We start from the raw sequence: 57,671 nt of genomic DNA, 5'->3' as shown, positions 1-57,671 counted from the left end.
TGATATCATTGAAATTGAATTTGGACGCAGTATTTTAGTTGTTCAAGTGAAGGATTTAAAAGATCATGTCCTTAAAGATGATAGTACAATGTTATATGAAATTATAGAAGAAAAGAGAAAAGAAGAAGTATTCATTGATTAAACTTCTTCTTTTTTTGTTGTAGGATCATTTCTCTGCTTCATAAAAAGATAGACTTCAAAAAATAAATACTATCATAAATGAAAAGAAGATAAAGGTCTAATTTTTTATGTTGAGCATATGTTGTTGTGAGGAGGTCTATCTATGGATAATAATAGTTTACATTTTGAACAAACACCTTATCATCATATTTGTCTAAAAGATCGTAAAAGTTTAGAATTGACTGGTGTGAAGAAAATAGAAAGTTTTGATTCGTATGAATTTTTAATTGAAACTTCATTAGGGTATTTAAATATTACTGGAAGTGAATTGACTTTAGTTCGCTTGGATCAGGATCAAAACGAAGTGAGTATTAAAGGGAATATTGATAGTATGAGTTATGTTTCAGACAAGAAGAAATCTCATCAAAAGGAAAAAGGCTTTAGTAAACTGTTGAAATAATGGATTTATTGACACAGTTTCAATGTCTGTTTTATTCATTTCTTTTTGGTTTTGTAATGAGTGGTGTTTATCATGTCATTAATCGTTTTTTGTATAAGATTCCATATATTTTTCGATATATTTTACAGGTTGGAATTGGTGTATTGTTTGGTATTTTATACTTTTATGGTTTGGTTATTTTAAATGATGGTATTTTGAGACTTTATTTCTTTGTTATGATTTTTATTGGATATTTGTTCTATCAAAGATATTATGCTTATTATATTTTGTATCATTTAGAGATCTTTGTTCGTATTTTGAAAAGAATTATCGCACCTTTTGTCTTCTTTTTTCGTTATATTAATGGTATAATACAAAAAAGAGTGAAGAAGGTGAAATTAAAATGGCAAAGAAAAAAGGACCAGGATACAGAAGATTCATAGGATTTATATACTTAGGCATTTCTGCTATTTTAATTTATACTTTAGGGATGAATGCTTATCGTGTCTTTGGGCAAAAAAAGGAAATGGCTCATTTAGAGAGTAAAAAAGCTGAATTATTAAAAGAAAAAAAAGATTTATCTGAACAGGTTAAACTTTTAAATGATGATGATTATGTAGCACGTTATGCTAGAGATCATTATATCTTCTCTAAGGATGGAGAAGAAGTGGTAAAATTACCAGATTCAAAGAAATAAGCTTGTGCTTATTTTTTTGTGTTGCAGGAGGAAAATTATGATTGTATCATTTCGTATGCAGATGGAAGCGTTAAAAAGAGATCGCAAAATAACTGTCTATCTTCCTAAACGCTATTATCAAGAAGATAAACATTATCCTGTTTTATATATTCAAGATGGTCAAAATGCATTTTTTGACGAACTATCATATTGTGGTATCAGTTGGGGTTTTTTAGATTATGTAGAAAACATGGATTTAGATATTATCATGGTTGCTATTCCATGTAATGAAGCTGGATTTAAGAGAATGGATGAATATGGACCATGGAAAATTAATGAGGCATTTTCTTATCAGGAAACAGGAATTAAGAATAAGATTATTGGTGGTGAAGGCATAGCATATGTCAAATGGCTTATTGATGATTTAAAGACATATATAGATCAACGTTTTCGTACAATCCGTGAAGACACTGGAATTGTTGGAAGTTCTATGGGGGGTGTGATTAGTGCATATGCTGCATTAGAATATCCAGAAGTTTTTCATAAGTGTGCTGCACTGTCTACTGCTTTTTGGTTTTATATGGATGAATTTACTGATCTTATTGAAAAACATAATTATCAGGAATTAGAAAGATTCTATTTTGATTTAGGCGAGTTTGAAGGGTGTGGGGACGCCCGTATTGATGAATGGTATATTGAAAGTAATAATGATATTTATAGCATGTTAAAGGATAAAGTTGAGAGTTTAGAATATCGTTATTTTGAGGGGGCTGAGCATAATGAGGCTCAATGGCGCCAACGTGTTCCTTTGTTTATGGATTTCTTTTATGGAGGTAATGAAAATGTATAAAATGATTTTATCGGATTTGGATGAAACTTTATTAGTCGATCATCATGTCCCAGAAGTGAATCGTGCTGCTGTTGGGAAATTGGAATCTAAAGGTGTTAAGTTTGTTCCAGCAACAGGTAGGGCTTTTAATATGATTGGAGAAATTCTTCAGGAATTAGGTACATATCAAAAGGCAGGAGAGTATTCTATATGTTTTAATGGTGGATTAATTGTAGAAAATAAAGACAATCACATTCTTTATTTTAATGGTTTGACTTTTGAAGATACGAAGACATTGTTTGACATAGGGAAAGACTATGATGTATGTGTCATGATATTTACTTTGGATTGTTGTTATATATTTAAGGCTGATCCTGATGAGGTTGCTAGAAAAACTGCTCAGAAAGCAAGATTTGAAGTTATTGAGGATTATAATATGGACTTCTTAAAGGAGGCAAAGATAGCAAAAATTCTTTTTGAAAAACGTGATATGCCTTATTTAAAAAAGATAGAAGAAGACTTAGTTGATGTTACCAAAGGGCGTTTTGCAGTTAGTTATTCATCATATCGATATTTAGAGTTTAATCCCTTAGATGTAAGTAAAGGTTCAGCATTGCTATGGTTAGCTGATTATTTAGGAATCAGTCAAACTGAAACAATTGCTATAGGTGATAATTATAATGACACTTCAATGATAGAAACAGCAGGACTAGGTGTTTGTGTAGATGGAGCTACAGATGATATCAAAGCAATGTCAGATTATGTAACGACTGTTGATTATGATCAGGGAGCTGTTGCTGAAGTTATTGAGAAATTTATTGAAAGGGATGGTGAGTTTAAGAATGTATAAGTTAATAGCAAGTGATATGGATGAAACATTGTTAAATGATAATCATCAAATTTGTCAGCATAATATTGATATGATTTTAAAGGCGAAAGAGAAGGGTGTTAAATTTGTTCCAGCAACAGGAAGAGGCTTTATGTCGATCCAACATGATTTGAAAACTTTGGGTTTATATGATGAACTTGGTGAATATGTGATTTCATTTAATGGTGGTGCTTTAACAGAAAATAAAGATAATCAAATATTATTTTTTGAGGGACTTTCTTTTGAGAAAACAAAAGAAATATTTGAGTTTGGATTAGATTGTCATGTTTGTCAACATATCTATACAAAGGATACAGTTTATGTGTTCAATCTATCTGAATCAGAAGCCCAAAGAATTCAGAATCAAAAAGTAGAATGTGTTATTATGGAAGAAAATACAATTGATTTCTTAAAAGATCAGCCAATTTCAAAGATTTTATATCAAAATACAGATGTTCCTTATTTAATGAGTTTAGAACCTCAAATGAAACATATTTGGGAAGGTGAGTGTGCCGTAAGTTATTCTTCTAATCGTTATATGGAATTTAATAAATTAGGGGTAGATAAAGGTGCTGGATTAAAACATTTGGCAGAAATTTTAGGAATTGGCATAGAAGAGACAATTGCTGTAGGAGATAACTATAATGATATGTCTATGTTACAGGTGGCAGGATTATCAGTTGCTGCTGCGAATGCAGTGGATGATGTGAAAAAGGCTTGTGATATTGTAACGAAAGCGGATAATAATCAGGGTGTTGTTGCAGAAGTTATAGAAAGGTTTATTTTATAATTATGGATTTTAAGACAATTATTCAAAATGAAAGGCAACAGCCTTATTACAAAGAACTAGAAGCTTTTGTTAATCAAGAATACGCAACAAAGATTATTTATCCACCTAGAAATAGAGTTTTCCATTGTTTTAATTTTCAAGACTATGATGATATCAAGGTTGTCATTATTGGCCAGGATCCATATCATGAAGAACATCAAGCCAATGGATTGGCCTTTAGCGTTGAGCGAGGGGTACAAACACCACCAAGTCTTGTGAATATTTATAAAGAAGCACATGATGACGTAGGTATTGAAATTCCAAGTCATGGAGATTTAACATCTTGGGCACATCAAGGAGTTTTATTATTGAATACAGTTTTAACAGTACAGGCACACCGTGCAAATTCACATAAAGAAAAAGGTTGGGAAGTCTTTACAAATCATATTATTCAAGCTATGAATCAAAGAGAAAAGCCATTAGTATTTATTCTTTGGGGAAGACAAGCCATTGATAAGGCAAGAATGATAGATCAAACAAAACATTGTGTCATTACGAGTCCGCATCCCTCTCCCTTATCAGCATATCGTGGTTTTTTTGGTTCAAAACCTTTTTCTAAAACAAATCAGTTTTTGATAAGTCAAGGAATACAACCAATAGATTGGAGGATTCAATGATGTTTACACAAGTTGAAGAAGCAATCGCTTATATAGAATCAAAGAGAAATAAAAGAACTGTTGATCAATTTAGAGATACATTAAATAGATGCCATATTCATATGAAACAAAAAAATATGATACATATTGCAGGGACCAATGGAAAAGGGTCAACAGTGAATTATTTAAGAAGTATTTTAAATGCGCATGGATTTCGTGTTGGAACATTTACATCACCTTATCTTATTTGTCATAATGACCGTATTAGAGTAGATGATCAACCTATCAGTGATGAGGATTTATTGAAATATGTTAATCAATATTATGATATCATTGAAGAAGATGGTTTATCTATGTTTGAAATTGATGTTTTAATTATGCTTGCTTATTTTCAGTCTTTAGATTTAGATTATCGTATTATTGAAACGGGGATTGGTGGCTTGCATGATAAGACAAATGTTATTGATCCAATTATTAGTGCGATTACAAATATTGGTATGGATCATCAAAAACAGCTAGGTGAGAGTATCTATGATATTATTAATGAAAAAATGGGAATTATTAAACCTCATCAAATGTTTATTACAAGTGAAGCAAAAGGAACGATTTTAGCACGTTTACAAGAACAATGTGATGTTCAAGAAGCAGTTATGTATGTCGTTCCAGAATATCAGGTTTCACGTTATCCATTCCATTTTAGATATCGAAATATGGCATTTACACTTAAAAATCAAGGAATCTATCAAGTGACTAATGCTCGTTTGGCTTTAACGATTGCCTCTAAGTTAATCACTTTAGATACCCAGTTAACAACATCTGCTATTGAAAATGCAGCCTGGAAAGGTCGCTATGAAACTTTGCCTTATCAAGATGGAACAGTTGAAATTGATGGTGCCCATAATTTACCTGGAATCAAGGCTCTGATTCAAACTCTACGTGTCAAAAAAGAAGAAAATATTAGTATTATCTTTTCTTGCTTAGATGATAAAGATGTTCAACCGATGTTAGACCTTATGTTAAAAGAAGGTTATACAGTATATTTAACAACATTTAATGATGACAGAGCAATTGATATTACAACAGTTGAATCACAGCCACATTTAATTATTGTTGATAATTTTGTTGAGGCTTTACAGACGGCCTATATCAAAAAGAGTCATATTGTTATTACGGGATCTTTGCATTTTATATCTAGAGTTAGAAAATATCTGGTAGGATTAAAAAAATAAGGATATTGCATTGTTGTATGCAATATCCTTTTTGCTTATCTGGTATTAAAATTAAGAGGCTCATCAAATTCAGCCCAGTCAAAATAGACAAACTGGAAGATATAGTACTTTTGATTTTTAGGATCACGAACGATAAAGTGGTCTCGACCAACTTGTTCAATAGTCCCTTTATAAGCACGGTCACGCCAGTCAGTACTACCAGTATAAGTGAAATAAAACGTTCCAAGTTTTCCAATATTTAAACGTAATATGTTTTCAAGATATGTTTGGGCAGCAATTGGAGATGGTAATGATGATTGAGTTGTTTGACTGCCTTGTAAAATAGATTGATTGTTAGTATCCATAGACCCTCCTACAAGTCACAATTTAATTTCCCACCTGGGGCATAAAAACAATGATTTTTATACCGTCCGGTTAATTGCCCATAAAATTGATCAGGACATGCAGTGTTAGAACCGGGGTTCTTAAACCATAAAGCGCTATAAGCTGGTTCAACACGATAACCGTCGATATTTCTTAATGCGAGTTCACGTTCTTTGGCATTGACTGGTTGATTAAATAATGGTTGGCCAACACCAGAAAAAGCATTCTTCTGATAGACGACTTCAGAAATGTTGCGAGTATCTCTAAAAACATCACAATTTGCCACAACACGATTGACAATGACGTTACCAACCATCAACATACCTTCATCACCTTCGCCTAAGGCTTCCGCTTTCATGATTCTTGCCAATAATTCGACGTCATTCTCGTTAAATGCGATTCTTGGGGACAAGTTCATCACCTCTTTTTACTATATGCATGAAATCAAAATAATTGCCTATTATTTAAAAAATAATGGTACGTTCAACACTATTTTTATTTCATAGAATTTGGCGAATTTTTTCTTTTTGAAAATGACACGAATTTATGTTTTTTTAAAATGCTTTGTGTTAAAATAAAGATATAGGTAAGCACTTTCACATTAAAGTCAAGGAGGAGAAATTATGGGTAAAGAAATTGTTGCAATGATTCTAGCAGGTGGTCGAGGAACGCGTCTTGAAGCATTAACAGCTAAAGTTGCGAAACCAGCTGTGTACTTTGGAGGAAAATACAGAATTATTGATTTTCCATTAAGCAATTGTGCCAACTCAGGAATTGATATTGTTGGAGTTTTGACACAGTATGAATCAGTTTTATTAGGAACGTATGTAGGTGCTGGATCTAAGTGGGGGCTTGATGGAAATAGTTCATTAGCCGCTATTTTACCAGCTCGTGAAAGAGGAGAGGTTGGAGCAACTTGGTATGCTGGTACGGCAGATGCTATTTATCAGAATATCAGTTTCCTAGATCAATATGATCCTGAATATGTTTTGATTCTTTCAGGAGACCATATTTATAAAATGGATTATGCAGATATGTTAAATGCACATAAAGCAAAAGGTGCTGATTTAACAGTGGCTGTCTTAAATGTTTCTATGAAAGAGGCAAGTCGTTTTGGAATTATGAATACCAATAAAGATGGTACAATTTATGAATTTGAAGAAAAACCAGAAAAACCTAAATCTACATTAGCATCTATGGGTATTTATATTTTCACTTATAAAGAATTAAGAAAATATTTAATTGAGGATGCTAAAGATGAAAGTAGTAAGCATGATTTTGGTATGAATATTATTCCAATGATGTTAAATGAAGGTAAGAAATTATATGCTTATGAATTTGCTGGATATTGGAAAGATGTTGGAACTGTTGAAAGTTTATGGCAAGCCAATATGGATTTATTAGATGATAAGGAATTAGATCTTTATAATATTAAGAAAGATTGGAAAATTTATACTGAAGATACATTGAGTAAGCCTCAGATTATTGGAGAAGAAGCAAGTGTGAAAAATTCCCTTGTTACACAAGGTTGTATAGTCAATGGTGATGTCACTGGTTCTGTTTTATTCAACAACGTTTATATTGGTGAAGGTGCAAAAGTTGTTGATTCTGTGCTCATGCCAGGAGTATTGGTGGAAGAGGGAGCAGAAATCTATAAAGCCATTGTCGATGAAGGTGTTGTAATCAAAGCGAAGAAAGTTGTCAACAAGGAAGCTAAAACAGTTGAACTTGTTAGTGACAACGCGAAATAGGGGGTTAAGAATATGGCAAAAGTAGTAGGATTAGTAAATTTACACTCTGATGTATCTTATGAAGGATTAACGGAAAGAAGACCAGTTGCTTCGGTAAGCTTCTTGGGTCGTTATGGTATTATTGATTTTGTTTTATCAAATATGTCTAACTCAAATGTTGATACGGTTGGTGTTTTGATTAAAGAAAAACCGAGATCTTTATTTAAACATTTGGGGAATGGTAACTCTTGGAACTTTAACTCTAAATCTGGAGGGGTTTCGCTTCTCTATAATGAAAAATGTGCAAATAATGCTTTATATAATCATGATGTTAATAATTTAATTGAAAACATTGCGTTTTTACAAAAAGCAAAAGCTGATTATGTTGTCATTGCACCTGCACATATTATTACAACAATGAATTATGCTGAAGTTGTAGAAGCTCATGCGAAATCAGGAGCTGAGATTACAGTTGTTTATCAGCGTATTAACAATGCTAATGAAACTTTTGTAGGTTCAGATTATTTAAGGTTAAAAGGAAAACAAGTGACTGAAATTAAACAAAACAAAGGAAATCGTAAAGAAAGAAATATTTCTTTAGAAACATATGTTGTGAATGCAAAAGTGTTATTAGAGTTATTAAAGTATGCAAAGAAAATCAGTTCATTCTTTGATTTAAAAGATACTTTGGCATATCTATGTGATGAAAGAAGAATTATGGCTTATGAATATAAAGGATTTGCAAGATGTATTGATTCTTATGAATCTTATTATAAAGTGAGTATGGAATTTTTGGATATGGATATTTCAACACAGGTGTTTAAGAGTACTTGGCCTATTTTCACCAATACAAATGATACTCCACCAACAAAATATTTAAAGAATGCTCAAGTGAAAAAGTCATTTGTTGCTAATGGTGTCATTGTTGATGGTGATGTTGAGGGAAGTATTTTATCACGTAATGTTGTGATTGGTAAAAATGCTGTTGTTAAAAACTGTATTATTCTTAATGGATCACATGTGAGTGCTGGAGCACATTTAGAAAATGTGATAATTGATAAAGATGCACGTATAGAAAAGAAAAAGGAACTGGTAAGCGTAGGTGAGCCACTGTACGTCAAAGAAGGAGATGTTGTATAATGAGAATTGTTTTCGCAACAAGTGAAGCAAATCCATATATCAAATCTGGTGGTTTGGCAGATGTTTTGGGGTCATTACCTAAGGCACTTGTTCAAAAAGGTCATGAGTGTATTGTTGTTTTACCAAAATATCAAGATATGAAGTTGGCTGAGACGTTGGAATATGTTGCAAGTTATGATATTTGGGTAGGATGGAGAAAGTGCTATTGTGGTGTTTTTACTGCAAAGCATGATGGTGTCACTTATTATTTTATTGATAATGAACAATATTTTAGAAGACCAGGTCTTTATGGATATGATGATGATAATGAAAGATTTGCATTCTTTGATTTTGCAGTTTTAGAATTAATGTCACATGTTGATATCAAACCAGATATTTTACATTTACATGACTGGCAAACTGCAATGATTGCAACTCTTTATAAGGAAAGATATGCTTATTATGAATATTATCAGGGAATTAAAATTGTATTTACAATTCATAATATTGCTTATCAAGGAAAATGTGATCCAAAATTATTAAGTGACCATTTTGGATTAGATAATTACTTATATTATAATGGGAATTGTCGTAATGATGGATGTTTTAATATGATGAAAGCAGCTATTTATTATAGTGATGTAGTGACAACTGTTTCACCAACTTATGCTCAAGAAATATTAACAGATAGTTTTGGTGAGGGATTACAAAGCATTTTGCAGATGCGTAGACATGATTTGTATGGTATTTTAAATGGTATTGATTATGAAACTATCAATCCATCAACTGATCCTGAAATTGTTGAACACTTTGATATGACGACAGTTGATGAAAAGAAAGTTAACAACAAAACAGCTCTTCAGGCTGAATGTGGATTACCAGTGAATCCAGATGTTCCATTAATTGGGATTGTTACAAGATTAACTTGGCAAAAAGGTTTAGATTTAATTATTGATCGTATGGATGAATTAATGAAACGTGATGTACAAGTTGTTATTTTAGGTGCTGGAGATCAAAAATATGAGGAACCACTCAAAGCTATGGCAGCTTATCATACACAAAAATTATCTTTGAATTTGAAGTACGATTTCGGATTATCATGTCGTATTTATGCAGGGTGTGATATGTTCTTAATGCCTTCATTGTTTGAACCTTGTGGTTTGTCACAAATGATGTCATTACGTTATGGAACAATTCCTCTTGTTAGAGAAACTGGTGGATTAAAAGATAGTGTTGAACCGTACAATGAATTTGAAAATACAGGAATGGGATTTAGTTTTACAAATTATAATGCGCATGAAATGATGGATATTATTGATTATGCATTACGTATATATGCTGATAAAGAGAAGTGGCAAGGTTTAGTACATCGTGCAATGGAAGCGAAACTTGACTGGGATAAAAGTGCTGATGCCTATTTGAAAGTTTTTAATTCATTGTTAGATTAAGCAAAAGAGATAGGGGAACCTATCTCTTTTGTGTGAAAATAGATTTTTAATTGCTTTCTTAAATAATGTTTAGTACAATAAAGGATGGTAAGGAGGCGGTAAAGATATGCGCGCTTGTTTAAAAGTCGTTACTATTGTCACATTATTATTAACTGTTTTTGCTTGTGGGAAGAAATCTGAGACTGTCTTTTTGGAAAAAGATGGAACGTTATATGAGGTTGCAGATCAAGTTTCGTTTTATTATCCTAAGGATTTTAAGATGGATACATCTGTTGAGAATAAAGCAATTGTTCAATTTGTAAGAGAACAAGAAGTGATGTCATATCAAACAATCATTGATGATACTGATAATGAAATTGATGATATGCCTGAATTATATGCTGGTCAATTAGAGGAAGATGGTGCCATTGATGTTGGCTATAAAAATTTAAAAATAGATAGTGGTTTAAATTGTCAGGAATTTACAGGAACTTATCAATCAACTGGCATTAAATTTAAGCATTTGGTTTACTTTACTGCTAATTCTGAATATGTTTTAAGTTATCAAGCACCACAAAAGGTTTATGATGATGAAATTAGTATTATTTCACAATATCTTAATTCTTTAAAGGTTCATAAAGAGGAATAGACTTGATAAATAAAAATGAATTTGTTATAGTATAAATAAATTATAGGTGAGAATGATAAAATTATGAAGTTTAAAGAGAGAGTCTGATGCTGGGAATGACTTAATGAATGATTTTTGATGCACTAACCTGAGTCTTTTGAAAAGAAAGAACGTGAACTTGCGTTAAAAGTGTGAATTAAGCATATGATAAAGTGGATAGACACAATGTGTTCTTTATCATCTGCTTTTTTATTTATAAGGAGGTCATTATGAAAGTTTTTAATACATTAACAAATAAGAAAGAGGAATTTGTTCCAATTAAACAAGGTGAAGTGAGTATTTATGTCTGTGGACCAACAGTTTATGATCATGCGCATATTGGCAATGCTAGACCACTCATTGTTTTTGATATTCTCAGAAGAACATTTGAATATCTTGGCTATAAGGTGACATTTGTTTCTAATTTTACTGATGTTGATGATAAAATTATTAAAGCAGCAAAGGAAGAGGGAATTACAGAAAAGGAATTAACAGATAAATATATCAAGGCTTATAATGATATAAGAAGTGGATTGAATTTGCTGTTTCCAACATACTCACCACGTGTAACTGAAACAATGCAGCCGATTATTGACTTTATTCAAAGTTTGGTTGACCAAGGTTTTGCTTATGAAGTTGATGGAGATGTTTATTTTAGAGTCACAAAGATAAATGAATATGGAATGTTATCAGGGATTAAAGTAGAAGATTTAATTGCTGGAGCAAGTGAGAGAGTTGATGAAAATGATAAAAAAGAGTCATCAACTGACTTTGCGTTGTGGAAGAAAACTGATGAAGGAATTCAATTTGAAAGTCCATGGTCTAAAGGAAGACCAGGATGGCATACAGAATGTGTCGTTATGATTAATGATATTTTTGATGATGGACGTATTGATATTCATGGTGGTGGGCAAGATTTGAAGTTTCCACATCATGAAAATGAAATTGCTCAATCTATGGCGTGTCATCACCATCCAATAGCTAATGTTTGGATGCATAATCAAATGATTAATATTGATAATCAAAAGATGTCAAAATCATTAGGGAATGTTTTGTGGGCTAAAGATTTAATTGAAACGTTAGGATGCAATGTTTTTAAATGGTTGATGTTGTCAACTCATTATCGTAATCCATTAAATTTTACTGAAGAAGTTTTAACAAGTGTCAAAAAAGAAGTTGAAAAAGTTGAAAATGTTTTAAAACAGACATCTTTATATTTACAAGTTCAACATTATCAACAAGAGGAATATTCAAAAGAAACTGTTGACACTATGGTTGAGGCATTAAGTGATGATTTAAATACATCATTAGCACTTACTCAAATATTGAATCAAGTAAAGGTTTTGAATCAATCTATGCGTGTAAAAGATAAAGATAATCAAGTTATTTCAAGAGAATATCAAACATTAATTCAGATGTTAGATGTGATGGGCTTTGTTCATGAAATGAAGCAATTAAGTGATAATGATATTGTGTTATATGAAAAATGGTTAGAAGAAAAAGCGAATAAGAATTTTGATAAGGCAGATGAATTAAGAGGTCAGCTTCAAATGAGAGGAATTATTTAGAATGAGACCAGAATTGATAAATCCATTAGCTTTGGCTTATTTAGGTGATGGTGTTTTTGAGGTTTATGTAAGAGAATATTTAATTGTTGATCAAGAAATAACGAAACCTGACTTATTGCAAAAGGCAGCTATTCAGTTTGTGAGTGCTAAGGCACAAGCTGCTTTTATGAAAGAGGCAATGCTTCATGAGTGGGTAGATGAAGATGAAATTCGTATTTATAAAAGAGGACGTAATGCTAAGAATACGAGAGTTATGAAAAATACAAGTGTGATTACGCATAATCAGTCTTCAGGGTTTGAAGCATTAATTGGTCATTTGTATTTATTAAAGAAAGAAAAAAGGATTCAAGAAATATTTGAGTTATACAAAGAGTTTGTAATGAGAAATTTATGAGATGAATTTGAGACGAATTTGAGACAAGTAAAGGGGTAAAATATGAGACAATATATTTATGGTAAAAATACAGTTTTAGAATCTTTGAAGGGTGAAAAGCCAGTTTATGAGATTTATATGATGAAGAATGCTAAAGATGAAAAACTTTTATCTTTGGCTAAAGCAAAGAATGCAAAAGTGAATATTGTTGCTCATAAGGGTGTCTTAAATCAGCTTGTTGGAAATGTTGTGCATCAAGGTGTAGTGGCTCAAACAGAAGGGTATGGATATTCTTCAATTGATGAAATTATTGATGCAATTCCTAAAGGGAAACAACCACTATTATTGATGTTAGATGGATTGGAAGATCCACATAATCTAGGAGCCATCTTAAGAACGTGTGATGCCATAGAAGTTGATGGTGTTATTATTGGTAAAAATCGTAGTGTTGGGTTAACTTCGACAGTTGCGAAAGTTTCTACTGGCGCCATAGATTATGTTAAAGTTGCACAAGTTACAAATTTATCAAGAACTCTTGATGATTTAAAAAAGCGTGGCTTTTGGGTTGTTGGCTGCGAGTTGAATGAATCACAGGACTATCGTGCTATTGATTACAATATGCCGCTTGTTATTGTGGTGGGGTCAGAAGGTTTTGGAATATCGAAACTAGTAAAATCTCATTGTGATATGAATGTTGTTTTACCAATGACAGGACATGTGACTTCTTTAAATGCATCAGTTGCGACAGCACTTATTCTTTATCAGGTATATAATTCTCGTCACCCTTTCAAGTAGAAAGGAGGTAACGTGGAACGTTACATAAGCGATGATGAATTGGTTTATTTGATGAGGTGTGGAAGTGAAGCAGCTCAAGAAGTATTATATAAACGTTATTATCTTATTGTCAGAAGGTGGATATTCCCATTTATTGGGTACTCACAGGGAGAATATGATTTTGAAGATTATCTTCAAGTGGCTATGGCGTGTTTTTCTGGATTATTAGATTGTTATCGAGCGGATCAGAAGACAAGTTTGAAAACATTTATGTATCATGTGATGAGGAAGAGGATGCTTTCTTTTGTTTATCAAATGAAAAGAAAACAATTGAGCCGTTATTTTACATTTGTATCATTGGATGAAACAGTATACCCAGAAGATGAGATGCAATTTGCAGAATTGATTGGTGATCCTTCTTGGCAATATCAACCGTCTTCAATATTGAAGATTAAAGAAACCGAGGAAGAATATCAGTTATGTGTAAAAAAGGTAGCTTCCCCCAAAGAATTGATGATTATCCGTTATATTCATGATGGTTATCCTCAACAAGAAATTGCAGATATCCTTGATATTTCTGTAAGGAGTGTCTATAATGCAGTATATCGGTACCATAAAAAGTCTAAGCCATTGACGAGTGAAAATAAATGTGTTAAATTATAATAACGGAAAAGGAGTGATAGGCATGAAACAAAAAGTGATTTTAGTTTGTACAGAATGTTTGTCACGTAATTATTCAATTACAAAAAATAAGCGTTTGAATGTAGAAAGATTGGAGCTAAACAAATATTGCAAGAAATGTGGAAAGCATACTTTGCATAAGGAATCGAAATAGGAGGATGGACATGAAACTAAAAGAGTGGTTCACACTTAAGGGTGTACGTAGTGAAATCAAGAATATTCATTGGTTGACTAAAAAAGAATTGGCATATAATGCTATGGTTGTATTGGTATTCTGTTTTTTATTTGGAGTTTACTTTTATGGTAGCGATGCAATTATCGCTGTAATTTTGAAAGCATTGGGGATGAATTAGTATGCCAGGGATGAATGAAGAAGGAAGACGCTGGTATGTTGTCAACACATACTCAGGTCATGAAAATAAAGTTAAAGAAAACTTAGAAAAACGTGTTGAATCAATGGGACTTCAAGATTGTCTGTTTAATATTGTTATTCCTGAACATGTTGAAACTGAAATTAAAGATGGGAAAAAGATTAATAAAACAAAAAATATGTTCCCAGGTTATGTTTTGGTAGAGATGATTATGACAGATGAAGCTTGGTATGTTGTCCGTAATACATCAGGGGTTACAGGATTTATCGGTTCGTCAGGTGGTGGGGCAAAACCTTTCCCATTACAAAAACATGAAATTGATCCAATTCTAAAAAGAATGGGAATTCAAACGACACAACTTGAAATAAACTATGCTGAAGGTGATGAAGTGAAAGTTTTATCAGGTCCTTTTGCTGGTAAACAAGGGAAAGTTGAATCTATTGATCGTGAAAAAGAAGTTGCAACTGTTCTTGTTGATTTCTTGGGAAATGCAACACCTATGGAAGTTGAATTGATTCAATTAGAAAAAGTAGAATTATAATAAGACACTTAAGTGTCTTTTCTTTTTAAAAAAGTTTGATAAATTCAATAAAAATGCTTGCATTATTGAAATGATTGTGTATAATAATTAATCGACGCAATATGTGTTACTATGCGTGGGAGGATTGACATCCAACTGACCACAGCACGGACAAATTTTAATAGGAGGTGTGTCGCGTGAGCAAGAAAGTCGTAAGAGTTATGAAAATTCAATTCCCAGCTGGTGGGGCAAAACCAGGTCCAGCTTTAGCAGGTGCTGGTATTCAAATGCCAAAGTTCTGTACAGCATTCAATGATCAAACAAAAGATCGTATGGGTGAAACTGTACCAGTTGTTTTAACAATTTATGATGACAAGAACTTTGATTTTGTATTAAAGACTGCTCCAACTGCTGAAATGATTAAGAAAGCATGTGGAATTAAGAAAGCAGCTTCTGATGCTAAGGTAACAGTCGCTACATTATCAGCTGATAAATTAAAAGAAATCGCTGAATACAAAATGCAAGATTTAAATGCAATCGATCTAGAAGGTGCAATGAAAATTGTTGCAGGTACTGCTAGAAACATGGGTGTAAAAGTTGAAGGCTTAGATGCCTAATTTAATGAAGAGGAGAAAAGAAAATGGCTAACAAAGGTAAAAGATATCAAGAAGCCGCTGCTCTTATTGAAAAAGGTAAAGCATACCCAATTGAAGAAGCAGTTGCTTTGGTAAAGAAAACAAGTAATGTAAAATTCGATGCAAGTGTTGATGTTGTATTCAAATTAGGATTAGACACAAGACATGCAGATCAACAATTACGTGGGGCAATTGTATTACCACACGGAACTGGAAAAACAAAAAAAGTATTAGTCATCACTCAAGGAGCTAAAGTTGAAGAAGCAAAAGCTGCTGGAGCTGATGTTGTTGGTGGAAAAGAAATCTTGGAAGATATCCAAAAAGGATGGTTAGATTTCGAAGTTATGATTGCTACACCAGATATGATGGCTGAATTAGGTAAATTAGGTCGTATCTTAGGACCTAAAGGTTTAATGCCTAACCCTAAAACAGGAACAGTAACTATGGATGTTACAAAAGCTGTTCAAGAAACAAAAGCTGGTAAAGTGACTTATCGTACTGATAAAGATGGTAATGTTCATATGCCAATTGGAAGAGTATCATTTGAAGATGCTCAATTAGCAGAAAACTTTAAAGTTGTTTATGATTTATTAGTTAAATCTAAACCATCTTCTGCTAAAGGAACTTACATGAAAAACGTCGTTGTTTCTACAACTATGGGACCAAGTGTAAAAGTTCAGTCTTCTTTATAATAAGAAGATCATAGATTATCGCAATCAATATACCGTAGACAGCAACGGGGAAACCTTAATCATGTTGCCGAGGTGATATTGTCAACTCACATTGACAAACTCCCTCGCTTTTACGTGGGAGTTTTTTAACGGATATATTGTTGCATATATAAAATTATATAGGAGGTGTAACAATGTCAAAAGAAATTATTGAAGCAAAACAACAAGTCGTTTCTGAAATTGCTGAAAGCTTTAAAGCTGCACAATCTTCAATCGTTGTTGAATACCGTGGATTAACAGTTGCTGATATGACTGAATTACGTAAAGCATTAAGAGCTGAAAACGTTGGATTCAAAGTCTATAAGAACAAATTAGTTCAAAGAGCTGCTGAACAAGAAGGTATGAATGAATTAAACGAATTCCTTGTTGGACCTAACGCAATTGCTTTTGGACATGAAGATGCGGTAGCTCCTGCTAGAATCTTAGCAGAGTTCGCAAAAGGACATGAAGCTTTAGTGATTAAAGCTGGATATGTTGAAGGTAAATTCTTACCTCAGGAAGAAGTTATGGCAGTGGCTAAATTACCTAATCGTGAAGGTATGTACTCAATGTTGCTTGCATGCATGAAAGAGCCAGTTGCTAAAGTTGCAAGAGTATTACAAGCTGTTGCAGATGCAAGAGGAGAAGCAGCACCCGCTGCTGAATAGTTAATTAAAAATTATTAATGGAGGAAAATAAAATGGCAAAATTAACACATGAAGATATCTTAGCTTACTTAGAAGAAGCTACAATTTTAGAATTAAATGATTTAGTAAAAGCAATCGAAGAAAAATTTGATGTAACTGCTGCTGCACCTGTAGCTGTAGTTGCTGGTGATGCTGCTGCTGCAGATGCTGCACCTGCTAACGTAACAGTAACATTAACTGATGTTGGTGCTACTAAAGTTGCAGTTATCAAAGCTGTAAGAGAAATCACTGGTTTAGGATTAGTTGAAGCTAAAGGTTTAGTAGACAAAACTCCTGCAGAAATCAAGAAAGATATTCCTGCTGAAGAAGGAGCTAAGATTAAAGAACAATTAGAAGCTGCTGGAGCTAGCGTAGAAGTTAAATAATTGTTATACAAATAAAAGCCCTACTTAAGGGCTTTTTTTCTAGGAGAAAAATATGTCACATTATTATACAAACAATGTTGATTTAGAAACTCATGAAACACGTATCCCTTTTCAATATCGAAAACATCAATTAACTTTTATAAGTGACATTGGTGTTTTCTCAAAGGAACGTGTAGATTATGGATCAAGAGTCCTATTAGACTGTATGGACATTCAAGCAAATCAAAGATCGTTATTAGATGTTGGATGTGGCTATGGAACTTTAGGGGTTTCTTTGAAGAAAGAATATCCATGGTTACATGTTGAGATGGTTGATGTCAATGAGCGTGCAGTTCATTTGGCAAATCAATCATGTCAATACAATGATGTTGAAGACATAAAAGCTTATTTGAGTTTTGCTTATGAAAATGTTGTTGGAACTTTTGATGTTATTGTTTCTAATCCGCCGATACGTGCTGGTAAAAAAGTTGTCTTTGAGATTTTAGAAAAGGCATTTGATTTTCTGAATGAGAATGGTGAGTTAATTGTTGTCATTCAAAAGAAGCAAGGAGCGCCATCAGCACAAAAGAAAATGAATGAAGTTTTTGGTAATTGTGAAATTATCAAAAGAGATAAAGGGTATTTTATATTAAAATCTATAAGAAACACTGATTTTTAAGATTTCAAAAGAAATTTTGAAATTTGAGATTTGGTATTGACTAACACTATTGACTATGCTAGTATAATACAATGCCTACTCATGTATAAAAAGCAGTGTTTTTTGCTATGCTTTCAAGATGGAGATAGAGATAATTAATAAGGAGTGAAGCGGACTTGGAAAAGAATGTAACTCAAGCAAAAAGTCGTATTAATCGTCGCAATTATTCAAGAATTAGTGGTTCTTTGGAACTTCCTAATTTGGTAGAAATTCAAACAAATTCATATGAATGGTTCAAAAATGAAGGGATTAAAGAGGTTTTTAATGATGTTTATCCTATTAGTAACTTCAATGAAACATTAACATTGGAATTTGTGGATTGTCGTTTTGATGAACCAAAATATTCAGTAGATGAAGCGAAGGATAGAGATGCCAACTATTCAGCGCCGATTCGTGCTACTCTCCGTTTGATTAATAACGGAACTGGAGAAATTAAAGAAAACGAAGTCTTTATGGGGGATTTCCCATTAATGACTGACTCAGGAACATTTATTATCAATGGAGCTGAACGTGTTATTGTTTCACAATTAGTACGTTCACCTGGAGCATATTTTGCTGATGCTATGGATAAGAGTGGGAAAACTGTGTTTACAGGAAGTGTTATTCCTTCAAGAGGAACATGGTTAGAGTTTGAAAATGATGCAAAAGACATTTTAAATGTACGTATTGACCGTACTCGTAAGATTCCGGGTACTATCCTTTTACGTGCTTTAGGATTAAGCAGTGATGAAGAAATTATTGAAGTTTTAGGTGATCATGAGTTTATTAGAAATACATTGGCAAAAGATCCAACTCATAACACTGATGAAGCTTTAATTGAGATTTACAATAAATTAAGACCAGGTGAACCAGCTACATTAGAAGGTGCAAATACTTTGTTGTACACAAGATTTTTTGATGCAAAAAGATATGATCTTGCACGTGCTGGACGCTTTAAATTTGGGAAAAAGTTAAGTCTGTTAGATAGAATTACAAATCGTGTATTGGCGCAAGATATTGTTGATGTTGATGGTCATGTGGTTATGAAAGAAGGAACAGTTTTAACAAAAGATAAAGTAGATCTTTTGAAACCTGTTTTTGAAGCTGGAGCACATACTGTAGATGTGAAAACAAATGATTTCTTGAAGTCAAATGGAAAAATTCAAGTTGTTGAAGTTTATGTTGATGAATCTCAATCTAAGAAAATGAAAGTTGTTGGAACTGATTTATCTTTAGATTGTAAATTTGTTACTATTTCTGATATGTTAGCTGCTTATTCATATATGTTAAACTTAGTTGATATCTATGATTCATTAGATTTGGCAAGTGATGACAGAGTGAGTTTAATGAGTAGAATTGGTTTATTAGATGATATTGATCATTTAGGAAATAGACGTGTACGTTCTGTTGGGGAATTAATTCAAAATCAATTTAGAATTGGTTTATCTAGAATGGAGAGAGTTGTTAAAGAAAGAATGTCATTATCAGAAGTTGATAGTGTGACTCCTCAATCATTAACAAACATTCGTCCATTAACAGCTGCAATGAAAGAATTCTTCTCATCTTCACAATTATCTCAATTCATGGATCAAATTAATCCTCTTGCAGAGTTAACAAATAAACGTCGTTTGTCTGCGTTAGGACCAGGTGGTTTGTCTAGAGATAGAGCTGGATATGAAGTGCGTGATGTCCATCCTTCACATTATGGTCGTATTTGTCCGATTGAAACACCTGAAGGTCCAAATATCGGGTTAATTTCAACATTGGCTTCTTATGCGAAGATTAATAAGTATGGATTTATTGAAACACCATATCGTAAAGTCAATAATAGTATCATTGATGAAAGTGATGTTCGTTATTTAACAGCTGATGAAGAAAAGAATTATATTATTGCTCAAGCAAAAGTACAAATTGGTGAAAATAATGAAATTTTAGATGAACAAGTGATTTCTCGTCACTTAGGTGAAAATATTATGGCAAAACCAAGTGAAGTTGATTTTATTGATATTTCGCCTAAACAGATTGTTTCAGTTGCCACATCATGCATTCCATTCCTTGAAAATGATGATGCTACACGTGCATTGATGGGGGCCAACATGCAACGTCAGGCAGTCCCATTGTTAAATCCACATACACCACTTGTTGGTACAGGTATGGAATATCAGGCTGCTAGAGACTCTGGAGCTGCAATTGTTGCAAAAGCAGATGGTATTGTCACTTATGTTGATGCAAGAAAGATTGTTGTTGAAGAAAATGATGGACCTAGAAATTATCGTTTAACAAAATTCGCAATCTCAAATGCAGGAACATGTATTAATCATAGACCAATTATCAAGACAGGTGATAAAGTACTGAAAGGTCAAGTTTTAGCTGATGGTCCATCTATGGAATTAGGGGAATTGGCTTTAGGACAGAACGTCTTGGTAGGATTCATGACATGGAACGGTTATAATTATGAAGATGCTGTTATCATGTCTGAAAGATTAGTCAAAGAAGATGTTTATACATCTATTCATATTGAAGAATATAGTATTGAATGTCGTGATACAAAATTAGGGCCAGAAGAAATTACAAGAGATATTCCTAACGTTGGTGAAGAAGCGCGTAAGAACTTGAACAGTGAAGGGATTATCATGATTGGTGCTGAAGTAAAAGAAGGAGATATCTTAGTTGGGAAGGTGACTCCAAAAGGACAAGCAGAATTATCAGCAGAGGAAAAATTATTATTAGCTATCTTTGGTGAAAAATCTAGAGAAGTTAAAGATAATTCATTAAGAGTTCCACATGGTGGAGCAGGAATTGTTCACGATATTAAGGTTTTTGAAAGAAAGAAAGGCGATGAATTACAACCAGGTGTTAACAAGGTTGTGAAAGTCTACATCGTTCAAAAACGTAAAATCTCTGAAGGAGATAAAATGGCTGGTCGTCATGGTAACAAAGGGGTTATCTCTCGTATTTTACCAGTTGAAGATATGCCACACTTAGAAGATGGAACTGTCTTAGACATTATGTTAAACCCACTAGGGGTACCATCTCGTATGAACATTGGACAAGTTCTTGAGTTGCATTTAGGTTATGCAGCAAGAGAATTAGGATTATATTATGCAACTCCAGCTTTCGATGGTATTAATTCTAAAGACTTAGAAAATATCATGAAAGAGGCAGGAATGCCAGTTGATGGTAAACAGCCAGTTATTTCTGGGCGTACAGGAGAATACTTTGATTCTAATGTATGTGTTGGAATTATGTACATGATTAAGTTAGCCCACATGGTTGATGATAAATTACATGCAAGATCTGTAGGACCTTATTCGTTAGTTACTCAACAGCCACTTGGAGGTAAAGCTCAAAATGGTGGACAAAGATTTGGAGAAATGGAAGTCTGGGCACTCGAAGCTTATGGTGCTGCTTATACATTACGAGAAATCTTAACAGTGAAGTCTGATGATGTTGTTGGTCGTGTGAAGACTTATGAAGCGATTGTTAAAGGTCAAAAATTACCAGAACCTGGATTACCAGAATCATTTAGAGTTTTAAAGAAAGAATTACAAGCTCTTGCTTTAGATATTCAAATGTTGGATGAAGATGGTAATGAATTAGATGAAAGAAAAATTGAAGATGAAGAACGTCGTTTCCCAACTTCAATTGATACAACTCCAGAACCTGCTGAAGCAACTCAAGAAGTTGTGGAGGAAGAAGTTGAAGGAGATTTTGAAGAGGAAGATGAATCATTTGACGATTTAGAATCTGTAATTGATGATCTCTTCACTGATGATGAAGAAGAAAGTAACGAAGAATAGGAGGAAACAATGAATGGCAGATGTCAATAACTTTTCAGCAATCCAAATTGGATTAGCTTCTCCAGAAAAAATTCGTGAATGGTCTTATGGTGAAGTTAAAAAACCTGAAACTATTAATTATCGTTCTCAAAAACCAGAAAAGGATGGTCTCTTCTGTGAAAAGATTTTTGGACCATCTAAGGATTGGGAATGTAGCTGTGGTAAATACAAAAAAGTGAGATATAAAGGTGTTGTCTGTGATCGTTGTGGTGTAGAAGTCACTAAATCTTCTGTACGTCGTGAACGTATGGGACATATTGAATTAGCAACTCCAGTTGCTCACATCTGGTATCTAAAAGGGATTCCTTCGAGAATGGGTCTTATTCTTGATATGTCTCCTAAACAATTAGAAGAAATTATTTATTTCGTATCTTATGTTGTAACAGATAAAGGGAGTACACCATTAGAATACAAACAAGTTTTATCTGAAAGAGATTATCGTAACTGTTATGAAAAATTCGGAAATCAGTTTGAAGCCAAAACTGGTGCTGAAGCAATTAAGATTTTACTTCAAAAAGTTGATCTTGATGAAGAATTTGAAACAGTTACTAAAGAATTAAAGGAAGCACAAGGGCAAAGGCGTGCAAAATTAATTAAAAGACTTGAGGCATTAGAAGCATTTAGATCTTCAATGAATCAGCCAGAATGGATGATTCTTGATGTTCTTCCTGTTATTCCACCTGATTTAAGACCAATGTTACAGTTGGATGGTGGACGTTTTGCAACAAGTGATTTGAATGATTTGTATAGACGTGTTATTACACGTAATAATCGTTTAAAGAAATTATTAGAATTAGGAACACCATCAATTATCGTGCAAAATGAAAAACGTATGTTGCAAGAAGCTGTTGATGCTTTAATTGATAATGGACGTCGTTCTAAACCAATTACAGGTGCTGGTGGTAGACCATTAAAATCTTTAAGTCATACACTTAAAGGAAAACAGGGACGTTTCCGTCAAAACTTACTTGGTAAACGTGTTGATTATTCTGGACGTTCAGTTATCGCTGTAGGACCTGATTTAAAGATGTATCAATGTGGTATTCCACGTGAGATGGCTTTGAACTTATTCAAACCATTTGTTATTAGTGGATTGGTAAGAGAACAAATTGCGACAAATATTAAGGCAGCGGAAAGATTGATTGATAAGATGGAAGATTCAATTTGGCCAATCGTAGAAGAGGTTATTAAAGAACATCCAGTTTTATTAAACCGTGCACCTACACTTCATAGATTAGGTATTCAAGCATTCGAACCTAAGTTGGTAGAGGGACGTGCAATTCGTCTTCATCCACTTGTTACGCCTGCTTTCAATGCCGATTTCGATGGTGACCAAATGGCTGTCCATGTTCCTTTAGGAGAAGAAGCAATCCAAGAAGCAAGACAGTTAATGCTTGGTTCTAGCAATATCTTAGGTCCAAAAGATGGAAAACCAATTGTTACACCTTCACAGGATATGGTGTTAGGAAATTATTATTTAACATTAGAAGAAGCTGGTAAAATTGGTGAAGGAACTGTCTTTGCTGATGTGAATGAAGTTTTAATGGCTTATGATGCAAAAACTGTTCATTTACACACAAGAGTTGCAATTAGAGGAAAATCATTAAATAACCAAACATTTACAAAATTACAAAATGATAGTTATTTAATTACAAGTGTTGGAAAAATTATTTTCAATCAAATCTTTGATGGAGCATTCCCATTTATTAATGATACAAGTGTTGAGAATTTAGATGCGACACCTAATAAATATTTTGTTCCATTAGGAACAGATATTAAAGCTTATATTGAGAGTCAACCAATTATCAAACCATTTGGTAAAAAAGCTTTAGGAAATATCATTAATCAAGTATTTAAGACAAGCAAAACAACTGATACAACTGCAATGCTTGATAAATTGAAAGATCAAGGATTCTATTATTCAACAATTGCAGGGATTACAGTTTCTGTATATGATATTCAAGTTCCACAAAGTAAATATGTTTTATTTGAAGAAGCTGATGAAAAACTTGAAAGAATCAAGGGATTATATCGTAAAGGTAAGTTAACTGAAGAAGAGAGAAAGAATGCAGTTGTTAAACTTTGGGAAAGTGTTAAAGATCAAGTTCAAGGTGTCGTTAAAGAAGAGTTCGAAGCTGATACTAAGAATCCAATCTTCATCATGTCTGACTCAGGTGCCCGTGGAAATATCTCTAACTTTACACAGTTGGTAGGTATGCGTGGATTGATGTCAAACCCTAAAGGAGAAACAATTGAACTTCCTATCAAGTCTTCATTTAGAGAAGGTTTAACTGCATCAGAATTCTTTATTTCTACCCATGGTGCCCGTAAAGGTTCTACTGATACAGCCTTGAAAACAGCCGATTCAGGTTACTTAACAAGACGTTTGGTAGATGTTGCACAAGAGGTCATCATTACTGAAGATGATTGTGGTACAGATAGAGGATTTATGGTTAGTGAATTATACAATACTTCTGATAATTCTGTTATTGTTCCATTATATGACAGATTAGTTGGACGTTATTCACAAAAAGATATTATTCATCCAGTGACAGGTGAAATGATTGTAAAAGCAGGTGAAATGCTTGATGAAACAAATGCAAAAGAAGTCACTGATGCTGGAATTAAAGAAGTTGAAATTAGATCTGTCCTTGGATGTAAAGCCAAAGGTGGAATCTGTAGAAAATGTTATGGTCGTAACTTAGCGACTGGAGAAGAAGTCTTATTAGGTGAAGCAATCGGAATTATGGCAGCTCAATCTATTGGTGAACCTGGTACACAGTTAACAATGCGTACATTCCACATGGGTGGGGTTGCTGGTGGTGCTGATATCACTCAAGGGTTACCTCGTATTCAAGAGTTATTTGAAGCAAGAAATCCGAAAGCAAAATCTATTATTTCTGAAATTGAAGGTGAAGTTTCAAACATCATTGATAACAATGGTCGTGCTGAAGTTGTTGTCTCTAACTTATTAGAAACAAAGAGTTACTTGGCTCCTTATGGTGCAAAACTTAGAGTTTCTGTTGGGGATGAAGTCGGTATTGGTTCTAAGATTACTGAAGGGTCTATTGATCCTAAGGAATTGTTAGGTGTTGCTGATGTTGAAGCAGTTGAAAACTATATCTTAAAAGAAGTTCAAAAAGTCTATCGTTTACAAGGTATCGAGATTTCTGATAAACATATCGAAGTTATTGTTAGACAAATGTTGAAGAAGATGAGAATTGTTGAAGGTGGAGACACTGGTGCACTTCCAGGAACACATGTGAATACAGAAAGATTTACTGAATTAAACAAAGATGTTCTTAAGAATGGTAAGCATCCAGCAGTTGGAAGACCAATCTTGCTTGGTATTACAAAAGCTTCACTTGAAACAGAATCATTCTTATCTGCTGCATCATTCCAAGAAACAACAAAAATCTTAACTGATGCTGCAATTAAAGGTAAAGTTGATGATTTAATTGGATTAAAGGAAAATGTTATCATTGGTAAATTATTACCAGCTGGTACTGGATTAAGAGGTGCGTTAAAATCTCCTGAGACAATAGCAAGAGAGTTAGAAGCAGAGAGAAAACGTATTGAATTAGAAGCTGCTGAAAAATTAGAAGCTGAAACATTATCAGAAGATTTATTAAGTGGTGAAACTGAAGAACAGTTTGCATCAGTTGAAGAAATCTAAGAGAGTAGATAACTGTATTATTAAGCGAGGTATATTGTTTACCTCGCTTTTTTAAACTCCATATGTTTATTAAACATCCAATATAAATGGATGTTTTTTTGTATTAATATCAAAAATATAATTGACTTGTATCTACATTTTTGTAAAAGTGTTAAGAATAAAGATCAAGTCAAATACTAAGTGACTTTTAATGAAATGAATCGTATTAATTTTTAAACAGGGCAAGCAGGACTCTCTACTTATATAATAAATAGACTTTCAATCTTAATGACAGAAAATGGATTAGGTAAGTGATAACGCTGGACATATTGAAGATGATTATCGAATTTGCTTTCTTCTAGAACATATCAGTGAATTGAAAAAAGCTATTTTAGAAGATCGTGTTGATTATATAGGATATTTTACGTGGTCTCGTGTTGATCTATAAGTTTATCAATAGTTTATGATTTTATCTATGTCGATAAACAAGATGATGGAAGTGATGATTTATGAAAACATAAAAGAAATTATTTTACTGATTTCAAGGTATAATTAAAGGTAATGTCAAACAATATCGTGATTAGTATACAAATCGACAAATTATTTATGCATCTTTCAAACTGTTATAAGAATATCGGCAATGCTATAATGAATTTGGGAGATGGGTAACGTGAATAAAAAAATATTAGATTTATTTCAATCTCAGGACATTATAACTCTAGAAGAACTTAAAAATCATCTTGGTTTTTCAGAAAGAAAAGTGAGGGAATTTTTAAGTGAGTTAAGAGATGCGGGAGATAAAAATGGATTTCAAATTATTACTGTCAGTAAGCGAGGATATTTTCTACAAATAATAGATGATACAAAATATCAATCTTATTTACACCAATTCAATAATGATTTCCAACAGTTCATTGCTAAAAAAGAATATCGCATATCATTAATACTATTTTTGTTATTACAAAACACTGGATTTATTTCTATAAATCAAATTGCTGAAATTCTAGATGTCAGTCGGAGTACAGTCATTAATGATATGAATGATGTCAAAAAGGAGTTAAAACACAGTGAGTTACATTTAGAATCTCGCTCTCATTATGGAATTAGAGTGTCTGGGAATGAAAAAAATATTAGACAAATGTTGTCTAGAATTAGTAGAAAAGTCATAGAGAATCAAAATGTTCATTTAGAGTTCTTTGAATTTATTGAGAAGTTAGATTTTGATTTGGTTACAGATCACTTTATCTCTTTATTAAATGAATATAATATTATTATGACAAACAATGCAATAGAATCCATATTGTTTCATCTTAAAATCTTAATTTATAGAATATTACAGAAGAATTATATTAATGAAATTAAGATTAATAAGAGTTTAATTGATATAAAAATATTTGCGATTACCAAAGAATTACTCTCCTTTATAGAAAACCAATATTCAATTCAAATCACGAATGATGAAATTGATTTAGTTGCATCACAAATTTTCGGAAAAGCCAGTTCTGAAATGGTGCCACTTGATCAGAAAATGAAACTGGCAAAATCTATTCGTGAAGCGTTGATTAAGGTTGATAAAGATTTTGATACAAATTTTAGCGAAGATACAGTCTTAAAGGAAAACTTATTATTACATTTGCATCCATTAATTATGCGTGTAACATATGGATTAACATTGAGTGATTCATTAGTCAAATCAGTTTCTGTACAATATATGAATGCTTTTTTAGTCGCTATGCGATTTATAGATTATCATGAGGAATTAAATGAATATCAATTGTCGCGTGATGAAATTGGATATCTTGCATTGCATTTTGCTACACATATTGAAAGAGAAAATCAGGCTAAGATGCAAAGTATTAAAAAGATTGTTTTTATTGCTGATAGCATGAAAAGTTCGACATTACTAATTAAAACAAAAATTCAGTCTTACTTTCCTTTGGCTAATATTATGGTCATTCCACATATGTCAGTTGCTAAACATGATATGGAAGAAATAGAACTGATTATTTCAACAGAGCCTGTTTGTTTAGAAAAAGGACAAAACAAAGTTGTAGTGATTCATCAGAATTTAGACGAAAAAGATTTCCATAAAATAAAAAATGAAATAATTTTTTCAGGAGAACAATATACAAACAATGTCTTAGGGTTACAAGATTTGTTTTATGAAGATTTGTTTTGGGTTGTAAAGAATGGGGATTATCTCGATTTAATAACAAAAATGTGTGAAAGAATGGTAGATAAAGGCTATGCAAAACAAGGATTTAAAGATTCTGTATTAGAAAGAGAGAAACGCTTTTCAACTGTATATGATACGGGTATTGCTTCTCCACATAGTCTTCAGCCAATGGGAAATATTGATAGTGTTGGTATTGTTTTGCTGGAAAAGCCTACAGTATTTCACGATAAAGAAGTGAAATGCATATTTGTAATCAATGTGAAAAAGGGACATTTATTATTGCATCAGGAAATTAGCGATTTTTTAATTAAGTTGATGAACGATAGTAATAAAATCAAACAATTAGAACTTATAAATACATACCAGAAATTGAGGGTGTTTTTAAAGGAGTTTTTGTAAGGAGTATATATTATGGAAGAAGAGATTATGACAATTATATTAAATGCTGGAGATGCACGTTCCAAGTGTCTATTGGCTTTAAAGTCAGCAAGAAAGGGAGAGTTTGAAAAGGCTAAAGAGCAACTGAAACAAGTGAGTCAATCCATGATTTTAGCGCATAATGTTCAAACCAGACTGATTCAAAAAGAAATGACTGGAGAAAAACACCAAGTGAGTTTATTAATGGTACATGCTCAGGATCACTTAATGACAGCTATGGCTATTAGAGATATGGTCGAGGAAATGGTTGCTTATGCAGAAGAATTGAATAAGAAAATGGAGGAAAGATTATGATCAAGAAAATTTTATTAGCATGTTCTGGTGGATTTTCTACAAGTATGCTTGTGCAACGCATGAAAGAGGCAGCTGTTGCAAAGAATTTGAATATTGAAATATTAGCAGTTGGGGAAGACAATATTTTTGAACAGTTAGATTCTGATGTTTTATTATTAGCGCCTCAAATTGCACATAAATTAGAAGATTTATCTTCAGATTTAAATATGCCTGTTTTTACGATTGACATGATGGATTATGGAATGATGAATGGGGAAAAAGTATTAGCTGAAGTCTTAGAAAAAGTTGAATAAGGGAGAGGATAGTTATGAAAGGTACATTTGCACAAAAGTTAAGTAAAGCGGTAAGTAAATTCTCAGGAAATTTAGTTGTCAAAACAATTGCATCTGGAATGGCGAGGCTATTACCAGTCATTATGATTGGTTCAATTGTGACTTTATTAATTAGTTTACCGATTGATCCATGGCTAGCATTTTTAGAAAGTTCAGGAATTGGTTCAATTATTACTATTGGATCTAAAATGACAAACGATATTATTACAATTTATCTTGTTGTTTCATTAGCGTATGATATGGCGAGATTGTTGAAAGTCAATCAACTCAATGCTGTATTGGTTTCTATTGTCTCATTCTTTATAGTCACGCCAATGACAGAAGCAATGATTGGGGAAAAAGTTATAAAAGTTTTTACAACAACATATCTAGGTTCAAGAGGAATGTTTGTTGGAATTATTGTTGCATTGTTAGCTACATATTTGTTTTATTTATTGGCAGAGAAAGGACCAAAAATTAAAATGCCTGCCAGTGTTCCGCCAGCAATAACAGCTTCATTTGAATCATTAATACCTGCTATTGGTGTTGCTTCTTTCTTTATTCTCATTGGTGCGTTGTTTTCTATGACATCTTATGGTGATGTACATTCAGCTGTTTATGCTGTTTTACAAGCACCATTAGAAGGTTTGGGAAATTCTATTTGGGCAATGGTTTTATTAGCATTATTAGGTGAGTTCTTTTGGTTCTTTGGCATTCATGGAAGCAATGTTACAAGTGCTGCCAATAATACTTTATTTATGCCAGGAGCTATAGAAAATGCTTCTAACGTAGCAGCAGGATTACCAGCAACAAATGCAGTCAATTCATATTTTTTAGAAGCATTTAAAGGACCAAGACACTGTGTTTTATCAGCAATGTTAGCATTTATGTCTAAATCAAAACAATTAAAGGCAGTTGGAAAAATAGCAGTTGTACCAGGATTGTTTGGAATTAGTGAACCGATGAAGTTTGGAATTCCAATGGTCTTTAACCCAATTATCTTGATTCCAATGTCACTTGCTCCAGTTATTTCATTATTAATTGCTTATTTTGCTATAAAAATAGGATTCATGTCAATTGTCAGTATTGCAGTACCATGGGTTGCTCCACCTCTCATCGGTGGTTTCTTAGCAGCTGGATGGCAAGGGGCAGTTGTTCAAACTATCCAAATGATTGCAATCTTCCTTCTTTATTTACCATTCTTTAAGGTATTAGATAAACGTAAATGTGCTGAAGAAGCACAAAATGAATTACAGGCAAAAGAGGAGATTGTTTCATGACAAGAATAATAACATTAGAGGGAACATTTAACACCCGTGATATTGGTGGTATTCTTAACAAAGAAGGAAAATGCATTTGCTATAATCGTATGATTCGTTCAGATGCATTAAATAAAATAACTATACAAGATGTTGAATATCTTAAGCATTTGGGTTTAAAAACAATTGTTGATTTTAGAGGAAAACAAGAAGTCATAAAAGCTCCAGATATAAAAATAGAAGGGGTTAAGGAAATAAACTTATCTCCTAATGCTGAAGTTGCAAATCTTGCTAGTGGAAACATTGTCGATGATCAACAAAAAATTGATGCGCTTATAAAAATATCAAGTACTCAGGAAGGAAGATTGCAATTAAAAGCACGTTCTGATGAGATGAGTGAGCAGATGCGTGAATTGGTCAATAGTTCTTATGCTAACAAACAATATACATCATTTATAAATTTACTTACTGATGAAAACAATCTTCCTTTATTACATCATTGTAAAGGTGGAAAGGATAGAACTGGTTTTGCAACTATTATCACTTTATTTATTCTTGATGTCAGTTTGGAAAAAGTAAAAGAGGAATATATGTTAACGAAAGAGTGCATGGCATCAAGAAATGAAAAAAGGATGAATGAATATAGACAATATACTAATGATCCATTTGTATTAGAATATTTATCAGGTCTTATGCAAACCAAGGAAGTTTATTTTGATGCAGCAATTGATGAAATGATAAAATTGGCTGGGTCAATCCCCAATTATTTAGAAAAATATTTAGATGTGACACTAGAGAAAAAAGAAAAAATAAAACAAATATTTTTAAGTAAATAAACCATAATTCTATAGTAACTACACATATAACTGTGAAAATTATTATAATGAAGATGTGAAGATGATATCTTCATTGAAGAAGACAGTGAAATCTATATGATGATTACTGTCTTTTTATTTACAATTCCTTTTTCTATGATAAAATCAATATTTTTTGTAAAAAAGTGTTGACTTTATATCTAAATTCACCTATAATCATCCTCGGTACTCTTAGTGGAGTGCATTTATTCTGGTGAAAAATGAAACACCCGGAATTGTGTGTTAACAAGAAAGGAAAGGAGAAAAATATGCCTACAATTAATCAATTAGTCAGAAAAGGACGTAGTGAAAAAACTACTAAATCTAAATCACCTGCGTTAAATAGAGGATATAACTCATTGTTAAAAAAACCAACAAATATTAGTTCACCTCAAAAACGTGGTGTTTGTACACGTGTTGCGACTATGACACCTAAGAAACCTAACTCGGCTTTGCGTAAATATGCCCGTGTTCGTTTATCAAACGGTATGGAAGTAACAGCATATATTCCAGGAATTGGACATAACTTACAAGAACATAGTGTTGTTTTAATTCGTGGAGGACGTGTTAAAGACTTACCAGGGGTTCGTTACCATATTATTCGTGGTACTATGGACTGTGCTGGTGTAAAAGATCGTATGCAAGGACGCTCTCGTTATGGAGCAAAAAGACCTAAAAAATAAGAGATAGGAGGAATAACCGATGTCAAGAAGAGGACGCGTAGCAAAAAGAGACGTACTACCAGATCCAATTTATAATTCAAAGGTAGTTACAAAATTAATTAACAATATCATGCTTGATGGAAAAAAAGGTGTTGCTCAAAACATCTTATATGATGCTTTCCAAAAAGTTGAAGCAAAAACTGGAAATCCTGCTATGGAAGTATTTGACCAAGCAATCAACAACATTATGCCTGTACTTGAATTAAAAGTAAGACGTATTGGTGGTGCTAACTATCAAGTGCCTGTTGAAGTATCTCCAGAAAGAAGAATGACATTAGGATTAAGATGGTTAGTAAACTATTCTCGTTTAAGAAACGAAAAGAATATGGTTGACCGTTTAGCTAATGAAATCGTTGATGCATCTAATGGGACTGGAGCTTCTGTAAAGAAGAAAGAAGATACTCATAAGATGGCAGAAGCTAATAAAGCATTCGCACATTTCCGTTGGTAATATAAAGATACTATTTGAAAGGAGAAAATTATGGCTCGTGAATTTTCGTTAGAAAACACTCGTAATATTGGAATCATGGCTCATATTGATGCTGGTAAAACAACAACAACTGAACGTGTTCTTTATTACACAGGTAAGATTCATAAGATTGGTGAAACACATGATGGTGCTTCACAAATGGACTGGATGGAGCAAGAACAAGAACGTGGTATCACAATCACTTCAGCAGCAACAACTGCTCAGTGGAATGGACACCGTGTTAATATTATTGACACTCCAGGCCATGTAGACTTCACTGTTGAAGTAGAACGTTCATTACGTGTACTTGATGGTGCTGTTACAGTATTAGACTCTAAAGCTGGAGTTGAACCTCAAACTGAAACAGTTTGGCGTCAAGCAACAACTTATGGAGTACCTAGAATTGTATTCTGTAATAAAATGGATGCAACTGGTGCAGACTTCATTATGTCTGTTGAATCAATCGGTAAAAGATTAGATGCAAATGCAGTTGCTATTCAATTACCAATTGGTGCAGAAGATACATTTGAAGGATTGATTGACTTAATCAAAATGCAAGCTGTTCATTTTGAAGGTGTGAAAGGAGAAAACGTTGTTTACTCTGAAATCCCAGAAAACATGAAAGCTCAAGCTGAAGAATATCGTCAAAAAATGGTTGAAGCTGCTGCTTCATTTGATGATGATTTAATGATGAAGGTTTTAGAAGAGGAACCAGTAACTGAGGAAGAAATTAAAGCTGCTATCCGTAAAGGGGTATTAGCTGTTGAGTTATTCCCAGTATTGTGTGGTTCTGCATATAAAGATAAAGGTGTTCAAACAATGTTGGATGCAGTTATTGACTTCTTACCAGCTCCAACTGATGTCCCATCTATTAAAGGTGAAGATGAAGATGGAAATGAAATTGAAAGACATGCAAGTGATGAAGAACCATTCTCAGCATTAGCATTCAAAATCATGGCAGATCCTTTTGTTGGAAAATTAACTTTCTTCCGTGTATATTCTGGTAAAATTTCATCAGGTTCTTATATCTTGAATTCAACTAAAGATAAGAAAGAACGTTTAGGACGTATCTTACAGATGCATGCTAATACACGTAAAGAAATCGATGAAGTTTATGCAGGAGATATCGCAGCTGCTGTTGGGTTTAAAAACACAACAACTGGTGATACTATCTGTGATGAAAAGAATTTTATTATTCTTGAAAAAATGGAATTCCCTGAACCAGTTATTGAATTAGCTATTGAACCAAAGACTAAACAAGATCAAGATAAATTAGGAAATGGTTTAGCAAGATTAGCTGAAGAAGATCCAACATTCAGAGTGACAACTAACCCTGAAACTGGTGATACAATTATCGCTGGTGTAGGTGAATTACACTTAGATGTTATTGTTGATCGTTTAAAGAGAGAATTTAAAGTAGAAGCTAACGTTGGTGCTCCTCAAGTTGCTTATAGAGAAACAATTAGAGGAACTGCTGATTGTGAAGGTAAGTTTGTAAGACAATCAGGTGGTCGTGGACAATATGGTCACGTATGGATCAAATTTGAACCTAATGAAGGTAAAGGATTTGAATTCGTTGATGCTGTTGTTGGTGGAACAGTACCTAGAGAATATATCAGTTCTGTAAAATCTGGTCTTGAAGATGCTTTACAAAACGGTATGATTGCTGGATATCCAATCTTAGATATTAAAGCAACATTATTCGACGGTTCTTACCATGATGTCGATTCATCAGAGATGGCATATAAAGTTGCTGCAAGTTTAGCTTTAAAAGCTGCTGGTAAAAAATGTGATCCAGTTATCTTAGAACCAATTATGGCTGTTGAAATCACTGCGCCTGCAGAATATTTAGGAAGCGTTATGGGTGATATTTCATCTAGACGTGGTATGATTGAAGGACAGGAAGAAAGAGGAAATGCTGTTTTAGTACAAGCAAGTGTACCTTTATCTGAAATGTTTGGATATGTTACTGATTTAAGATCATTTACACAAGGTCGTGGAAACTATACTATGCAATTTGATCGTTATGAACCAGTACCAAAATCAATCAAAGAAGAAATCATTAAGAAAAATGGTGGAAACAATTAATTCTAATGAAAGTTATTGCATTTTTGTAGTAAATCATTTAGAATGTATATGTAAAAATTTAAACAAACTTATATAGGAGGAAGCTTATAATGGCTAAAGAAAAATTTGACCGCTCTAAAGCGCATGTTAATATCGGAACTATTGGTCACGTTGACCATGGTAAAACAACTTTAACTGCAGCTATCACTACAGTATTATCTAAAGATGGACAAGCTCAAGCAATGGATTATGCTGCTATCGATGCTGCACCAGAAGAAAAAGAACGTGGAATCACAATCAACACTGCACACGTTGAATACCAAACTGAAACTCGTCACTATGCACACGTTGACTGTCCAGGCCATGCAGACTACATCAAAAACATGATTACTGGTGCTGCACAAATGGATGGTGCTATCTTAGTAGTTGCTGCTACAGATGGTCCTATGCCTCAAACTAGAGAACATATCTTATTATCTCGTCAAGTAGGTGTACCATACATTATTGTATTCTTAAACAAATGTGATATGGTTGATGATGATGAATTAATCGAATTAGTTGAAATGGAAGTAAGAGAATTATTAAATGAATATGAATTCCCTGGAGATGATACTCCAATCATCCGTGGATCAGCTTTAAAAGCATTAGAAGGAGATCCAAAATGGGTTCCAGCTATCCATGAATTAATGGCTGCTGTAGATTCATATATTCCTACTCCAACTCGTGACACTGATAAACCATTCTTAATGCCAGTTGAAGATGTATTCACTATCACTGGACGTGGAACAGTTGCTACTGGACGTGTTGAAAGAGGACAATTAAAATTAAATGATCCAATCGAAATCGTTGGTATTCATGATACTGCTAACACAGTTGCTACAGGAATTGAAATGTTCCGTAAATTATTAGACTATGCTGAAGCAGGAGATAACGTAGGGGTATTATTAAGAGGTGTCAACAGAGAAGAAATCCAACGTGGACAAGTATTAGCTAAACCTGGATCAGTACACCCACACAAAAAATTCAAATGTCAAGTGTATATCTTATCTAAAGATGAAGGTGGACGTCATACTCCATTCTTCGGAAACTATAGACCTCAATTCTACTTCAGAACTACTGACGTAACTGGAGTTATCGAATTACCAGAAGGTGTAGAAATGGTTATGCCAGGAGATAACGTTGAATTAACAGTTGAATTAATCGCTCCAATCGCTATTGAAAACGGAACTAAATTCTCAATCCGTGAAGGTGGTAGAACAGTTGGTGCTGGTAACGTTTCAGAAGTTATCGAATAATCAATTTTCAATATTTAAAAAGGTATCTGTCAGGATACCTTTTTTTGTTTCTCTGTGCTAGAATAGGCTATAAGAGGGAGATGAAATTGTGATTTTTACATATCAGCAAATAGCAAGTCTTAATACAACAGAAATAGGCATATATAATTATATTATCAAGAATGTAGAGCAAATTTATAAAATGAATATTAGACAAGTTGCAGAAAAATGCCATGTATCAACAACAACTGTTTTTCGTTTTACTCAAAAATGTGGCTGTGAGGGGTTCAATGAATTTAAATGGGAGCTTAAACAATTTGTTGAAAACAATAAGATACCTACAATGGACAGTGAAATCAAAATGCTTTCGGAGTTTCTTGAGTTTTCAAAGAGTGAGGAATTTCAGGATAAAATTATTCAGTTTGCTAAGATTATATCGCAATCATTACACATTCTTTTTTTGGGAATAGGAACAAGTGGTGCGTTAGGCAAATATGGTGCGAGATTTTTTTCTAATATTGGATATTACAGTCAATGCATTGATGATCCATTTTATCCAGCACCACAAAATGATGATTATAAGAATGTACTTATTGTTTTATCTGTAAGTGGTGAAACAAAAGAAGTTATTGATCAGATTAAACATTATCAAAACAAACATTATCAAATACTTGTTATTACTGATAGTCAAGAATCGACTATAGAGAAAATGGCTGATTTAAGCATCTGCTATTGTGTCAAAAATATTATATTACCACAGACATATAACATCTCTACTCAAGTTCCTGTTGTTTATATAATTGAAAGAGTCGCAAGGGAACTTACAAAAATTGACAAATATCGTCATATCCATCAATGAAGTGTATGTAAATACACTTTTTTTGTTACCAAAGATGGTAACATGTTCCACAATGAGGAGAATATCTCTACTGACTTTGTTTATATGATAAAGTAAAAGCAGAGATAAAGGGAGGAAAGATATATGAAAGGAAAAAAGAAATTAATCTCTATGCTTTTAATGGTAGCAATGATCTTATCGTTGATACCGATGTCTGTTTATGCAGCAACTTATGTTTCAAAAGAGGAATATTTACCTAATGACGGTTATTGCTACATAGTTGATGCGAAAACTGGACAGGTTCTTCAAAGTGCAATTGATGCTAATGAACCAATGATAACAAAGAATTTAGGAAAAGATGGAAATGAATTACCAGCAAGTGCACTCTTTAAGTATTGGGCAAACAGTGATAACCCCCAATTGATTACATTTATCAATAGCGCTTCTGGTCAAGTGATTTGCCAGGATAGCAGTAGTGCATTTATTCATTGTAACGGTAATAAACCCTCTACCCCTAGTGGTTGGGAGGCTTTGACTGCAGTTGAAGATAGTTTGAATAAAGATGCAGTTCAATTGAAAGCTTATAGTGGAAAATGGGTATATATTGATGAACAAGAGCAAATGAAGTTAACGGATAATGTAAATATAGCAAGTTCATTTTATATTATACAAGCTAAATATAGTGATACGAGTCTTTATTTTGAGAGTAAAGCGACTCAAAAGTTAATCAGAGCAAGTGGGAAAAATGGAGACGCTTTAACTGTTGATGGGCAAAAAGAGAATGGTCAAATTCCTGAAGATTGCCGTTTCAATCAGATTGGATATGGTACTTTTGACAATAGAGAGGTGACTAACTTTCAATCAAAGGTTTATCCAGAATTGGCTTGGAAAACAGGATCAAGTGATTATGTATTCTTGAATAATGCACTTATTTCGAGTGGGTGGGAATCGATTATTGTTGTTCCTAATGGGGATGGGACCATCTCATTTCAAAGTTCAGAAAATAAGTCTTATTACTCAGTAGTTGAGAATAAGTTAAAACGAGGATATAATGGTGAACTCACAGATAATGAGAAGTTTATTGTTCATACGCCGCTAAGACCATCTCGTGTGATTGATGTTAATATTACAAATGTTGAAGAAAACTCAGTAAGTATAACATGGGAAGGTGTTGAGAAGACATTGTATACTGGATATCAAGTTGTTGTCACTCCAACAGCAATAGGTGGAGATGCCAAAGAAATTGTGAGCCAAGAAACAATTCATAATTCTTTAAAAGTATCCGGTTTAAAAAAAGCAACTGAATATAGTGTAAGTATTCGAACTGTCAATGGAAATTCGCCTTATTCACAAAGTGAATCTCAAAAGTTTGTTACTAACAATGAGACAACACGACTAGATAAAGTGACAGGACTATCTTGCATACAAGAAGATAATAACTTGAAGTTAAATTGGAATGCTGTTTCTGGAGCAAATGCTTATGCAATTTATCATGCCAGATCTGCATTTGATAAAGAAGGATATAAAAAGATTGCGACAGTTCAACAGGCAACAGAGTTTACGGTTAGCCAAATCGATGATAAATATAGTCATTATTATAAAGTTGTTGCTATAAATGATAAAGGTCAATCAGAACTTTCTGATGAATATACATCTTTAGAAACGACTATGTTTGGAGAGAATATGTTTATTTTTGCTCCGACTGATGAGATTTCAAAAATTGATCAGGTTGTTGCTGAAGTTTTTAGCAGACAAAATGATTACGCTAATGATGCTCAGTTTAATGAGAATCGATATTCGTTCTATTTCAAGCCAGGTGATTATACACAAACACAATGTATGAAAATTGGGTTTTATACACAAGTGGCTGGTTTAGGAAAGAGCCCATATGATGTGAAATTAAATAATATGGAAGTTCCAGCTTATTTAGATGGGAATCCAAATAAAGATCCAAATGCAGATGGACAATGGAATAATGCAACATGTAATTTCTGGCGTTCAGCAGAAAACCTTTCTATTATTAATACGGGAAATAATCAGGGGCATGCAAGTTCATGGAGTCCAGATAAGTTCAATTGGGGAGTGGCTCAAGCTGCTCCATTGCGTAGGATATATTCAGAACGGGCAGGACAATTTGATTGGAATTATGGTTGGGCATCAGGTGGTTATGTAGCTGATAGTTATTTTTCTGGAGGATTTAATGATAATGGAAATATGCTAGGATATGGATCTTTTTCACAACAACAATTCTATAGTAGAAATAATAAAATAACACGTGGGACTTATGGAGTGACTTTAAATGCTTTTTATCAAGGTGTTGACTGTAATGAGTTGGAAAGCAAGTTAAAAACTCCATTGATGAACAATAATGGTTATACCAATTGGGATATTGCTAATAGTGATGGGTCAAGACAGTGCTATACAAATATTACAACCACACCAATGATAAGAGAAAAACCATTTTTATATTTTGAGAATGGAGAATATAAGGTTTTTGTACCTGAACTTAATCAAAATACAAAAGGGATAAGTTGGTCAGAATCAGATATGGGCAAAGGGAAAACTCTTTCTTTAAATGATTTCTACATTGCTAAAGAAGGGAATAAAGCAACTGAGATTAATCAGGCGTTAAATGATGGTAAGCACATCTTCTTTACTCCAGGAATCTATCATGCTGAGGAAGTTATCAAAGTGAATCGTCCAAATACAATTTTATTGGGAAGTGGAATGGCATCTATCATACCAGATAATACATATGCTGCTATGGAAGTGGCTGATGTTGATGGAGTGACTTTAGCAGGAATCATTTTTGATGCAGGTACATATTCAGATTATTTGTTAAAAGTGGGTCAATCAGGATCGAACATTGATCATTCAAAAAATCCAACATTACTTGCCGATTTGTTTTTCAGAGTTGGTGGAACAACAAAAAGTTTAACAAAAGCAGATATAGCTTTAGAAATCAATAGTGATAATGTGATAGGAGACCATTTCTGGATTTGGCGTGCTGATCATGGAGCTGGAGTTGGCTGGGAAGGAAATGAATCTAGACATGGACTTGTTGTTAATGGTGATAGCGTGACATGTTATGGTTTGTTTAATGAACATTTCCAAGATTACACAACATTATGGAATGGCGAAAAGGGAGCAACCTATTTTTATCAGAATGAAACGGCTTATGATCCTCAAAATCAGAGTGATTGGATGAGCCATAATGGAACAGTGAAAGGCTATGCATCATATAAAGTAGCAAATAAAGTAAAGGAACACTATGCAGTAGGATTAGGTATATATAATGTCTTCATTAATACAAATGGAGCAGCCATTGAATTAGATAATGCTATTGAAGTTCCTAATCGTCAAAATGTTTTAATTGAAAATGCATGTATTCAAACATTTGCGAAAACGGATGGCCCATTGGTAAAGATAAATAGTGTTATCAACGGAGTAGGGGGATTTGTCAGTAGTGGTAAAAATCCTGAAACTGGTGAAGTTGGTACTGGATGGATAACAAAAGATAATTTTATCTTAAGTTACACAAATGGAACATGTATAAGTGGTTTTAATGGAAGTCAAGTTTATACAAATGTGCCAAATCCAACAGATGATTAATAAAAAATAATAGGAATCAAAGATATCTTTTAGAAATAAGAGATATCTTTATTTATAATTTTGAATATGCTAGAATAGCAAGTAATGGAGGTATTATAATGAAACAATTATTTTTCTTTGATATAGATGGAACTTTAATCGATTGTAATAAGGATATTTATTCGATTCAGACTTCAACTCGTTCTGCTTTAGATCAATTAAAAGAACAAGGAGATGATGTTTTTTTAGCGACTGGGCGTTGTAAATGCTTTATTGTTGATGGTGTTATGGATTATCCATTCAGTGGGTATGTAACTTGTAATGGAGCCTATGTAGAATACCAAGGTAAATGTGTTTATAAAAATATAATTCCAAGTGAAGCCATTCAAAAGACACATGAGCTTTGTTTAGAAAGAAATATGGCATATTATTTTGAAGGAAATGATTATATTTATGTTTTGAATAAAACCAATCCTAAACATATTGAATTTAAAGACAATTGGGGAATGAAAGACGAAACGATAGTTGATAGTTTTGATTTTAAGAATATTGAAACATATATTGGGATGATTGTCATTAATTCTAAGGAGGATATAGAGCCAATGGTGAATGCATTATCACCTTATTTTAATATTCAAAGACATCAAAGTGAATTTTCTTTTGATCTGACTTTAAGAGGTGAATCAAAAGCTAAGGGAATTTTAGAGTTAGTGAAGCATCTCAATAGATCAATTCAAGATACAGTGGCTTTTGGGGATGGTCGTAATGATATTGAGATGTTATCAGAAGTTGGTTTAGGCATTGCAATGGGGAATGCTGCAATTGAGGCAAAGCATGTCGCAGATTTTATTACTGATGATGTAGATAAGGATGGAATTGTGAAAGCACTTCATCACTTTTCACTGTTAAAGCCGAGATAAATTGATTATTTCATGATAGTTGTTGAAATTGCTTCATCAATTTGGTAAAATAAGTGTACAGATAAAATCTGAATTTTGCTTATCAAAGGAGAAATAAAAATGGATGAACAAGAACAAGTAGTAATTAACCTTATCGTTAATAGTGGTAGTGCACGTAGCTCAGCTATTGAAGCAATTCAATATGCAAAAGCTGGAGATCTAGATAAGGCTGCAGAATCTTTACAACAAGCTAAAGAAACAGTAAATGAAGCACATCATGCTCAAACTGAATTAATTCAAGCAGAAATTAGAGGAGAAAAAGCTCCATTAAATTTATTAATGGTTCATGCTCAAGACCATTTAATGACTGCATTAGTAGTTATTGACTTGGCACAAGAGTTTGTAGATTTATACAAAAAAGTAGGTTAATTATAACTTGACTTTTCATGAGGTTTCTCCTAAAGAGAAACCTTTTTCTTTATTGAATAAAGTATTTATAAAAAAATGAAAAAATATTTAAAAAGTTGTTGACTTATTTATTATATTCGTGTAAGATATAGAAGTCGGCTCGAGAGAGATGCGACAAATCGAAAACAAGGACATTGAAAACTAAACAGAAAACACGTCAAAGAAAGTAGTAAGAAAAAAGAGTCAAGAGAACAAGTTATTGTTTGAGATAAACAATGGAGAGTTTGATCCTGGCTCAGGATGAACGCTGGCGGCGTGCCTAATACATGCAAGTCGAACGCACTGATTTTATCAGTGAGTGGCGAACGGGTGAGTAATACATAAGTAACCTGCCCTCATGAGGGGGATAACTATTAGAAATGATAGCTAAGACCGCATAGGTGAAGGGGTCGCATGACCGCTTCATTAAATATCCGTATGGATAGCAGGAGGATGGACTTATGGCGCATTAGCTGGTTGGTGAGGTAACGGCTCACCAAGGCGACGATGCGTAGCCGACCTGAGAGGGTGGACGGCCACACTGGGACTGAGACACGGCCCAGACTCCTACGGGAGGCAGCAGTAGGGAATTTTCGGCAATGGGGGAAACCCTGACCGAGCAACGCCGCGTGAGGGAAGAAGTATTTCGGTATGTAAACCTCTGTTATAAAGGAAGAACGGTATGAATAGGAAATGATTCATAAGTGACGGTACTTTATGAGAAAGCCACGGCTAACTACGTGCCAGCAGCCGCGGTAATACGTAGGTGGCGAGCGTTATCCGGAATCATTGGGCGTAAAGAGGGAGCAGGCGGCAATAGAGGTCTGCGGTGAAAGCCTGAAGCTAAACTTCAGTAAGCCGTGGAAACCAAATAGCTAGAGTGCAGTAGAGGATCGTGGAATTCCATGTGTAGCGGTGAAATGCGTAGATATATGGAGGAACACCAGTGGCGAAGGCGACGATCTGGGCTGCAACTGACGCTCAGTCCCGAAAGCGTGGGGAGCAAATAGGATTAGATACCCTAGTAGTCCACGCCGTAAACGATGAGTACTAAGTGTTGGGGGTCAAACCTCAGTGCTGCAGTTAACGCAATAAGTACTCCGCCTGAGTAGTACGTTCGCAAGAATGAAACTCAAAGGAATTGACGGGGGCCCGCACAAGCGGTGGAGCATGTGGTTTAATTCGAAGCAACGCGAAGAACCTTACCAGGTCTTGACATACCTCTAAAGGCTCTAGAGATAGAGAGATAGCTATAGGGGATACAGGTGGTGCATGGTTGTCGTCAGCTCGTGTCGTGAGATGTTGGGTTAAGTCCCGCAACGAGCGCAACCCTTGTCGCTAGTTACCATCATTAAGTTGGGGACTCTAGCGAGACTGCCTCTGCAAGGAGGAGGAAGGCGGGGATGACGTCAAATCATCATGCCCCTTATGACCTGGGCTACACACGTGCTACAATGGACGGATCAAAGGGAAGCGAAGCCGCGAGGTGGAGCGAAACCCAAAAACCCGTTCTCAGTTCGGACTGCAGTCTGCAACTCGACTGCACGAAGTTGGAATCGCTAGTAATCGCGAATCAGAATGTCGCGGTGAATACGTTCTCGGGCCTTGTACACACCGCCCGTCACACCATGAGAGTTGGTAACACCCGAAGCCGGTGGCTTAACCGCAAGGAGAGAGCTGTCTAAGGTGGGACTGATGATTAGGGTGAAGTCGTAACAAGGTATCCCTACGGGAACGTGGGGATGGATCACCTCCTTTCTAGGGAGAAGAGCGTGAGTTTCTGTTTAGTTTTGAGTGAGCTTGAAGAGGGCGAACTCAGGGAACATTGAAAACTGAATAGTAATCTAGTAAAAACAAAACTTTTTACAAACGAAAAGATAAGATGAAAGAAACGAGATCAGGAATAGAAATTCATGAGAAGGTTGAATCATCTAGTCAAAGTGGTAAAAAAACTAAGATAACAAGCTGAGTGATCGAGAGATCACGAAACAAAAAAACAAGTAGAACTTGAACACTTTAGGTTAAGTAAGAAAGAGCGTATGGCGAATGCCTAGGCACAAAGAGGCGAAGAAGGACGCAGCAAACGGCGAAACGCGACGGCGAGCAGTAAGCAGGCAAGGACCCGTCGATGTCCGAATGGGGGAACCCGGCATCCGTAATGGGATGTCAGCGCATGATGAATAAATAGTGATGCGTGGCGAGACGCAGGGAACTGAAACATCTCAGTACCTGCAGGAGAAGAAAGTAAAGAACGATTCCGTAAGTAGCGGCGAGCGAAAGCGGAGGAGCCCAAACCATCGCAAAGATGGGGTTATAGGGCTGTCAGCGAAGCAGACATGACATGATAGGAGAAGCTTCTGGGAAGGAGCGACGAAGAGGGTGACATTCCCGTATCCGAAATCGTGAAGTGATGCGAGACAGTACCTGAGTACGTCGGGGCACGTGGAATCCTGACGGAATTATCGAGGACCATCTCGAAAGGCTAAATACTCCTTTGTGACCGATAGTGAACCAGTACCGTGAGGGAAAGGTGAAAAGAACCCCGGGAGGGGAGTGAAAGAGAACCTGAAACCATATGCTTACAAGAAGTCAGAGCCCGTTAAGGGGTGATGGCGTGCCTTTTGTAGAATGAGCCGGCGAGTTATGATATGCAGCGAGGTTAAGCAGGAGATGCGGAGCCGAAGCGAAAGCGAGTCTGAATAGGGCGAGAGTTGTATGTCATAGACCCGAAACCGAGTGATCTAGCCATGATCAGGTTGAAGTTGGGGTAAAACCCGATGGAGGACCGAACCGACCCCCGTTGAAACGTTGGCGGATGAATTGTGGCTAGGGGTGAAATTCCAAACGAACTCGGAGATAGCTGGTTCTCCCCGAAATAGCTTTAGGGCTAGCGTCAGAGTGAAAGTTATGTGAAGGTAGAGCACTGAATATGTGATGGCCTCATCCCGAGGTACTGAATATAATCAAACTCCGAATGTCACAGGAACATATCTGGCAGTCAGACTGCGGGTGATAAGGTCCGTAGTCAAAAGGGAAACAGCCCAGACCATCAGCTAAGGTCCCAAAATATATGCTAAGTGGAAAAGGATGTGGAGATGTCCAGACAACCAGGAGGTTGGCTCAGAAGCAGCCACCCTTTAAAGAGTGCGTAACAGCTCACTGGTCGAATGACTCTGCGCCGAAAATTTACCGGGGCTAAGCATAATACCGAAGCTATGGATTTATACGACAAGTATAAGTGGTAGGGGAGCGTTCCTGTCAGCGAGGAAGCATGACCGCAAGGACATGTGGAGCGGCAGGAAGAGAGAATGCCGGTGTGAGTAGCGGAACGTGGGTGAGAATCCCACGCACCGAATACCCAAGGTTTCCAGAGGAAGGTTCGTCCGCTCTGGGTAAGTCGGGACCTAAGGCGAGGCCGAAAGGCGTAGTCGATGGACAACGGGTGGAGATTCCCGTACCTGATGAAGAGGCAATGGAGTGACGGAGCAGGCTAGGCGATCCAGCTGCTGGAATAGCTGGTGCAAGCGAGGTAGGGGACATCCAGGCAAATCCGGATGTTGAAACCCGAAGGCGTGACGCGTATGGAACATTACGATAAGTACAGAAGTCGCCGAAGCAAGCTTCCAAGAAAAGCTTCTAGCAATCAACTCTTTGTCAGCCCGTACCGAAAATGGACACACATGGGTGAGGAGAGAATCCTAAGGTGAGCGAGAGAACTATAGCTAAGGAACTCTGCAAAATGACTCCGTAACTTCGGGAGAAGGAGTGCTCATTGAGAGATGAGCCGCAGTAAAACGGCCCAAGCGACTGTTTACCAAAAACACAGCTCTCTGCCAAGACGCAAGTCGAAGTATAGGGGGTGACGCCTGCCCGGTGCTGGAAGGTTAAGAGGAGTGGTCAGCGCAAGCGAAGCCATGAATTGAAGCCCCAGTAAACGGCGGCCGTAACTATAACGGTCCTAAGGTAGCGAAATTCCTTGTCAGGTAAGTTCTGACCCGCACGAAAGGCGTAACGATTTGGGCGCTGTCTCAGCTGTAGACTCGGTGAAGTCTTAGTACCTGTGAAGATGCAGGTTACCCGCGACTAGACGGAAAGACCCCATGGAGCTTTACTGTAGCTTGATATTGGATTTTGATGCATGATGTACAGGATAGGTAGGAGACGAAGAGACGGATACGCCAGTATTCGAGGAGTCGCCGTTGGGATACTACCCTTCATGTATTGAAGTTCTAACCGGACGCCATAAGCTGGCGACGGGACAGTGTCAGGTGGGCAGTTTGACTGGGGCGGTCGCCTCCCAAAGAGTAACGGAGGCGCCCAAAGATACCCTCAGCATGGTTGGAAATCATGCGTAGAGTGCAAAGGCAAAAGGGTGTTTGACTGCGAGACCAACAAGTCGAGCAGGGACGAAAGTCGGGCTTAGTGATCCGGCGGTGCCGAATGGAAGGGCCGTCGCTCAACGGATAAAAGCTACCCTGGGGATAACAGGCTGATCTCCCCCAAGAGTTCACATCGACGGGGAGGTTTGGCACCTCGATGTCGGCTCATCGCATCCTGGAGCTGAAGTCGGTTCCAAGGGTTGGGCTGTTCGCCCATTAAAGCGGTACGCGAGCTGGGTTCAGAACGTCGTGAGACAGTTCGGTCCCTATCTGTCGTGGGCGTAGGAAGTTTGAGGAGAGCTGCCCTCAGTACGAGAGGACCGGGGTGGACAGACCAATGGTGCACCAGTTGTCACGCCAGTGGCACAGCTGGGTAGCTAAGTCTGGAAGGGATAAACGCTGAAGGCATCTAAGTGTGAAGCCCCCTCCAAGATGAGACTTCCCATTCTTCGGAAGTAAGACCCCTCAAAGACGATGAGGTTGATAGGTCAGAGGTGTAAGCGCAGCGATGTGCGAAGCTGACTGATACTAATAGGTCGAGGACTTAACCAGAAGAAGGTTGTTCAAGAAGAAGGCGAGATTACTGTTCAGTTTTGAGTGCTCCGAGAGGAAGGCACCAGGAGAGATCTGGTAGCGATAGCATGATGGAAACACCTGTACCCATCCCGAACACAGAAGTTAAGCATCATAACGGCGACGATAGTGAGCAATCGCGACAATAGCAAGCTGCCAGTTCACTTCGGATATCCACACTGGATATCCTTTTTTTTGTTTTAAGAGGTTCTCCAAAAAGGAGAGCTTTTTACTAACTGATTTAATAAAGGTATTTCTTAATACTTTCTTATTTCTACTTTGTATATTAAACTACATATTCTGTAAAATTGACAAAACTGTTGTAGACTATTAAGTGGATAATCTACTCTAAAAGATTGACAGATGAATAGAAATATTTTCACAGGATGGAAGCATATGAATGTGATGTAGTCATTAGTGATCAAAATACTTTTCCAGAGCGAATGATGGTGAACTTATAGCTGCAGAAATTAGAGGTATAACGTCTCTTGTGATGGCTAATTAAACAAATATAAGGAATAGAACTTTTTACTGTATCAAGAGTACGAGTTTGTTCTTACAGAGGAATAACTGAGTGAGATGTGAGTCAAAATCACAATTTAAGAGTTTTATATTGTATAGGAAATCGACTTGTTTTGAATCTGTCTTCAACTCCCTCAAAAATAGGTAGTAAAATTAAATTTGATGTAGAAATGATGAGAAATTTAAACTTGTTCTATTCAGCTAAACCTTTATCACAACCAACTATTACCTAGCAAGGAAGTATTCTTTAGGTATGAAATGTTGATTGATAATAGATGCAGGAAAACCAATACTCTCCAAATAAATGGATGGAAAATGGTGAAAATGCAAATATATCAACAGAAAGATCCAAATAAGGAGATGTAAGCTTTAGCTATAGTGATTCCCTAGAGGAACATATACGAATAAAGTCTTATCAGCAAGAGGAATATGGTATGTAAAAGCAGTTGTTGAAGAAACAAATAATTATAAAGGCTTAGAAGAGATAAAATGTTTATGTTTAAACATTTTATTGTAGATCCTAATAAACCAAAAAATAAGAAATATCAAATGACTATCTAGGAGGATTTGTATTATTGAATGTTTTGTCAGTCAGATTTGTAGCAATATTTATAGGAAAAAAATATCTAAGAGATAAATTATGATATTGATAGTTATGAACTGTTTTAAAAATTTATATATATAATCAGTAAGTCTTTATTGGATTTACTGATTTTTTTATTAAAAAGAAAGTTAATCATTATGTTGCCTTATTTATGGAATTTGAGATGAACAATAAATAATAGATGTCTAAAAATGAAAATAGAAAATAAAATAAAGCCAATTTCTAATGGAAAATGAATTTAAAGGAGTCATTAGTCATGAGTTAGAAATGATTAAAAAGTCTTTGAATTGTAAGTATAAAATATTTGAAAAAAAGTTAAAAAACGCTTGATTTATCAATGTTTTTAGTGTAAAATACACATGTTGTGAAATGCGAAGAAGTGCGAGGTTGCTGAAACGCTGATAGCCGTTGTCATGAGCGGAAGGGTGATTTCAGGTAATTCGTGCAGAGCAGCCAATTTAATTGGCAAACAGAAGGAGGAATAATTCATGGCAAACAACAAAATTAGAATCAGATTGAAATCATTTGATCACAAAATCTTAGATGCTTCTGCAGAAAAGATTGTAGCAGCTGCTAAAAAATCAGGTGCTCAAGTAGTAGGTCCAGTACCTCTACCAACTGAAAAAGAAGTTTATACTATCTTAAGAGCGGTACACAAGTATAAAGATTCACGTGAACAATTTGAAATCAGAACTCACAAACGTTTAATTGACATTGTGAATCCTACACCAGAAACAGTTGATGTATTAACTCGTTTAGAATTACCAAGTGGTGTAGATATTGAAATTAAATTATAAGGAAAGGTTGAGGTGTAACTCATGAAAGGAATCTTAGGTCGTAAGATTGGAATGACTCAAGTTTTCACTACTGATGGAAAGCTTATCCCTGTAACTGTTGTAGAAGCAACTTCAAATGTTGTTTTACAAAAGAAGACAGTTGCTACTGATGGATATGATGCAATCCAAGTTGGTTTTGAAGATAAGAGAGAAAAATTAGCAACTAAAGCTCATAAAGGACATGTTGCAAAAGCTGAAACAGCTCCTAAGCGCTTCATTAAAGAATTTCGTTATGACGAAATGATGAGTTATGAAGTTGGTCAAGAAATTAAAGTTGATAGCTTTGTAGCTGGTGAAGTTGTAGATGTAACTGGAACTAGCAAAGGTAAAGGTTATCAAGGTGTTATAAAAAGACATGGACAAAGTATTGGTCCTAAGGGACATGGTTCAGGTGCTCACAGAATCGTTGGTTCAATGGGTCCTATCGCTCCTAATAGAATCGCTCCAGGTAAAAAGTTACCAGGACAAATGGGGAATGTAACAAGAACTGTTCAAAACTTAGAAATCGTTGCAGTAGATGTAGAAAACAACGTTTTATTAATCAGTGGATCTATTCCAGGTCCTAAAAAAGGTTTAGTAGTTGTGAAAACAGCTGTTAAAGCTAACGGTAAGGTAAATCCTGCTGAAGATTTAATTGTCTATGAAACTGAAGAAGAAATCGTAGAAAGCCCAGTAGTAGAAGAAACTACTGAAGCAGCTGAAGCTGCTGCTGAATAATGAAGCGAAAGGAGGAAAACTAATGTTAAAAGTTGCAGTATATAACCAAGAAGGTAAACAAGTAAAAGATACAGAATTAAATGAATTAGTATTTGGTATCGAACCAAACAACCAAGCAATCTTTGATATGGTCTTACTACAAAGAGCTTCATGGAGACAAGGAACTCATAAAGTCAAAAACCGTACTGAAGTCAGAGGTGGAGGAAGAAAACCATGGAGACAAAAAGGTACAGGTAGAGCTAGACAAGGATCTATCCGCGCTCCACAATGGAGAGGTGGGGGAGTTGTATTTGGTCCTACACCAAGAAGCTATACATTTAAGTTAAATAGAAAAGTAAGACAATTAGCTTTAAAATCGGCTTTAAGTCAAAAAGTTATTGATAATGAAATGACAGTATTAGATACTATCACTTTAAATGCTCCTAAAACAAAAGATATGATTAAAGTATTAGAAAATTTAGAAGCAAATAGAAAAACATTAATCGTTATGGACGAAGTTAATGAAAATGTGACTTTATCTGCAAGAAATATTCCTGGAGTTAAAGTTATTGATTCAAAAGGTCTTAACGTATATGATATCTTAGATTGTACTAAGTTAGTTATAACTGAAGGTGCAATCAAGGCTGTTGAGGAGGTATTGGCATAATGGCACATATTACTGATGTTTTAAAGAAACCAGTACTTACTGAAAAATCTTTAATGTTACAACAAGCAGAAAACAAATATACATTTGATGTAGAAATCACTGCTAACAAAACAGAAGTGAAACAAGCAGTTGAAAAAATGTTTGATGTAAAAGTTGAAAGTGTAAACATTATGAATGTAGCACCTAAAACAAAAAGAATGGGTAAATACGTTGGAAAAACAAACAAAAGAAGAAAAGCTATCGTTAAATTAAAAGAAGGATCTGAAATTAATTTATTCGGTGAAGAATAAAACTTCGACTATTGGAATGAAACTCCATTCCAGAAAAGAAAAATAAGGAGGAACAAAGATGGCTATTAAAGCATACAAGCCTACGACAAACGGTCGTCGTAATATGACTTCTTTAACTTATGAAGAAATTACAACAAATAAGCCAGAGAAATCATTGACTATCCGTTTATCTAAAAAGGGTGGACGTAATAATCAAGGTGTTATCACTACTCGTCATCATGGTGGTGGACACAAACGTTTATATCGTATTATCGATTTCAAACGTAATAAAGATGATATTGTTGGAACAGTTGCAACAATTGAATATGATCCTAACAGATCAGCAAACATTGCATTAATTCATTATGCAGATGGTGAAAAGAGATATATTCTTGCTCCTAAAGGGTTAGAAGTAGGAATGAAAATCGTATCAGGAGATAATGCTGATATCATTGTTGGAAACTGTTTACCAATGGGAAATATGCCTGAAGGTACAGTTATTCACAATATTGAAATGCAACCAGGTAAAGGTGGACAAGTGGCTAGATCAGCTGGTGTGTCTGCTCAAATCTTAGGTAAAGAAGGAAAATATGTCACTGTAAGATTAGCTTCTGGTGAAGTTAGAAAATTCTTAGCTGTTTGTAGAGCAACAGTTGGTGTTGTTGGAAACGAAGACTATGGATTAGTTAACTATGGTAAAGCTGGTCGTAACAGATGGAGAGGTATTAGACCAACAGTACGTGGTTCAGTAATGAATCCTAATGATCACCCTCATGGTGGTGGTGAAGGTAGAACTTCAATTGGTCGTAAAGCTCCAATGACTCCTTGGGGTAAAAAAGCTCTTGGAGTTAAAACTAGAAATAGTAAAAAAGCTTCAAATAAAATGATCGTGCGTCGTCGTAACGGTAAATAGAAGGAGGTTATAGAATATGGCAAGAAGTTTAAAAAAAGGTCCATTCGTGGATGAACACTTAATGAAAAAAGTAGAAGCATTAAATGCTGCTAGTAAAAAAGAAGTCATTAAAACATGGTCAAGACGTTCTACAATCTTCCCACAATTTATTGAACACACATTCGCAGTATACAACGGAAGAGAACATATCCCAGTTTATGTAACTGAAGATATGGTTGGACATAAGTTAGGAGAATTTGCTCCTACTAGAACTTACCATGGTCATGATGCTGATGATAAAAAGTCAGGTAAATAGAGAGAGAGGAGAAAATTAACATGGAAGCAAGAGCACAAGCTAAAATGATTCGTGTTTCACCTCAAAAAGCTAGATTAGTCGTTGACTTAGTAAGAGGTAAGAACTTAAAAGAAGCACTTGGTATCTTAGAATATACTAACAAAAGTGCGACTCCTGCAATCATTAAAGTCGTAAAATCTGCTGCACAAAATGCTGTTTTCAATGAAGGTGCAGAAGAAGAAAAATTATTTATTAAAGAAATCTATGTAGACGAAGGTCCTACATTAAAAAGATTCCGCGCTAGAGCAAAAGGTAGCGGTACTCAAATTTTAAAGAGAACAAGCCACATTACATGTGTGGTTGCTGAAAGATAGGAGGGCAAAGTATGGGTCAAAAAGTAAGTCCAGTCGGATTGCGTGTTGGCGTAAACCGTGATTGGAATTCAAGATGGTACGCTAATGATAAAGACTTTGCTTCATTATTACACGAAGACATCAGAATTCGTGAATTCTTAAATGCAAAGTTAAAAGGCGCTTATGTCGCTAATATTGAAATTGAAAGATCTAAAAACAGAGTTAACATCTTTGTTCATACATCTAGACCTGGTGTTGTTATTGGTAAAGATGGTGAAGCAGTTGATGCTTTAAGAAAACAAGTGACTAAATTAGTAAAGGATAAACAAGTGTTTATCAATATTGTTGAAATCAAAAATCCAGATGTTGTTGCACAACTTGTTGCAAACAGAATTGCTGAGCAATTAGAAAACCGTGCTTCATTTAGAACAGTTCAAAAAAGAGCAATCCAAAGTGCTATGAGAGCTGGAGCTAAAGGAATTAAAACTTGTGTATCAGGTCGTTTAGGTGGTGCTGATATGGCAAGAACAGAAGGTTATTCTGAAGGAAATGTACCTCTTCATACATTAAGAGCTGACATTGATTATGCGACTGCAGAAGCTGACACAACTTATGGAAAATTAGGAGTAAAAGTTTGGATTTGTAAGGGAGAAATTCTTCCTGCAAAGAAGAAAGGGGATAAATAATCATGTTGATGCCTAAGAGAACTAAATATAGAAGACCTCATAGAATTAAATATGAAGGTAAAGCTAAAGGTGGAACTGAAGTTTCTTTTGGTGAATATGGATTACAGGCTCAAGAAGGTGCTTGGATTACTTCAAGACAAATCGAAGCAGCTCGTATCGCTATGAACCGTTATATGAAACGTGGTGGTCAAGTTTGGATTAGAATTTTCCCTCATTTAGCTAAAACAAAGAAACCTCTTGAAGTCCGTATGGGTTCAGGTAAAGGTGCTCCAGAAGAATGGGTAGCAGTAGTAAAAACAGGACGCGTAATGTTCGAAGTCGCTGGTGTAGAAGAAGAAGTTGCAAGAGAAGCTTTAAGACTTGCATCTCATAAACTACCAATCAAATGTAAGATTATTGGAAGAGGTGAGTAATTGTGACAGTTCAAGATATTAGAAATACAGAAACTCAAGAATTACTTAACAAAGTAGAAGAGTACAAGAAAGAGTTATTTGGATTAAGATTCCAAGCAGCAACTGGTCAATTGGAAAATACTGCTCGTATTAGAACAGTGAGAAAAAATATTGCAAAGATTAAAACAATTATTAGAGAAAGAGAATTAAACAAATAATTAGAAGGAGAAGAATATGGAAAGAAACAATCGTAAAGTTTATACTGGAACAGTTATTTCTGCAAAGATGGATAAAACAATTACTGTTTTAGTAGAAACTCATGTTAAACACAAATTATACGGAAAACGTGTTAAATCTTCTAAAAAGTTTAAGGCTCATGATGAAGAAAATATTGCAAGAGATGGTGACATTGTCAAAATCATGGCAACTCGTCCATTATCTGCAACTAAACGTTTCCGTTTAGTAGAAGTTGTTAAGAAAGCAGAAATTATTTAAGAAAAGAATCTGAAAGGAGGTCACTCAAATGATCCAAAATGAAAGCAGATTAAAAGTTGCTGACAATACAGGAGCAAAAGAAGTACTAGTAATAAGAAACCTTGGTGGTTCAAATAGAAAATTTAGTAACATCGGTGATATCGTCGTAGCTACAGTGAAACAAGCGACTCCAGGTGGTACAGTTAAAAAAGGTGAAGTAGTTAAAGCTGTTATCGTAAGAAGTAAATATGGTGTTAACCGTGACAACGGTTCATTAATTAAGTTCGATGATAATGCATGTGTAATCATTAAAGATGATAATTCACCTAAAGGAACTCGTATCTTTGGACCGGTTGCAAGAGAGTTAAGAGATGCAGATTTCATGAAAATCGTATCATTAGCTCCTGAGGTATTATAGGAGGAGAACGAGAAGATGAAATTACGTGTAGGTGATACAGTTCAAGTTATCGCTGGTAGCGATAAAGGAAAAACTGGAGAAGTTATTCAAATTCTTAGAAAAGAAAATAAAGTTATTGTTGAAGGTGTTAACATGGTTACTAAACACATTAAACCTTCACAGGCTGATCCAGAAGGTGGAATTGTAACAAGAGAAGCTCCTATTCATGCTTCAAATGTTGCATACTATGATTCAAAAGCAAAAGAAACTGTTAAAATTGGATACGGAATTGAAAATGAACAAAAAGTTCGTATCAATAAAAAAACAGGTAAAGCATTAGACAAAACTACAAAGAAGAAAAAGTAATCGGAAGGAGGTTAAATAATGAACCGACTAAAGGAACGTTATGAAAATGAAATTAGTAAGTCATTAATGACTAAATTTAATTATAATTCAGTAATGCAAGTTCCAGCTATGGAAAAAATCGTTATCAATATTGGTGTTGGTGATGCAGTAAGTAACTCTAAATTATTAGATGAAGCTGTTGAAGAATTAACAATTATTACAGGACAAAAACCTGTTGTAACTACAGCTAAAAAATCAATCGCTGGATTCAAATTACGTGAAGGTATGCCAATCGGATGTAAAGTAACATTACGTGGTGAAAGAATGTATGAATTCTTAGATAAATTGGTAAATATCTCTTTACCTCGTGTAAGAGACTTTAGAGGAGTACCTAAGAACTCATTTGATGGAAGAGGAAATTATACTTTAGGTATTAAAGAACAATTAATTTTCCCTGAAATCAATTTTGATAAAGTAAACAAATTAAGAGGAATGGATATTGTATTCGTAACTACTGCTAAAACAGACGAAGAAAGTCGTGAATTATTAGCACAATTAGGAATGCCATTCCACAAATAAGGAGGACTTAATTAATGGCTAAAACATCAATGAAAGTTAAACAACAACGTCCTCAGAAATACAAAGTTCGTGAGTATACAAGATGCGAACGTTGTGGACGTCCACATTCAGTAATTAAAAAATTCAAATTATGCCGTATTTGTTTCAGAGAATTAGCTTATAAAGGTGAAATTCCTGGAGTAAAGAAAGCTAGTTGGTAAACAAATAATCCCAAATGGAAGGAGGACATGTGAATGGTTACAGATCCAATCGCAGATATGTTAACAAGAATTCGTAATGCTAATCAACAACGTCATGCAGAAGTTGTTATTCCAGCATCAAAATTAAAAGCAGACTTAGCTGAAATTTTGAAAAACGAAGGATTTATTAAAGGATATAAAGTTGAAGGCGAAGGTGTTATCAAAAACATCGTTATCACTTTAAAATACAAAGGTAATGAAAGAGTAATCACAGGATTGAAGAGAGTATCTAAACCTGGTTTACGTCAATATGCAAAAGTAAACGAAATCCCTAAAGTATTAAATGGATTAGGAATCGTTGTATTATCAACTTCTCAAGGGCTTATGACTGATAAAGAAGCAAGAGCTAAACAAGTTGGTGGAGAAGTATTAGCATATATCTGGTAATAAAAAAAATTAAACAGGAGGTGTAACTGATGTCTCGTGTAGGTAATAAAATTATCAATGTACCTGAAGGTGTAAAAGTGGAAATTGCAAATGATAACACAATTACAGTAACAGGTTCAAAAGGGACTTTAGTCAGACAGTTTTCACCATTAATCAAAGTAGAGATGGATGGAACTGAAATTAAAGTAAGCAGAACAAGTGAACAAAAAGCTGTTAAACAATTACATGGTACAACAAGAGCATTACTTGCAAATATGATCGAAGGTGTACACAATGGATACGAAAAGAATTTAGAAATCGTTGGTATTGGGTACCGTGGTGCTATGCAAGGAAATAAATTAGTATTAAATGTAGGATATTCTCATCAAGTTGAAATCGAAGGTGAAGAAGGAGTTAAAATTGAAACTCCTACTCAAACAACTATTAAAGTTTCTGGGATTTCTAAAGAAAGAGTTGGAGAAATCGCTGCAAGAATTAGAGCTGTTAAGAAACCTGAACCTTATAAAGGAAAAGGTATCAAATACGTTGATGAAAGAATTATTAGAAAAGAAGGTAAAACTGCTGGTAAGAAGTAGTTAATATTTAAAGGAAGGAGCTATTAATCATGGCTAAAACTATGTCAAGAAACGATTTACGTCTTAAACGTCATGCAAGAGTTCGTAACAAAATTAGTGGAACTCCTGAATGTCCTCGTTTAAATGTATTCCGTTCAAGCTCTCATATCCATGCACAAATCATTGATGATGTTAATGGAGTAACTTTAGTTGCTGCATCTTCAGTAGATATGAAACTAGCAAAAGGTGGAAATGTAGAAGCTGCTACTCAAGTTGGTAAAGAAATCGCTAAAAGAGCAATCGCAAAAAATATTGAAAATGTAGTATTCGATCGTGGAGGATACATCTATCATGGTCGTGTGAAAGCACTAGCTGAAGCTGCTAGAGAAGCTGGATTGAAATTCTAATAGGAGGTTAAAGAATGGAACAACGTAAACCAAGAGAAAATGGGCCAAGAAGAAATGGACCTAGAAAAAACGGTCCTAGAAGAAATAACGGACCTAAAGTTGAAAAAGAATTCGAAGAACGTGTTGTTACTATTAACCGTGTTACTAAAGTTGTAAAAGGTGGACGTAAATTCCGCTTTGCAGCATTAGTTGTTATTGGTGATAGAAAGGGACGTGTTGGATTCGGAACTGGTAAAGCAAACGAAGTACCTGATGCTATTAGAAAAGCATCTGAAGCAGCTAAGAGAAATGTAATCAATGTACCTATGGTTCATGGAACTATTCCTCATGAAGTGAATGGTATGTTTGGTTCAGGAAATGTATTCTTAAGACCTGCATCTCAAGGTACTGGAATCATTGCTGGTGGACCAGTTCGTGCTGTTGTTGAATTAGCTGGATATTCAGATATCTTATCTAAATCACTTGGATCTAGAACTCCAATCAACATGGTTCGTGCAACTATGGAAGGATTAGCATCATTAAAAACTGCTAAACAAGTTGCAGAATTGAGAGATAAAAAAATCGAAGAAATTTACGGATAGGAGGAGCGTAAGAAATGGCAAAAGAAGAAAAAGTTATCATTACGCTTGTAAAAAGTCCAATTGGTGCAAAAAAGAATCAAAAGGATACTCTTAAAGCGTTAGGTTTAACAAAAATGAACAAATCAGTTGAAAAAGTCAACAATGAATTTATTCAAGGTATGATTAAAACTGTAGGACACCTTGTTAAAATCGAAGAAAGTAAGTAGGAGGTGTAAAAAACATGAAGCTACACGAATTACAATATACAGAAGGTGCGCGTAAAGAAAGAAAGCGTATTGGTCGTGGAACAAGTTCTGGTACTGGTAAAACTGCTGGTAAAGGACAAAAAGGTCAAAAGGCAAGAGCTGGTGGTGGAAAGAAACCTGGATTTGAAGGTGGACAAACTCCATTATTCATGCGTTTACCAAAACGTGGTTTCACAAACTTTAATAGAGTTGAATATGCAATCGTTAACGTTGAGGATTTAAATAAATTTGAAGCAGGAGCTGTTGTAGATACTGCTGCATTAATGGAATGTGGATTAATTAAAAAGGAATTGGATGGTTTAAAAGTTTTAGGTAACGGTGAATTAAAAGTTGCTTTAACTGTTAAAGCACACAAATTCTCTAAGTCAGCTGTTGCTGCTATTGAAGCTGCAGGTGGAAAAACTGAGGTGATCTAAGATGTTAAACTTTTTTAAGAATGTTTTTAAAAAAGGTGAATTACGTCGTAGAATTATCTTTACATTAGGTATGTTGTTTGTATTCCGTTTAGGTGCTGCTATTACAATTCCTTCTATTAATGCTGATGCATTAACAGCTGGAGCTACAAATACTGGCATCTTGGGAATTATGAACATGCTTGGTGGTGGGATGCTTGAAAGATTTTCAATCTTTTCACTAGGAGTTTCTCCTTATATTACAGCATCTATTATTATTGAATTATTGTCTATGGATGTTATTCCTGTTCTTGCGCAATGGCAAAAAGAGGGGAATACTGGAAAGAAGAAAAAAGATAAAGTTACACGTTATGTAACTTTAATCTTAGCAGCTGTTCAAGGTGGTTCATTAACATATGCGTATGATAATATGTATAATATTTTGAATTCATCATCAGTTTGGACTTACGCTTATGTCATTGTTGTTATGATGGCAGGAAGT

The 57,671-nt window shown here is 34.7% G+C and carries 65 protein-coding genes, 3 rRNA genes and 1 other annotated feature (2 of these 69 only partly in view); of the genes, 66 read left to right on the top strand and 2 right to left on the bottom strand.

Annotated features, from left to right (window positions below):
• From GQF29_RS04895 to GQF29_RS04855, 9 genes are all read left to right on the top strand, one after another.
• On the top strand, positions 1-142 hold the 3' portion of the coding sequence (locus tag GQF29_RS04895; RefSeq protein ID WP_008790010.1) for an RNA-binding S4 domain-containing protein. The gene continues 131 nt to the left of window position 1, outside the view; only the last 142 of its 273 coding nucleotides appear in the window; the start codon falls outside the window, past its left edge; the stop codon is at positions 140-142.
• A gap of 141 nt (positions 143-283) precedes the next feature.
• Positions 284-580, top strand: a complete 297-nt coding sequence (gene yabP, locus GQF29_RS04890; RefSeq protein ID WP_008790009.1) for a sporulation protein YabP — start codon at positions 284-286, stop codon at positions 578-580.
• A complete protein-coding gene (yabQ, locus tag GQF29_RS04885) occupies positions 580-1,002 on the top strand; it encodes a spore cortex biosynthesis protein YabQ (RefSeq protein ID WP_008790008.1) in 423 nt (140 codons plus the stop codon). Before yabP ends, yabQ begins: the two co-directional genes overlap by 1 nt.
• Positions 963-1,256: an FtsB family cell division protein gene (locus tag GQF29_RS04880; RefSeq protein ID WP_008790007.1), complete on the top strand. Its 294-nt coding sequence runs from the start codon at positions 963-965 to the stop codon at positions 1,254-1,256. Before yabQ ends, GQF29_RS04880 begins: the two co-directional genes overlap by 40 nt.
• Before the next feature lie 37 nt (positions 1,257-1,293).
• Complete coding sequence (locus tag GQF29_RS04875; RefSeq protein WP_008790006.1) at positions 1,294-2,085, top strand: alpha/beta hydrolase; 792 nt, start codon at positions 1,294-1,296, stop codon at positions 2,083-2,085.
• A complete protein-coding gene (locus GQF29_RS04870; RefSeq protein ID WP_008790005.1) occupies positions 2,078-2,914 on the top strand; it encodes a Cof-type HAD-IIB family hydrolase in 837 nt (278 codons plus the stop codon). The genes GQF29_RS04875 and GQF29_RS04870 overlap by 8 nt, the downstream gene beginning before the upstream one ends.
• Positions 2,907-3,722 carry a Cof-type HAD-IIB family hydrolase gene (locus tag GQF29_RS04865; RefSeq protein WP_008790004.1) on the top strand — a complete coding sequence of 272 codons (816 nt, stop codon included), beginning with the start codon at positions 2,907-2,909 and terminating at the stop codon, positions 3,720-3,722. The genes GQF29_RS04870 and GQF29_RS04865 overlap by 8 nt, the downstream gene beginning before the upstream one ends.
• A gap of 2 nt (positions 3,723-3,724) precedes the next feature.
• Positions 3,725-4,378: a uracil-DNA glycosylase gene (locus tag GQF29_RS04860; protein ID WP_008790003.1), complete on the top strand. Its 654-nt coding sequence runs from the start codon at positions 3,725-3,727 to the stop codon at positions 4,376-4,378.
• Positions 4,375-5,586, top strand: coding sequence for a bifunctional folylpolyglutamate synthase/dihydrofolate synthase (locus GQF29_RS04855; RefSeq protein ID WP_008790002.1), 1,212 nt, complete (start codon positions 4,375-4,377; stop codon positions 5,584-5,586). The genes GQF29_RS04860 and GQF29_RS04855 overlap by 4 nt, the downstream gene beginning before the upstream one ends.
• Before the next feature lie 35 nt (positions 5,587-5,621).
• Here the strand turns inward: GQF29_RS04855 and GQF29_RS04850 are convergent, their stop codons facing one another.
• Together GQF29_RS04850 and GQF29_RS04845 are read right to left on the bottom strand one after the other, a co-directional pair.
• A complete protein-coding gene (locus GQF29_RS04850; RefSeq protein WP_008790001.1) occupies positions 5,622-5,930 on the bottom strand; it encodes a spore coat protein GerQ in 309 nt (102 codons plus the stop codon).
• Between the two features lie 8 nt (positions 5,931-5,938).
• Positions 5,939-6,307 (bottom strand): cell wall hydrolase, encoded by a 369-nt coding sequence (locus tag GQF29_RS04845; RefSeq protein ID WP_270601341.1) that lies wholly within the window; start codon positions 6,305-6,307, stop codon positions 5,939-5,941.
• A gap of 265 nt (positions 6,308-6,572) precedes the next feature.
• On the opposite strand from GQF29_RS04845, the gene GQF29_RS04840 reads away from it, so the two are divergent.
• From GQF29_RS04840 to secY, 57 genes are all read left to right on the top strand, one after another.
• Positions 6,573-7,700 carry a glucose-1-phosphate adenylyltransferase gene (locus GQF29_RS04840; protein WP_008789999.1) on the top strand — a complete coding sequence of 376 codons (1,128 nt, stop codon included), beginning with the start codon at positions 6,573-6,575 and terminating at the stop codon, positions 7,698-7,700.
• 12 nt (positions 7,701-7,712) lie between these two features.
• Positions 7,713-8,819, top strand: a complete 1,107-nt coding sequence (glgD, locus tag GQF29_RS04835) for a glucose-1-phosphate adenylyltransferase subunit GlgD (RefSeq protein WP_008789998.1) — start codon at positions 7,713-7,715, stop codon at positions 8,817-8,819.
• Positions 8,819-10,246 (top strand): glycogen synthase GlgA, encoded by a 1,428-nt coding sequence (gene glgA, locus GQF29_RS04830; protein WP_008789997.1) that lies wholly within the window; start codon positions 8,819-8,821, stop codon positions 10,244-10,246. The genes glgD and glgA overlap by 1 nt, the downstream gene beginning before the upstream one ends.
• A gap of 106 nt (positions 10,247-10,352) precedes the next feature.
• Entirely contained in the window at positions 10,353-10,874 is a 522-nt protein-coding gene (locus tag GQF29_RS04825) for a hypothetical protein (protein WP_008789996.1), read from the top strand.
• 248 nt (positions 10,875-11,122) lie between these two features.
• Entirely contained in the window at positions 11,123-12,460 is a 1,338-nt protein-coding gene (cysS, locus tag GQF29_RS04820) for a cysteine--tRNA ligase (protein WP_008789995.1), read from the top strand.
• 1 nt (position 12,461) lies between these two features.
• A complete protein-coding gene (locus GQF29_RS04815) occupies positions 12,462-12,854 on the top strand; it encodes a Mini-ribonuclease 3 (protein ID WP_008789994.1) in 393 nt (130 codons plus the stop codon).
• Positions 12,855-12,896: 42 nt separating this feature from the next.
• Entirely contained in the window at positions 12,897-13,628 is a 732-nt protein-coding gene (gene rlmB, locus GQF29_RS04810; RefSeq protein WP_008789993.1) for a 23S rRNA (guanosine(2251)-2'-O)-methyltransferase RlmB, read from the top strand.
• A gap of 12 nt (positions 13,629-13,640) precedes the next feature.
• Entirely contained in the window at positions 13,641-14,270 is a 630-nt protein-coding gene (locus GQF29_RS04805) for a sigma-70 family RNA polymerase sigma factor (protein ID WP_008789992.1), read from the top strand.
• 22 nt (positions 14,271-14,292) lie between these two features.
• Positions 14,293-14,442, top strand: coding sequence for a 50S ribosomal protein L33 (gene rpmG, locus GQF29_RS04800; RefSeq protein ID WP_017144103.1), 150 nt, complete (start codon positions 14,293-14,295; stop codon positions 14,440-14,442).
• A 10-nt stretch (positions 14,443-14,452) separates the two neighbouring features.
• Positions 14,453-14,641 (top strand): preprotein translocase subunit SecE, encoded by a 189-nt coding sequence (gene secE / locus GQF29_RS04795; protein WP_017144104.1) that lies wholly within the window; start codon positions 14,453-14,455, stop codon positions 14,639-14,641.
• A 1-nt stretch (position 14,642) separates the two neighbouring features.
• Entirely contained in the window at positions 14,643-15,200 is a 558-nt protein-coding gene (gene nusG / locus GQF29_RS04790; protein WP_008789989.1) for a transcription termination/antitermination protein NusG, read from the top strand.
• Between the two features lie 176 nt (positions 15,201-15,376).
• Entirely contained in the window at positions 15,377-15,796 is a 420-nt protein-coding gene (gene rplK, locus GQF29_RS04785; protein ID WP_008789988.1) for a 50S ribosomal protein L11, read from the top strand.
• Positions 15,797-15,819: 23 nt separating this feature from the next.
• Positions 15,820-16,506 carry a 50S ribosomal protein L1 gene (rplA, locus tag GQF29_RS04780; protein ID WP_008789987.1) on the top strand — a complete coding sequence of 229 codons (687 nt, stop codon included), beginning with the start codon at positions 15,820-15,822 and terminating at the stop codon, positions 16,504-16,506.
• A gap of 14 nt (positions 16,507-16,520) precedes the next feature.
• Positions 16,521-16,642: a sequence feature (ribosomal protein L10 leader region), on the top strand.
• A 37-nt stretch (positions 16,643-16,679) separates the two neighbouring features.
• Positions 16,680-17,192 carry a 50S ribosomal protein L10 gene (gene rplJ / locus GQF29_RS04775; protein ID WP_008789986.1) on the top strand — a complete coding sequence of 171 codons (513 nt, stop codon included), beginning with the start codon at positions 16,680-16,682 and terminating at the stop codon, positions 17,190-17,192.
• A 32-nt stretch (positions 17,193-17,224) separates the two neighbouring features.
• Positions 17,225-17,596, top strand: a complete 372-nt coding sequence (gene rplL / locus GQF29_RS04770) for a 50S ribosomal protein L7/L12 (RefSeq protein WP_008789985.1) — start codon at positions 17,225-17,227, stop codon at positions 17,594-17,596.
• Between the two features lie 52 nt (positions 17,597-17,648).
• On the top strand, positions 17,649-18,254 hold the full coding sequence (locus GQF29_RS04765) for a class I SAM-dependent methyltransferase (RefSeq protein ID WP_008789984.1): 606 nt from the start codon (positions 17,649-17,651) through the stop codon (positions 18,252-18,254).
• Between the two features lie 155 nt (positions 18,255-18,409).
• Entirely contained in the window at positions 18,410-22,072 is a 3,663-nt protein-coding gene (rpoB, locus tag GQF29_RS04760) for a DNA-directed RNA polymerase subunit beta (RefSeq protein WP_008789983.1), read from the top strand.
• A gap of 13 nt (positions 22,073-22,085) precedes the next feature.
• Positions 22,086-25,787, top strand: a complete 3,702-nt coding sequence (gene rpoC / locus GQF29_RS04755; RefSeq protein ID WP_008789982.1) for a DNA-directed RNA polymerase subunit beta' — start codon at positions 22,086-22,088, stop codon at positions 25,785-25,787.
• A 307-nt stretch (positions 25,788-26,094) separates the two neighbouring features.
• Positions 26,095-26,214: a family 1 glycosylhydrolase gene (locus tag GQF29_RS19025; protein WP_108912067.1), complete on the top strand. Its 120-nt coding sequence runs from the start codon at positions 26,095-26,097 to the stop codon at positions 26,212-26,214.
• A gap of 222 nt (positions 26,215-26,436) precedes the next feature.
• Positions 26,437-28,341 (top strand): BglG family transcription antiterminator, encoded by a 1,905-nt coding sequence (locus GQF29_RS04745; RefSeq protein WP_008789981.1) that lies wholly within the window; start codon positions 26,437-26,439, stop codon positions 28,339-28,341.
• Between the two features lie 12 nt (positions 28,342-28,353).
• Positions 28,354-28,674: a PTS lactose/cellobiose transporter subunit IIA gene (locus GQF29_RS04740; protein WP_008789980.1), complete on the top strand. Its 321-nt coding sequence runs from the start codon at positions 28,354-28,356 to the stop codon at positions 28,672-28,674.
• Positions 28,671-28,967, top strand: coding sequence for a PTS sugar transporter subunit IIB (locus GQF29_RS04735; RefSeq protein ID WP_008789979.1), 297 nt, complete (start codon positions 28,671-28,673; stop codon positions 28,965-28,967). Before GQF29_RS04740 ends, GQF29_RS04735 begins: the two co-directional genes overlap by 4 nt.
• Positions 28,968-28,981: 14 nt before the next feature.
• The gene (locus tag GQF29_RS04730) at positions 28,982-30,265 is read left to right on the top strand and encodes a PTS sugar transporter subunit IIC (RefSeq protein ID WP_008789978.1); all 1,284 of its coding nucleotides are present in this window, start codon (positions 28,982-28,984) and stop codon (positions 30,263-30,265) included.
• Positions 30,262-31,080, top strand: coding sequence for a tyrosine-protein phosphatase (locus tag GQF29_RS04725; RefSeq protein WP_008789977.1), 819 nt, complete (start codon positions 30,262-30,264; stop codon positions 31,078-31,080). Before GQF29_RS04730 ends, GQF29_RS04725 begins: the two co-directional genes overlap by 4 nt.
• A 287-nt stretch (positions 31,081-31,367) precedes the next feature.
• Positions 31,368-31,781 (top strand): 30S ribosomal protein S12, encoded by a 414-nt coding sequence (gene rpsL / locus GQF29_RS04720; protein WP_008789976.1) that lies wholly within the window; start codon positions 31,368-31,370, stop codon positions 31,779-31,781.
• A 19-nt stretch (positions 31,782-31,800) separates the two neighbouring features.
• Positions 31,801-32,271 carry a 30S ribosomal protein S7 gene (gene rpsG / locus GQF29_RS04715; protein ID WP_008789975.1) on the top strand — a complete coding sequence of 157 codons (471 nt, stop codon included), beginning with the start codon at positions 31,801-31,803 and terminating at the stop codon, positions 32,269-32,271.
• Between the two features lie 30 nt (positions 32,272-32,301).
• On the top strand, positions 32,302-34,377 hold the full coding sequence (fusA, locus tag GQF29_RS04710) for an elongation factor G (RefSeq protein ID WP_008789974.1): 2,076 nt from the start codon (positions 32,302-32,304) through the stop codon (positions 34,375-34,377).
• An 89-nt stretch (positions 34,378-34,466) separates the two neighbouring features.
• Positions 34,467-35,651 carry an elongation factor Tu gene (tuf, locus tag GQF29_RS04705; RefSeq protein ID WP_008789973.1) on the top strand — a complete coding sequence of 395 codons (1,185 nt, stop codon included), beginning with the start codon at positions 34,467-34,469 and terminating at the stop codon, positions 35,649-35,651.
• A gap of 88 nt (positions 35,652-35,739) precedes the next feature.
• A complete protein-coding gene (locus GQF29_RS04700; protein WP_008789972.1) occupies positions 35,740-36,489 on the top strand; it encodes a MurR/RpiR family transcriptional regulator in 750 nt (249 codons plus the stop codon).
• Positions 36,490-36,612: 123 nt separating this feature from the next.
• The gene (locus GQF29_RS04695; RefSeq protein ID WP_117769095.1) at positions 36,613-40,080 is read left to right on the top strand and encodes a fibronectin type III domain-containing protein; all 3,468 of its coding nucleotides are present in this window, start codon (positions 36,613-36,615) and stop codon (positions 40,078-40,080) included.
• 98 nt (positions 40,081-40,178) lie between these two features.
• A complete protein-coding gene (locus GQF29_RS04690; protein WP_008789970.1) occupies positions 40,179-40,979 on the top strand; it encodes an HAD family hydrolase in 801 nt (266 codons plus the stop codon).
• A gap of 99 nt (positions 40,980-41,078) precedes the next feature.
• A complete protein-coding gene (locus tag GQF29_RS04685) occupies positions 41,079-41,387 on the top strand; it encodes a PTS sugar transporter subunit IIA (protein ID WP_008789969.1) in 309 nt (102 codons plus the stop codon).
• 251 nt (positions 41,388-41,638) lie between these two features.
• Positions 41,639-43,163: ribosomal RNA gene (locus tag GQF29_RS04680) — 16S ribosomal RNA — on the top strand.
• A gap of 261 nt (positions 43,164-43,424) precedes the next feature.
• Positions 43,425-46,336, top strand: a 23S ribosomal RNA gene (locus GQF29_RS04675).
• 74 nt (positions 46,337-46,410) lie between these two features.
• Positions 46,411-46,519: ribosomal RNA gene (gene rrf / locus GQF29_RS04670) — 5S ribosomal RNA — on the top strand.
• The 16S, 23S and 5S rRNA genes sit together here, the layout of an rRNA operon.
• A gap of 1,452 nt (positions 46,520-47,971) precedes the next feature.
• Positions 47,972-48,280, top strand: a complete 309-nt coding sequence (rpsJ, locus tag GQF29_RS04665; RefSeq protein ID WP_008790820.1) for a 30S ribosomal protein S10 — start codon at positions 47,972-47,974, stop codon at positions 48,278-48,280.
• Positions 48,281-48,301: 21 nt separating this feature from the next.
• Positions 48,302-49,036, top strand: a complete 735-nt coding sequence (gene rplC, locus GQF29_RS04660; RefSeq protein WP_008790819.1) for a 50S ribosomal protein L3 — start codon at positions 48,302-48,304, stop codon at positions 49,034-49,036.
• 22 nt (positions 49,037-49,058) lie between these two features.
• Positions 49,059-49,682 carry a 50S ribosomal protein L4 gene (gene rplD / locus GQF29_RS04655; protein WP_008790818.1) on the top strand — a complete coding sequence of 208 codons (624 nt, stop codon included), beginning with the start codon at positions 49,059-49,061 and terminating at the stop codon, positions 49,680-49,682.
• On the top strand, positions 49,682-49,972 hold the full coding sequence (gene rplW / locus GQF29_RS04650; RefSeq protein ID WP_008790817.1) for a 50S ribosomal protein L23: 291 nt from the start codon (positions 49,682-49,684) through the stop codon (positions 49,970-49,972). Before rplD ends, rplW begins: the two co-directional genes overlap by 1 nt.
• A 58-nt stretch (positions 49,973-50,030) precedes the next feature.
• Positions 50,031-50,864, top strand: a complete 834-nt coding sequence (rplB, locus tag GQF29_RS04645) for a 50S ribosomal protein L2 (RefSeq protein ID WP_008790816.1) — start codon at positions 50,031-50,033, stop codon at positions 50,862-50,864.
• Positions 50,865-50,880: 16 nt separating this feature from the next.
• Entirely contained in the window at positions 50,881-51,159 is a 279-nt protein-coding gene (gene rpsS / locus GQF29_RS04640) for a 30S ribosomal protein S19 (protein ID WP_008790815.1), read from the top strand.
• Between the two features lie 20 nt (positions 51,160-51,179).
• Complete coding sequence (gene rplV / locus GQF29_RS04635; protein WP_008790814.1) at positions 51,180-51,512, top strand: 50S ribosomal protein L22; 333 nt, start codon at positions 51,180-51,182, stop codon at positions 51,510-51,512.
• A gap of 11 nt (positions 51,513-51,523) precedes the next feature.
• Positions 51,524-52,177: a 30S ribosomal protein S3 gene (gene rpsC, locus GQF29_RS04630; RefSeq protein WP_008790813.1), complete on the top strand. Its 654-nt coding sequence runs from the start codon at positions 51,524-51,526 to the stop codon at positions 52,175-52,177.
• Positions 52,178-52,179: 2 nt separating this feature from the next.
• On the top strand, positions 52,180-52,590 hold the full coding sequence (gene rplP, locus GQF29_RS04625; RefSeq protein ID WP_008790812.1) for a 50S ribosomal protein L16: 411 nt from the start codon (positions 52,180-52,182) through the stop codon (positions 52,588-52,590).
• A 2-nt stretch (positions 52,591-52,592) separates the two neighbouring features.
• Positions 52,593-52,787, top strand: coding sequence for a 50S ribosomal protein L29 (gene rpmC / locus GQF29_RS04620; RefSeq protein ID WP_008790811.1), 195 nt, complete (start codon positions 52,593-52,595; stop codon positions 52,785-52,787).
• Positions 52,788-52,803: 16 nt separating this feature from the next.
• Positions 52,804-53,064, top strand: coding sequence for a 30S ribosomal protein S17 (rpsQ, locus tag GQF29_RS04615; protein WP_008790810.1), 261 nt, complete (start codon positions 52,804-52,806; stop codon positions 53,062-53,064).
• A gap of 28 nt (positions 53,065-53,092) precedes the next feature.
• Positions 53,093-53,461 (top strand): 50S ribosomal protein L14, encoded by a 369-nt coding sequence (gene rplN / locus GQF29_RS04610; protein WP_008790809.1) that lies wholly within the window; start codon positions 53,093-53,095, stop codon positions 53,459-53,461.
• Between the two features lie 15 nt (positions 53,462-53,476).
• Positions 53,477-53,806 carry a 50S ribosomal protein L24 gene (rplX, locus tag GQF29_RS04605; protein ID WP_008790808.1) on the top strand — a complete coding sequence of 110 codons (330 nt, stop codon included), beginning with the start codon at positions 53,477-53,479 and terminating at the stop codon, positions 53,804-53,806.
• A gap of 18 nt (positions 53,807-53,824) precedes the next feature.
• A complete protein-coding gene (gene rplE, locus GQF29_RS04600; RefSeq protein WP_008790807.1) occupies positions 53,825-54,364 on the top strand; it encodes a 50S ribosomal protein L5 in 540 nt (179 codons plus the stop codon).
• 14 nt (positions 54,365-54,378) lie between these two features.
• A complete protein-coding gene (locus GQF29_RS04595) occupies positions 54,379-54,564 on the top strand; it encodes a type Z 30S ribosomal protein S14 (RefSeq protein ID WP_008790806.1) in 186 nt (61 codons plus the stop codon).
• Between the two features lie 33 nt (positions 54,565-54,597).
• Positions 54,598-54,990 (top strand): 30S ribosomal protein S8, encoded by a 393-nt coding sequence (gene rpsH, locus GQF29_RS04590; RefSeq protein WP_008790805.1) that lies wholly within the window; start codon positions 54,598-54,600, stop codon positions 54,988-54,990.
• A gap of 29 nt (positions 54,991-55,019) precedes the next feature.
• Positions 55,020-55,565: a 50S ribosomal protein L6 gene (gene rplF / locus GQF29_RS04585; protein ID WP_008790804.1), complete on the top strand. Its 546-nt coding sequence runs from the start codon at positions 55,020-55,022 to the stop codon at positions 55,563-55,565.
• 29 nt (positions 55,566-55,594) lie between these two features.
• Positions 55,595-55,951: a 50S ribosomal protein L18 gene (gene rplR / locus GQF29_RS04580; RefSeq protein ID WP_008790803.1), complete on the top strand. Its 357-nt coding sequence runs from the start codon at positions 55,595-55,597 to the stop codon at positions 55,949-55,951.
• Between the two features lie 14 nt (positions 55,952-55,965).
• Positions 55,966-56,532 carry a 30S ribosomal protein S5 gene (gene rpsE / locus GQF29_RS04575; RefSeq protein ID WP_008790802.1) on the top strand — a complete coding sequence of 189 codons (567 nt, stop codon included), beginning with the start codon at positions 55,966-55,968 and terminating at the stop codon, positions 56,530-56,532.
• Between the two features lie 14 nt (positions 56,533-56,546).
• Positions 56,547-56,738, top strand: coding sequence for a 50S ribosomal protein L30 (gene rpmD / locus GQF29_RS04570; RefSeq protein ID WP_008790801.1), 192 nt, complete (start codon positions 56,547-56,549; stop codon positions 56,736-56,738).
• 14 nt (positions 56,739-56,752) lie between these two features.
• Positions 56,753-57,193 carry a 50S ribosomal protein L15 gene (gene rplO / locus GQF29_RS04565; RefSeq protein ID WP_008790800.1) on the top strand — a complete coding sequence of 147 codons (441 nt, stop codon included), beginning with the start codon at positions 56,753-56,755 and terminating at the stop codon, positions 57,191-57,193.
• 1 nt (position 57,194) lies between these two features.
• Positions 57,195-57,671, top strand: the beginning of a protein-coding gene (gene secY, locus GQF29_RS04560) for a preprotein translocase subunit SecY (protein ID WP_008790799.1). Its footprint extends 825 nt past the window's final position; only the first 477 of its 1,302 coding nucleotides appear in the window; it begins with the start codon at positions 57,195-57,197; the stop codon falls past the right edge of the window.

The sequence above is a fragment of the Coprobacillus cateniformis genome, from assembly GCF_009767585.1.
Taxonomy (GTDB): Bacteria; Bacillota_I; Bacilli_A; order Erysipelotrichales; family Coprobacillaceae; genus Coprobacillus; species Coprobacillus cateniformis.
The sequence above is the reverse complement of the archived record's forward strand: the minus strand, read 5'-3'. Positions and strand labels throughout refer to the sequence as shown.

Bases quoted from the DNA above. Each gene is read 5' to 3' on its own strand.
- GQF29_RS04685 (WP_008789969.1), top strand. From the start codon at position 41,079: ATGGATGAACAAGAACAAGTAGTAATTAACCTTATCGTTAATAGTGGT.
- rpmD (WP_008790801.1), top strand. From the start codon at position 56,547: ATGGCAAAAGAAGAAAAAGTTATCATTACGCTTGTAAAAAGTCCAATT.
- GQF29_RS04815 (WP_008789994.1), top strand. From the start codon at position 12,462: ATGAGACCAGAATTGATAAATCCATTAGCTTTGGCTTATTTAGGTGAT.
- rplW (WP_008790817.1), top strand. From the start codon at position 49,682: ATGGCACATATTACTGATGTTTTAAAGAAACCAGTACTTACTGAAAAA.
- GQF29_RS04840 (WP_008789999.1), top strand. From the start codon at position 6,573: ATGGGTAAAGAAATTGTTGCAATGATTCTAGCAGGTGGTCGAGGAACG.
- rplE (WP_008790807.1), top strand. From the start codon at position 53,825: ATGAACCGACTAAAGGAACGTTATGAAAATGAAATTAGTAAGTCATTA.
- rplD (WP_008790818.1), top strand. From the start codon at position 49,059: ATGTTAAAAGTTGCAGTATATAACCAAGAAGGTAAACAAGTAAAAGAT.
- rplX (WP_008790808.1), top strand. From the start codon at position 53,477: ATGAAATTACGTGTAGGTGATACAGTTCAAGTTATCGCTGGTAGCGAT.
- GQF29_RS04825 (WP_008789996.1), top strand. From the start codon at position 10,353: ATGCGCGCTTGTTTAAAAGTCGTTACTATTGTCACATTATTATTAACT.
- rpsG (WP_008789975.1), top strand. From the start codon at position 31,801: ATGTCAAGAAGAGGACGCGTAGCAAAAAGAGACGTACTACCAGATCCA.
- GQF29_RS04870 (WP_008790005.1), top strand. From the start codon at position 2,078: ATGTATAAAATGATTTTATCGGATTTGGATGAAACTTTATTAGTCGAT.
- GQF29_RS04855 (WP_008790002.1), top strand. From the start codon at position 4,375: ATGATGTTTACACAAGTTGAAGAAGCAATCGCTTATATAGAATCAAAG.
- GQF29_RS04595 (WP_008790806.1), top strand. From the start codon at position 54,379: ATGGCTAAAACATCAATGAAAGTTAAACAACAACGTCCTCAGAAATAC.
- GQF29_RS04865 (WP_008790004.1), top strand. From the start codon at position 2,907: ATGTATAAGTTAATAGCAAGTGATATGGATGAAACATTGTTAAATGAT.
- GQF29_RS04765 (WP_008789984.1), top strand. From the start codon at position 17,649: ATGTCACATTATTATACAAACAATGTTGATTTAGAAACTCATGAAACA.
- GQF29_RS04875 (WP_008790006.1), top strand. From the start codon at position 1,294: ATGATTGTATCATTTCGTATGCAGATGGAAGCGTTAAAAAGAGATCGC.
- rpoC (WP_008789982.1), top strand. From the start codon at position 22,086: ATGGCAGATGTCAATAACTTTTCAGCAATCCAAATTGGATTAGCTTCT.
- rpsL (WP_008789976.1), top strand. From the start codon at position 31,368: ATGCCTACAATTAATCAATTAGTCAGAAAAGGACGTAGTGAAAAAACT.
- fusA (WP_008789974.1), top strand. From the start codon at position 32,302: ATGGCTCGTGAATTTTCGTTAGAAAACACTCGTAATATTGGAATCATG.
- rpsH (WP_008790805.1), top strand. From the start codon at position 54,598: ATGGTTACAGATCCAATCGCAGATATGTTAACAAGAATTCGTAATGCT.
- GQF29_RS04860 (WP_008790003.1), top strand. From the start codon at position 3,725: ATGGATTTTAAGACAATTATTCAAAATGAAAGGCAACAGCCTTATTAC.
- GQF29_RS04730 (WP_008789978.1), top strand. From the start codon at position 28,982: ATGAAAGGTACATTTGCACAAAAGTTAAGTAAAGCGGTAAGTAAATTC.
- GQF29_RS04740 (WP_008789980.1), top strand. From the start codon at position 28,354: ATGGAAGAAGAGATTATGACAATTATATTAAATGCTGGAGATGCACGT.
- GQF29_RS04850 (WP_008790001.1), bottom strand. From the start codon at position 5,930: ATGGATACTAACAATCAATCTATTTTACAAGGCAGTCAAACAACTCAA.
- GQF29_RS04695 (WP_117769095.1), top strand. From the start codon at position 36,613: ATGAAAGGAAAAAAGAAATTAATCTCTATGCTTTTAATGGTAGCAATG.
- rplV (WP_008790814.1), top strand. From the start codon at position 51,180: ATGGAAGCAAGAGCACAAGCTAAAATGATTCGTGTTTCACCTCAAAAA.
- rlmB (WP_008789993.1), top strand. From the start codon at position 12,897: ATGAGACAATATATTTATGGTAAAAATACAGTTTTAGAATCTTTGAAG.
- GQF29_RS04735 (WP_008789979.1), top strand. From the start codon at position 28,671: ATGATCAAGAAAATTTTATTAGCATGTTCTGGTGGATTTTCTACAAGT.
- rplF (WP_008790804.1), top strand. From the start codon at position 55,020: ATGTCTCGTGTAGGTAATAAAATTATCAATGTACCTGAAGGTGTAAAA.
- rplL (WP_008789985.1), top strand. From the start codon at position 17,225: ATGGCAAAATTAACACATGAAGATATCTTAGCTTACTTAGAAGAAGCT.
- rplC (WP_008790819.1), top strand. From the start codon at position 48,302: ATGAAAGGAATCTTAGGTCGTAAGATTGGAATGACTCAAGTTTTCACT.
- rpsQ (WP_008790810.1), top strand. From the start codon at position 52,804: ATGGAAAGAAACAATCGTAAAGTTTATACTGGAACAGTTATTTCTGCA.
- glgA (WP_008789997.1), top strand. From the start codon at position 8,819: ATGAGAATTGTTTTCGCAACAAGTGAAGCAAATCCATATATCAAATCT.
- nusG (WP_008789989.1), top strand. From the start codon at position 14,643: ATGCCAGGGATGAATGAAGAAGGAAGACGCTGGTATGTTGTCAACACA.
- rplB (WP_008790816.1), top strand. From the start codon at position 50,031: ATGGCTATTAAAGCATACAAGCCTACGACAAACGGTCGTCGTAATATG.
- rplA (WP_008789987.1), top strand. From the start codon at position 15,820: ATGGCTAACAAAGGTAAAAGATATCAAGAAGCCGCTGCTCTTATTGAA.
- rplR (WP_008790803.1), top strand. From the start codon at position 55,595: ATGGCTAAAACTATGTCAAGAAACGATTTACGTCTTAAACGTCATGCA.
- GQF29_RS04690 (WP_008789970.1), top strand. From the start codon at position 40,179: ATGAAACAATTATTTTTCTTTGATATAGATGGAACTTTAATCGATTGT.
- rplO (WP_008790800.1), top strand. From the start codon at position 56,753: ATGAAGCTACACGAATTACAATATACAGAAGGTGCGCGTAAAGAAAGA.
- rpsS (WP_008790815.1), top strand. From the start codon at position 50,881: ATGGCAAGAAGTTTAAAAAAAGGTCCATTCGTGGATGAACACTTAATG.
- rplN (WP_008790809.1), top strand. From the start codon at position 53,093: ATGATCCAAAATGAAAGCAGATTAAAAGTTGCTGACAATACAGGAGCA.
- rplP (WP_008790812.1), top strand. From the start codon at position 52,180: ATGTTGATGCCTAAGAGAACTAAATATAGAAGACCTCATAGAATTAAA.
- GQF29_RS04725 (WP_008789977.1), top strand. From the start codon at position 30,262: ATGACAAGAATAATAACATTAGAGGGAACATTTAACACCCGTGATATT.
- GQF29_RS04880 (WP_008790007.1), top strand. From the start codon at position 963: ATGGCAAAGAAAAAAGGACCAGGATACAGAAGATTCATAGGATTTATA.
- rplJ (WP_008789986.1), top strand. From the start codon at position 16,680: ATGTCAAAAGAAATTATTGAAGCAAAACAACAAGTCGTTTCTGAAATT.
- cysS (WP_008789995.1), top strand. From the start codon at position 11,123: ATGAAAGTTTTTAATACATTAACAAATAAGAAAGAGGAATTTGTTCCA.
- GQF29_RS04845 (WP_270601341.1), bottom strand. From the start codon at position 6,307: ATGAAAGCGGAAGCCTTAGGCGAAGGTGATGAAGGTATGTTGATGGTT.
- yabQ (WP_008790008.1), top strand. From the start codon at position 580: ATGGATTTATTGACACAGTTTCAATGTCTGTTTTATTCATTTCTTTTT.
- tuf (WP_008789973.1), top strand. From the start codon at position 34,467: ATGGCTAAAGAAAAATTTGACCGCTCTAAAGCGCATGTTAATATCGGA.
- rpsE (WP_008790802.1), top strand. From the start codon at position 55,966: ATGGAACAACGTAAACCAAGAGAAAATGGGCCAAGAAGAAATGGACCT.
- rpmG (WP_017144103.1), top strand. From the start codon at position 14,293: ATGAAACAAAAAGTGATTTTAGTTTGTACAGAATGTTTGTCACGTAAT.
- rpsJ (WP_008790820.1), top strand. From the start codon at position 47,972: ATGGCAAACAACAAAATTAGAATCAGATTGAAATCATTTGATCACAAA.
- yabP (WP_008790009.1), top strand. From the start codon at position 284: ATGGATAATAATAGTTTACATTTTGAACAAACACCTTATCATCATATT.
- rpsC (WP_008790813.1), top strand. From the start codon at position 51,524: ATGGGTCAAAAAGTAAGTCCAGTCGGATTGCGTGTTGGCGTAAACCGT.
- glgD (WP_008789998.1), top strand. From the start codon at position 7,713: ATGGCAAAAGTAGTAGGATTAGTAAATTTACACTCTGATGTATCTTAT.
- secE (WP_017144104.1), top strand. From the start codon at position 14,453: ATGAAACTAAAAGAGTGGTTCACACTTAAGGGTGTACGTAGTGAAATC.